General features: G+C 74.0%; 48 protein-coding genes (2 of these 48 running past the window's edge). 16 read left to right on the plus strand and 32 right to left on the minus strand.

The window, feature by feature from the left end; genetic code table 11:
* From RF640_RS04315 to RF640_RS04335, 5 genes are all read right to left on the minus strand, one after another.
* On the minus strand, positions 1-728 hold the 5' portion of the coding sequence (locus tag RF640_RS04315) for an L-lactate dehydrogenase (RefSeq protein WP_035924999.1). It extends 241 nt beyond the left edge of the window; the window shows 728 of its 969 coding nt (coding positions 1-728); its start codon is at positions 726-728; its stop codon lies beyond the left edge, outside the window.
* A 104-nt stretch (positions 729-832) separates the two neighbouring features.
* A complete protein-coding gene (locus RF640_RS04320) occupies positions 833-2806 on the minus strand; it encodes a penicillin-binding transpeptidase domain-containing protein (RefSeq protein WP_368826726.1) in 1974 nt (657 codons plus the stop codon).
* Positions 2807-2982: 176 nt separating this feature from the next.
* Positions 2983-3945 carry a CoA ester lyase gene (locus RF640_RS04325; protein WP_017832466.1) on the minus strand — a complete coding sequence of 321 codons (963 nt, stop codon included), beginning with the start codon at positions 3943-3945 and terminating at the stop codon, positions 2983-2985.
* A gap of 289 nt (positions 3946-4234) precedes the next feature.
* Positions 4235-6811: an ATP-dependent helicase HrpB gene (hrpB, locus tag RF640_RS04330; protein ID WP_368826728.1), complete on the minus strand. Its 2577-nt coding sequence runs from the start codon at positions 6809-6811 to the stop codon at positions 4235-4237.
* Positions 6812-6914: 103 nt separating this feature from the next.
* Positions 6915-7724: an alpha/beta fold hydrolase gene (locus tag RF640_RS04335; RefSeq protein WP_284563444.1), complete on the minus strand. Its 810-nt coding sequence runs from the start codon at positions 7722-7724 to the stop codon at positions 6915-6917.
* Between the two features lie 122 nt (positions 7725-7846).
* On the opposite strand from RF640_RS04335, the gene dhaK reads away from it, so the two are divergent.
* The 6 genes from dhaK to RF640_RS04365 all read left to right on the plus strand — a co-directional run bounded on the left by dhaK (position 7847) and on the right by RF640_RS04365 (position 15284).
* On the plus strand, positions 7847-8848 hold the full coding sequence (dhaK, locus tag RF640_RS04340) for a dihydroxyacetone kinase subunit DhaK (RefSeq protein ID WP_031282496.1): 1002 nt from the start codon (positions 7847-7849) through the stop codon (positions 8846-8848).
* A complete protein-coding gene (gene dhaL / locus RF640_RS04345) occupies positions 8848-9480 on the plus strand; it encodes a dihydroxyacetone kinase subunit DhaL (RefSeq protein WP_109221968.1) in 633 nt (210 codons plus the stop codon). Before dhaK ends, dhaL begins: the two co-directional genes overlap by 1 nt.
* Positions 9477-11954 carry a phosphoenolpyruvate--protein phosphotransferase gene (gene ptsP, locus RF640_RS04350; protein ID WP_368826731.1) on the plus strand — a complete coding sequence of 826 codons (2478 nt, stop codon included), beginning with the start codon at positions 9477-9479 and terminating at the stop codon, positions 11952-11954. Before dhaL ends, ptsP begins: the two co-directional genes overlap by 4 nt.
* Positions 11955-12064: 110 nt before the next feature.
* Entirely contained in the window at positions 12065-13042 is a 978-nt protein-coding gene (locus tag RF640_RS04355; RefSeq protein WP_017832472.1) for a 1,4-dihydroxy-2-naphthoyl-CoA synthase, read from the plus strand.
* A gap of 71 nt (positions 13043-13113) precedes the next feature.
* Complete coding sequence (locus RF640_RS04360) at positions 13114-14280, plus strand: AMP-binding protein (RefSeq protein WP_368826733.1); 1167 nt, start codon at positions 13114-13116, stop codon at positions 14278-14280.
* 122 nt (positions 14281-14402) lie between these two features.
* Complete coding sequence (locus RF640_RS04365; RefSeq protein ID WP_017832474.1) at positions 14403-15284, plus strand: 1,4-dihydroxy-2-naphthoate polyprenyltransferase; 882 nt, start codon at positions 14403-14405, stop codon at positions 15282-15284.
* 30 nt (positions 15285-15314) lie between these two features.
* Here RF640_RS04365 and RF640_RS04370 read toward each other — a convergent pair whose 3' ends face one another.
* A complete protein-coding gene (locus RF640_RS04370; RefSeq protein WP_017832475.1) occupies positions 15315-15602 on the minus strand; it encodes a DUF4229 domain-containing protein in 288 nt (95 codons plus the stop codon).
* A gap of 110 nt (positions 15603-15712) precedes the next feature.
* Between RF640_RS04370 and RF640_RS04375 the strand changes: the two genes are divergently transcribed.
* On the plus strand, positions 15713-16186 hold the full coding sequence (locus RF640_RS04375) for a PLDc N-terminal domain-containing protein (RefSeq protein WP_017832476.1): 474 nt from the start codon (positions 15713-15715) through the stop codon (positions 16184-16186).
* Positions 16187-16401: 215 nt separating this feature from the next.
* Here RF640_RS04375 and ccsB read toward each other — a convergent pair whose 3' ends face one another.
* From ccsB to RF640_RS04440, 13 genes are all read right to left on the minus strand, one after another.
* Positions 16402-17481, minus strand: a complete 1080-nt coding sequence (gene ccsB / locus RF640_RS04380) for a c-type cytochrome biogenesis protein CcsB (protein ID WP_035925013.1) — start codon at positions 17479-17481, stop codon at positions 16402-16404.
* A gap of 13 nt (positions 17482-17494) precedes the next feature.
* Positions 17495-19339, minus strand: a complete 1845-nt coding sequence (locus RF640_RS04385) for a cytochrome c biogenesis protein ResB (protein ID WP_368826736.1) — start codon at positions 19337-19339, stop codon at positions 17495-17497.
* Positions 19340-19383: 44 nt separating this feature from the next.
* On the minus strand, positions 19384-20145 hold the full coding sequence (locus RF640_RS04390) for a cytochrome c biogenesis CcdA family protein (protein ID WP_368826738.1): 762 nt from the start codon (positions 20143-20145) through the stop codon (positions 19384-19386).
* Positions 20142-20762: a TlpA disulfide reductase family protein gene (locus RF640_RS04395; RefSeq protein ID WP_229588615.1), complete on the minus strand. Its 621-nt coding sequence runs from the start codon at positions 20760-20762 to the stop codon at positions 20142-20144. Before RF640_RS04395 ends, RF640_RS04390 begins: the two co-directional genes overlap by 4 nt.
* Positions 20763-20816: 54 nt before the next feature.
* Positions 20817-21488 (minus strand): histidine phosphatase family protein, encoded by a 672-nt coding sequence (locus RF640_RS04400; RefSeq protein ID WP_095651134.1) that lies wholly within the window; start codon positions 21486-21488, stop codon positions 20817-20819.
* Positions 21489-21537: 49 nt separating this feature from the next.
* Positions 21538-21801: a glutaredoxin family protein gene (locus tag RF640_RS04405; protein ID WP_031282502.1), complete on the minus strand. Its 264-nt coding sequence runs from the start codon at positions 21799-21801 to the stop codon at positions 21538-21540.
* A gap of 106 nt (positions 21802-21907) precedes the next feature.
* Positions 21908-22006, minus strand: a complete 99-nt coding sequence (locus RF640_RS04410) for an AURKAIP1/COX24 domain-containing protein (protein ID WP_005504750.1) — start codon at positions 22004-22006, stop codon at positions 21908-21910.
* A gap of 165 nt (positions 22007-22171) precedes the next feature.
* Positions 22172-23014, minus strand: a complete 843-nt coding sequence (locus tag RF640_RS04415) for a FadR/GntR family transcriptional regulator (RefSeq protein ID WP_017832484.1) — start codon at positions 23012-23014, stop codon at positions 22172-22174.
* A gap of 113 nt (positions 23015-23127) precedes the next feature.
* Positions 23128-24468 (minus strand): NADP-specific glutamate dehydrogenase, encoded by a 1341-nt coding sequence (gene gdhA / locus RF640_RS04420; protein WP_017832485.1) that lies wholly within the window; start codon positions 24466-24468, stop codon positions 23128-23130.
* A gap of 35 nt (positions 24469-24503) precedes the next feature.
* Positions 24504-25109 carry a helix-turn-helix transcriptional regulator gene (locus RF640_RS04425; protein ID WP_017832486.1) on the minus strand — a complete coding sequence of 202 codons (606 nt, stop codon included), beginning with the start codon at positions 25107-25109 and terminating at the stop codon, positions 24504-24506.
* A gap of 101 nt (positions 25110-25210) precedes the next feature.
* Positions 25211-26422 (minus strand): acetoin utilization protein AcuC, encoded by a 1212-nt coding sequence (locus tag RF640_RS04430; protein ID WP_035925024.1) that lies wholly within the window; start codon positions 26420-26422, stop codon positions 25211-25213.
* A gap of 79 nt (positions 26423-26501) precedes the next feature.
* Complete coding sequence (locus tag RF640_RS04435; RefSeq protein ID WP_017832488.1) at positions 26502-27206, minus strand: TrkA family potassium uptake protein; 705 nt, start codon at positions 27204-27206, stop codon at positions 26502-26504.
* Between the two features lie 74 nt (positions 27207-27280).
* Positions 27281-28726: a TrkH family potassium uptake protein gene (locus tag RF640_RS04440; RefSeq protein WP_368826742.1), complete on the minus strand. Its 1446-nt coding sequence runs from the start codon at positions 28724-28726 to the stop codon at positions 27281-27283.
* Positions 28727-28859: 133 nt separating this feature from the next.
* On the opposite strand from RF640_RS04440, the gene RF640_RS04445 reads away from it, so the two are divergent.
* Complete coding sequence (locus RF640_RS04445; RefSeq protein WP_035925144.1) at positions 28860-30263, plus strand: TrkH family potassium uptake protein; 1404 nt, start codon at positions 28860-28862, stop codon at positions 30261-30263.
* Positions 30256-30924, plus strand: coding sequence for a TrkA family potassium uptake protein (locus RF640_RS04450; RefSeq protein ID WP_017832491.1), 669 nt, complete (start codon positions 30256-30258; stop codon positions 30922-30924). The genes RF640_RS04445 and RF640_RS04450 overlap by 8 nt, the downstream gene beginning before the upstream one ends.
* A 24-nt stretch (positions 30925-30948) precedes the next feature.
* Here RF640_RS04450 and proC read toward each other — a convergent pair whose 3' ends face one another.
* From proC to RF640_RS04510, 12 genes are all read right to left on the minus strand, one after another.
* Entirely contained in the window at positions 30949-31785 is an 837-nt protein-coding gene (gene proC, locus RF640_RS04455) for a pyrroline-5-carboxylate reductase (RefSeq protein ID WP_031282523.1), read from the minus strand.
* Positions 31786-31886: 101 nt separating this feature from the next.
* Entirely contained in the window at positions 31887-32762 is an 876-nt protein-coding gene (locus tag RF640_RS04460) for a sugar phosphate isomerase/epimerase family protein (protein WP_368826744.1), read from the minus strand.
* Complete coding sequence (locus tag RF640_RS04465) at positions 32759-33736, minus strand: Ppx/GppA phosphatase family protein (RefSeq protein ID WP_035925036.1); 978 nt, start codon at positions 33734-33736, stop codon at positions 32759-32761. Before RF640_RS04465 ends, RF640_RS04460 begins: the two co-directional genes overlap by 4 nt.
* A 50-nt stretch (positions 33737-33786) precedes the next feature.
* On the minus strand, positions 33787-36633 hold the full coding sequence (gene topA / locus RF640_RS04470) for a type I DNA topoisomerase (protein ID WP_035925040.1): 2847 nt from the start codon (positions 36631-36633) through the stop codon (positions 33787-33789).
* Positions 36634-36832: 199 nt separating this feature from the next.
* Entirely contained in the window at positions 36833-37270 is a 438-nt protein-coding gene (locus tag RF640_RS04475) for a pyridoxamine 5'-phosphate oxidase family protein (RefSeq protein ID WP_017832495.1), read from the minus strand.
* Between the two features lie 60 nt (positions 37271-37330).
* The gene (locus RF640_RS04480; protein ID WP_368826747.1) at positions 37331-38989 is read right to left on the minus strand and encodes a methyltransferase; all 1659 of its coding nucleotides are present in this window, start codon (positions 38987-38989) and stop codon (positions 37331-37333) included.
* Positions 38986-40002, minus strand: coding sequence for a rhodanese-related sulfurtransferase (locus tag RF640_RS04485; RefSeq protein ID WP_368826749.1), 1017 nt, complete (start codon positions 40000-40002; stop codon positions 38986-38988). Before RF640_RS04485 ends, RF640_RS04480 begins: the two co-directional genes overlap by 4 nt.
* A gap of 56 nt (positions 40003-40058) precedes the next feature.
* The gene (locus RF640_RS04490; RefSeq protein ID WP_368826751.1) at positions 40059-40511 is read right to left on the minus strand and encodes a pyridoxamine 5'-phosphate oxidase family protein; all 453 of its coding nucleotides are present in this window, start codon (positions 40509-40511) and stop codon (positions 40059-40061) included.
* 136 nt (positions 40512-40647) lie between these two features.
* On the minus strand, positions 40648-42045 hold the full coding sequence (locus RF640_RS04495) for an MFS transporter (protein ID WP_126350315.1): 1398 nt from the start codon (positions 42043-42045) through the stop codon (positions 40648-40650).
* 283 nt (positions 42046-42328) lie between these two features.
* The gene (gene galK, locus RF640_RS04500; RefSeq protein WP_368826753.1) at positions 42329-43588 is read right to left on the minus strand and encodes a galactokinase; all 1260 of its coding nucleotides are present in this window, start codon (positions 43586-43588) and stop codon (positions 42329-42331) included.
* Positions 43585-44727, minus strand: a complete 1143-nt coding sequence (galT, locus tag RF640_RS04505; RefSeq protein ID WP_251355430.1) for a galactose-1-phosphate uridylyltransferase — start codon at positions 44725-44727, stop codon at positions 43585-43587. Before galT ends, galK begins: the two co-directional genes overlap by 4 nt.
* Positions 44724-45509 carry a DeoR/GlpR family DNA-binding transcription regulator gene (locus RF640_RS04510; RefSeq protein WP_368826755.1) on the minus strand — a complete coding sequence of 262 codons (786 nt, stop codon included), beginning with the start codon at positions 45507-45509 and terminating at the stop codon, positions 44724-44726. The genes galT and RF640_RS04510 overlap by 4 nt, the downstream gene beginning before the upstream one ends.
* A gap of 194 nt (positions 45510-45703) precedes the next feature.
* Here RF640_RS04510 and RF640_RS04515 point away from each other — a divergent pair, with 194 nt between their 5' ends.
* The 5 genes from RF640_RS04515 (at position 45704) to RF640_RS04535 (ending at position 54469) form a co-directional block, all read left to right on the plus strand.
* Complete coding sequence (locus RF640_RS04515; protein ID WP_368826757.1) at positions 45704-47947, plus strand: alpha-galactosidase; 2244 nt, start codon at positions 45704-45706, stop codon at positions 47945-47947.
* Between the two features lie 9 nt (positions 47948-47956).
* Positions 47957-48898, plus strand: coding sequence for a carbohydrate ABC transporter permease (locus tag RF640_RS04520; RefSeq protein WP_035925052.1), 942 nt, complete (start codon positions 47957-47959; stop codon positions 48896-48898).
* A 15-nt stretch (positions 48899-48913) separates the two neighbouring features.
* Positions 48914-49897, plus strand: a complete 984-nt coding sequence (locus RF640_RS04525) for a carbohydrate ABC transporter permease (protein ID WP_081994276.1) — start codon at positions 48914-48916, stop codon at positions 49895-49897.
* Between the two features lie 9 nt (positions 49898-49906).
* Positions 49907-51319, plus strand: coding sequence for a sugar ABC transporter substrate-binding protein (locus tag RF640_RS04530; RefSeq protein WP_368826760.1), 1413 nt, complete (start codon positions 49907-49909; stop codon positions 51317-51319).
* 81 nt (positions 51320-51400) lie between these two features.
* Entirely contained in the window at positions 51401-54469 is a 3069-nt protein-coding gene (locus tag RF640_RS04535; protein ID WP_368826762.1) for a glycoside hydrolase family 2 TIM barrel-domain containing protein, read from the plus strand.
* Between the two features lie 70 nt (positions 54470-54539).
* Here the strand turns inward: RF640_RS04535 and RF640_RS04540 are convergent, their stop codons facing one another.
* Positions 54540-55730, minus strand: a complete 1191-nt coding sequence (locus RF640_RS04540) for an ROK family protein (RefSeq protein WP_368826764.1) — start codon at positions 55728-55730, stop codon at positions 54540-54542.
* An 82-nt stretch (positions 55731-55812) separates the two neighbouring features.
* Here RF640_RS04540 and RF640_RS04545 point away from each other — a divergent pair, with 82 nt between their 5' ends.
* Together RF640_RS04545 and RF640_RS04550 are read left to right on the plus strand one after the other, a co-directional pair.
* Entirely contained in the window at positions 55813-57183 is a 1371-nt protein-coding gene (locus tag RF640_RS04545; protein ID WP_368826766.1) for an ABC transporter substrate-binding protein, read from the plus strand.
* Positions 57180-57671: the 5' portion of a carbohydrate ABC transporter permease gene (locus RF640_RS04550; protein WP_176337850.1), read on the plus strand. The gene runs 444 nt beyond the window's last position; the window shows 492 of its 936 coding nt (coding positions 1-492); its start codon is at positions 57180-57182; its stop codon lies off the right edge, out of view. The genes RF640_RS04545 and RF640_RS04550 overlap by 4 nt, the downstream gene beginning before the upstream one ends.

Here is a 57671-nt window from a genome sequence, read left to right on the forward strand (position 1 = left end):
ATCGCGTAGTTGGTGGCGCCCTTGCCCTGGATCACCGTGTACGCCGCGTTGATCGTCCGGTGCGTGATCTCGTCCAGCCGCTCGTCGGTGAAGGGCCGCCGCCCCTCGACGGTCCAGTCCCGCAGCGGGATCTGCCCGATGTTCGCGTTCGACCACAGGGGGAACTCGGTGTCCCCGTGCTCGCCGACGATCGTGGCGTGCACGCTCGTGGTGGACACCCCGCCCTCCTCGGCCAGCAGCCACCGCAGCCGGGACGTGTCCAGCACGGTCCCGGAGGACATCACCCGCTCCGTGGGCAGGCCGGTGAGCTTCTGCGCGATGACCGTGAGCACGTCGCACGGATTGGTCACCAGCACGTACACGGCCTCGGGTGCCTGCTCCACCAGCCGCGGCATCAGCTGCTCGAGGATCGCGGCGTTGGCGCCCGCCAGCTCCATCCGGGTCTGGCCGGGCCGCTGCTTGGCCCCGGCGGTCACGAAGACGACGTCCGAGCCCGCCAGCACGGCGACGTCGTCGGAGCCGGTCACCCGGGAGCTGGGGGTGAACATGGCCCCGTGGGCGAGGTCCAGGCCCTCGGCGCGGACCCGGTCCCCGGCGAGGTCGTAGAGGGCCACCTCCTGGGCGACGCCCTTGATGAGGACCGCGTAGGCCAGGGACGAGCCGACGGAGCCGGCGCCGACCACGCCGATCTTGGTTCTCGCGGGAGTGGTGGGCACGGTCTCGGGCACGGGGAACTCCTCGGTGGTCCGGTGGTCCGCGGCTGCGGACGGTGTGCTCCCATCCTGGGCCAGCGGCGCGGGCCGCGGAAGGGCCCGGGCCACCGTGTCGCGGCTCAGCCGGCGGTGGACGCGGAGGCCGCGGCCAGGAAGTCCCGCATGATGGGTCCGCCGGTGACCGAGCCCAGGCCGCCGTCCTCCACGAAGACCGCCACGGCGAGGTCCTCGTGCTCGGCGATCACCCACGAGTGGGTCCGGGGCGGGTCCTCGTCGCCGAACTCGGCCGTGCCGGTCTTGCCGATCGCGGTGTCCGGCTCGAGCCCCTGCAGCACGCCCAGGTGCCCGGACGAGACGACGGCCCGCATCATGGTGCGCAGCTGCTCCGCCTCCTCAGCGGTCAGGGGCTCCTCCGGTCCGGGCCGGGTCGCGGCGTCCTCGTCGAGCAGTCCCTCGGTGCTGACCAGCCGGGGGGTGACGAGCTCTCCGGCGGCGACCGAGGCGGTGAGCCCGGCCATGCTCAGCGGGGACACGAGCGTGCGGCCCTGCCCGAACATCGCGGCGGCGTGCTGGGCCGGCGGCTCCTCCCGCGGGACCTCACCCCAGAACGCGGGCACGGACAGCTCCGCGGGCACGCCGATCCCGAGCGCGGCCGCGGCCTCGGCCAGCTCCGCCTGGTCGATCCGGTCGTACTGGTCCACGAAGGTGGTGTTGCAGGAGTGGGCGAGCGCCTCGGTGAGGGTGATCGAGCCGGTGAACTCGGCCGGATAGGACTCGACGTTGTCGACCCGCACGCCCGCGGCGGTCGTGGACGGCGGGCACTGCACGACCGTCCCGGGGGTGTCGCCCTGCCGGAGCATCCCGAGGGCCGTGACCACCTTGAAGGTGGAGCCGGGCGCGTACCGGCCCAGCAGCGCGGTGGAGTAGCCCTCGGAGCCCGGCCCGTTGGCCGAGGCGACGAGCTCGCCCGTGGAGGGCCGGACGGCCACGACCGCCGAGGGGGACTCGATCCCGGCCAGCAGCTCACCGGCGGTGGCCTGGAGCCCGCGGTCCAGGGTCACCGCGACCGGCTCGCCGGCCTGCGCCGGGACCTCGAACAGCGGCTCGCCGGCCGCGGACTCGTCCCCGGTCTCCTCGACGACGACGCCGGGCGTGCCGCGCAACCGGTCGTCGAAGCGCTCCTGCACTCCCCCGCGGCCGATCGCCGTCCCGGGGGCGAGCTCCCCGCCGGAGTCCGCCACGTCCTCGGCCGTCGCCTCGGCCACCCCGCCCAGCAGGTCGGCGGCGAAGCCGCGGGAGGGCGCCAGCGGCAGCTCGTCCTCGACCACGAGCAGGCCCGGGACCGCCTCCATCTCCGCCGCGTCCAGCTCCCGGAAGTCCTCCAGCCGCAGCGGGACGGCCTCGACGAACGCCTCGGGCCCGGCCTGTCCGACGGCCTCGGCGTAGGCGTCGGCGTCGATGTCCACGGCCTCGGCGAGCCGGCGGGCCGCCTCCTCGGGGTCCGCCCCCTCGAGCTGCGACCGGTCGATGCCCACCCGCCGGATCGGGCGCTCCGTCACCAGCGTCTCGCCGTCCGCCCCGAGGATGTCCCCGCGGTCCGCGGCCACCGTCCGGGCGCGCAGGGCCTCCCCCTCCGCCAGACCCGGGTGCACCACGGCCGGGGACCACTCGGCGGACCAGTCCCCGGACCCGGTCCGGACCAGCGGGAGGACCGAGTCGTACGCCCAGTCCTGCGCCACGCCCGGGAGGTCCCACGACCAGGACAGGGTGGCCTCGCGGCGGTCCTCCTGCCCGGTGTCCTCGACCGCGGAGACCTCGACGGCCGGGGCGGCCTCCCCGAGCGGCGCGGTGATCCGCTCGTACTGCTCCTGGGCGGAGGGACCCTCGACGTCGCCGAAGGACAGCTCCTGGACGCTGCCCGCGCCCAGGGCCGCGGCGACCCGGTCGGCGGTCTCCCGCCCGCCGTCGGGGGCGAGCGCCGAGCAGCCGGTGACGAGGAGGGCCGCGGAGAGGGCGACCGGGAGGGCCGCCCTCGGCCGCCGGGGGCGGGGCCGGGACGCCGGGGGCTGCGGGGCGGGGCGGGGAGTCTGCACGGTGTCGAATCTAGTCCGTCCCGCCCCGGACGGGACAGGCCGGGGCGGAGGGATCCGGACACGGAAGAACCGGTGGGCGCCGTGTCTGCACGGCACCCACCGGTCCGTCGGACGCGCGGGGAGGGGGTGCGCTCCCGCGCGGGGGCGGGGCCGGGTGCCGGCCCCTCACCACCGGATCAGCAGTGGTACGTGTCGGTCGGCGCCTCGAAGTGGACGTCGTAGCCCTCGGGGATGCTCAGGCCGAAGGCGCCGGCCAGGCCCAGGATCTTCTTGGCGCGGGCGAGGCGCGGCAGGTCGGAGCCGTTGCGGATCTCCCCGCCGTCGGCGTCGAACTCCTGGAGGAACTCGGTGGCCCAGGACAGCTCGGACAGGGACGGGCTCAGGCCCTCGTTGACCGTGGCGGTCTGCTCCGGCATCAGGCACAGCTTGCCCGTCATGCCGAACTCCAGGGTCACGGACGTGGCCTCGGCCAGCTTCGGCCCGAGCGCGCCGACGGCGGGCCCGTCGATGGGGCCGGGCAGGTTGGCCGCCCGGGAGGCGATCGTGAACTGCGAGCGCGTGTAGGCCAGCGTCATGGGGTTCTCCCCGAAGCCCGTGTCGCGCCGGAAGTCGCCCAGGCCGAAGCCGAGGCGGTACGTGGAGCGGGCGCCGGCGATGGCCTGCAGGTGCTGCACGCCGCGGGCCGTCTCGACGAGCGCCACGATCCGCGTGTCCTTGAGCAGCTCCGCGGTGCGGGTGACGTGCTCCGGGGACTCGACCATGGCCAGCATGACGCCGTCCAGGCCGCGGACGCCGGCAAGGGCCCGGAGGTCCTCCTCCCACCACTGGGTGCCGAAGCCGTTGACCCGCACCCACGCGTGGTGCTGCTCGCCGTGCTCGTCCCGGGCGTCCAGCCAGCTGATGACGTTGCGGCGGGCGCGCTCCTTGTCCTTGGGCGCCACGGAGTCCTCGATGTCCAGGACGACGACGTCGGCCGCGCTCGCCCGGGCCGCCGCGAACCGCTCGGCCTGGGCGCCGTTGACGAGCAGCCAGGAGCGGGCGAGCTCCGGGCCGACCGCGGGAGCGGCGACCTGGGGAACCAGCGGCAGGGACGAGGTGGTCGGGGTCGTCGGCGTGGTCTCGATCGAGGTGGCAGTCATGAGGGCGTACCCGTTCTCCGTGAGGTGCAGCGAGCTGCGGTGTGACAGATGTGCCGGGGCACCCGTGCTGGGAGGGCAGGTGCTGCCCGGCGGAACCGTGACCGGTGCCGGGCCCGCGGGAACGATCGCGTCGCGGGGGTCCGGCCGGTGCGTGCCCCGGACCGGGGATCGCGAGGTGGGCGAGCCGGTCCGTGCGCGCTGGATCAACGCGCTCGGCAGGTGCGGTGACTCCACCGTAACCCAGATCACACCGGGACGCCACCCGCCGTGCCCGGGCACGGGACCGGGCTCAGGAGCGGCGCGCGGTGCGGGCGGTCGCGGGCGCGGTCCAGGGGTCCTCGGGCCAGGGGTGCCGGGGGTAGCGGCCGCGCATCTCGGCGCGCACCTGGGCGTAGGGGCCGGACCAGAAGGAGGCGAGGTCGTCGGTCACGGCCAGCGGCCGCCCCGCCGGGGAGAGCAGGTGGAAGAGGACCGGGACCCGGCCGCCGGCCACGGCCGGGGACGCCGCCCACCCGAAGCACTCCTGGAGCTTGACGCTGACCACGGGCCGGCCGGCGGGGTCGTCGGCGGCCGGGTAGTCGATCCGGGCCCGGGAGCCGCTGGCCACGGTCAGCCGCTCGGGCGCGAGCTCGTCGAGGCGGGCGGCCTCCGGCCACGGGAGCAGCCGCCGCAGGGGCGGGGCGAGGTCGACCCGGCGGCCGGCGGCGAGGGCGTCGAGCTCGGGGGCGAGCCACTCGTCGAGCCGGTCGAGCAGGGCGGCGTCGGACACGTCGGGCCACGGGTCCCCGAGCCGGTGGTGGAGCAGCGCGAGCCGGCGCCTCAGCCGGTCGGCGCCGTCCGACCAGCCGAGCAGGCCGAGGCCCTGCTCGGCCAGGGCGGCGCGCACCGCCTCGCGGGCCGCCGCCGGGGTGGGCCGCACCGGGGTCGAGGACAGCTCGATCGCCCCGAGCGCGCGGACGCGGCGGGCGCTCGCCCGCCCGTCCTCGAAGCGGGTGCGGACCTCGTCGGTGAGCAGGTGCTCGGCGCAGCGCTCGGCGAGGGGCCGGTCGAGCGCCGCCGCGGCGCGCACGACCGCCCCGGTCCCGGCGGCGGCCTGGCCGGACGCCCGGGTGACGTCCGCGACGGCGAGCCACTCGTGGCCCGCCAGGCCGCTCCCCGGGGCCAGTCCCGCACGGGTCCCGGAGGCGAGCAGGTAGGTGTCCCCCACCTTCCGGGCGACCCGCTCCGGCAGGGCCAGCGCCACGACGGCACCGGTCACGGAATCGGCCGGGACGTCCCCGGCCGCCGGCGGCGCGGGCGCTGCGGAGAACGCGGGGTCCGTGGCGATCCGCTCCAGCCGGCGGGCCTCGTCGGCCCAGCGGCGGGCGTCCGGGGCCCGCCCGGCGCGCAGCTCGGCGAGCAGGCGGGTCAGGTCCCCGCCGGGCGGGCGGTGGTCGTCCGAGACCATCGCGACGACCTCGGCCGCCGGCCGGGCGCCCACCGCGCGGGCGCCGTCCAGCAGGCCGCGGGCCAGGCGCGGGTCCACGGGCACCGCCGCGAGCAGCCGGCCGGTGGCGGTGGCCCGGCCGTCCTCGTCGAGCGCGCCGAGCCCGTGCAGCACGGCGACGGCGTCGGCCAGGGCCGGCGCGGGCAGGGGGTCCGGCAGGGGCAGGCCCCGTCCGCCGGGGGCGCCCCAGCAGGCGAGCAGCAGCGCGGCGCCCGTGAGGTCGGCGGCCGCGAGCTCGGGGGTGAGGTGGCGGGGCATCGCGGCCCAGGTCCGCTCGTCGTAGCAGCGCACGACCTCCCCGGGCCCGAGCCGGGCGGCACGGCCCGCCCGCTGCTCGGCCGAGGCCCGGGAGGCCGCCACCGTGACCAGGCCCGTCATGCCGCGGCCGGCGTCCCGCCGGGGCTCGCGGGAGAGCCCGGAGTCGACCACGAGGCGCACGCCCGGCACCGTCAGGGAGGACTCGGCCAGGGACGTGGAGACGACCACGCGGGGCGGGTCCCTGGGCCGGCGTCCCGAGGTCGCCCGGTCCTGCTCGGCGGCCCCGACCCGGCCGTGCAGCTCGAGCACCTCGGTCCCGCGGCAGGTCTCCCGCAGCCGCCGGGCGACCTGGGCGACCTCCCACGCCCCGGGGACGAACACGAGCGCGTCCGCGGCGCCGTCCCGGGCCAGGGCCCGCGCGTGGGCGTCGGCCGCGGTCCGGGCGACGTGGTCGAGGAACGGGCGGGTGACCCCGCGCTCGTCGGTGCGCCGGCCGGGGGCCGGGGCCCAACGGACCGTGAGCGGGTGGAGGGCGGCCGGGCAGTCGACCACGGGGGCCGGGACGCCCTCGCCCAGCAGCCCGGCGAAGCGCGGGGCGTCGAGGGTCGCGGACATCGCGACGAGCACCAGGTCCTCGCGCAGCTGCCGGACCTCGGCCAGCATGCCGACGAGCAGGTCGGACTCGAGACCGCGCTCGTGGACCTCGTCGAGGACCACGGCGCCCACCCCGGGCAGCCCGGGGTCCTGCAGCAGCCGGCGCAGGAGCACGCCGGGCGTGACGAACTCGACGAGGGTGCCAGCCCCGGTGCGCAGGTCGCCGCGCACCGTGTGGCCCACGAGCGCGCCCACCCGGGTCCCGGCCAGGTGCGCCAGCCGCCGGGCCGCCGCGCGGGCGGCGACCCGGCGGGGCTGGGTGACGACCACCCGGCCGGGCCCGGGACCCGTGGCGCGCTCGTGCAGCAGGTCGGCGACCAGCGGGGGCACCAGGGTGGTCTTGCCGGTGCCGGGCGGGGCCTGCACCACGGCGACGCCGCCGGCGAGGGCCGCGCGGAGCTCGCCGAGCACCCCGGCGACCGGCAGGCCGGCGCCGATCCGGGCGAGGTCGAAGGGGACGGGGCTCATCGTCCCAGTCTCCCACCGCCGCGGGGGCCGGCCGCGGCGGACGGCGGCCGCCGCACCCGGCGCGCACCGTCCGGGGCGGCCGCGCCCCGGGCGGGGAGGGCGGTCAGGGCCCGGTGCGGGCCAGGAACCCGCGCAGCACCGCGGCGAACTTCTCCGGCTCCTGCGAGTGGACCCAGTGGCCGGCCTCGCGGATCGTCACCCGGTGCGCCCGGGGGAACAGCCGGCGCATGACCGGCGCGTGCTCGTCGCGCACGTAGTCCGAGCGCCCGCCGGCGACCCAGAGCACCGGCCCCTCGTACACGGCGTCCCCGGTGTCCGGGAAGCCGCCGATGGTGTCCAGGCTCGACCGCAGCAGCTCGAGGTTCGGCTCCCAGGAGAGGCCCTCCGGGCCCCTGCGCAGGTTCTGCAGCAGGAAGCTCCGGGTGGTGTCCCACGGGATGGGCCCCCGGAGGGCCTCGTCCGCGTCCGAGCGGCGCTCGACGGCCGTGAGGTCCACGGCCGCGAGGCTGTCCAGCAGGTGGGCGAACTCGCCCTCGCCGCCCCCGGCCCGGGCGGGGGCGATGTCCACCACGACGAGCCGGGAGACGAGCTCTGGGTGCCGCAGCGCCAGCACCATCGCCACCTTGCCGCCGAGGGAGTGCCCGACGACGGCGACCGGCCCCGCCGCGGCGAAGTCGTCGCGCAGGGTCTCGGCCACGGAGTCCGCCATCTGCTGGTAGTCCACCCGGTCCGTCCACGCGGACCCGCCGTGGTTGGGCAGGTCCACGAGCAGGCTCCGGAAGTCCGGCTGGAGGTCCTTGGCGATCCGGGTGAAGTTCTTGCCCCGGCCGAACAGACCGTGCAGGAAGACGACGCGGTCGCCGTCGTCCCCGACAGCGGTGGTGTGCAGGGTGCTCGTCCGGATCTCAGCCATCCTCCGAGCTTAGGGTCTCGGCCGCCGGGGGACGGCGCTCTCGTCGCGCGCCGAGGACTCAATGCCCCACAGTCGTCCGGAACTGTTGTCACGACCACCGGCGGAGTGGTCGGATGGGGCACATGAAGAAGCTCATCAACGACCCGGCCGACGTCGTCCGGGAGGCCCTGCTCGGCATGCAGGCGGCGCACGGGGACCGCCTGCGCGTCGACCACTCCAACCGCGTCGTCTTCCGCGCCGACGCGCCCCGGCGCGGCAAGGTGGGCCTGGTGTCCGGCGGCGGCTCCGGACACGAGCCGATGCACGGCGGGTTCGTGGGCCCGGGGATGCTGGACGCGGCCTGCGCCGGCGAGGTGTTCACCTCCCCGGTGCCGGACCAGATGCTCGCCGCGACCCTCGGCGTCGACGGCGGCGCCGGCGTCCTGCACATCGTGAAGAACTACACCGGCGACGTCATGAACTTCGAGATGGCCGCCGAGCTCGCCGCCGAGAACGGTGTCGAGGTGGTCTCGGTCGTCACCGACGACGACGTCGCCGTGCAGGACAGCCTGTACACCGCCGGACGTCGCGGCGTGGGGGTCACCGTGCTGCTGGAGAAGATCGCCGGTGCGGCCGCCGAGGAGGGCCGTCCGCTCGCCGAGGTCGCCGACATCGCGCGGCGGGTCGACGAGCAGGGGCGCAGCATGGGCATGGCGCTCACCTCGTGCACGGTCCCGGCCGCGGGCAGGCCGACGTTCGAGCTCGGCGAGAACGAGATCGAGGTCGGCATCGGCATCCACGGCGAGCCCGGACGCGAACGGCGGCCGATCGCTCCCGCGCGGGAGGTCGCGGCCATGCTCGTCGAGCCGGTCCTGGCCGACCTGCCCGCGGCCGACGGCGCCCCGGTGATCGCGTTCCTCAACGGCATGGGCGGCACGCCGCTGATCGAGCTGTACATCATGTACTCCGAGGTGCAGCAGCTGCTGCAGAAGGCCGGCATCCCGGTCGCCCGCAGCCTGGTCGGCAACTACATCACCTCGCTGGACATGGCCGGCTGCTCCGTGACCCTGCTGCGCGCGGACGACGAGGTCGTCCGCCTCTGGGACGCGCCGGTCAACACCCCCGGCCTGCGCTGGGGCACGTGATGCCGGAGGTCACCGCCGAGGGTCTCGACCGCTGGCTGCGGAGGTTCGCGGAGGTCGTCCACGACCACGCCGCCGAGCTCACGGAGCTCGACTCCGCCATCGGCGACGCCGACCACGGGAGCAACATGGACCGTGGCATGCGGGCGGTCGTCGGCGCGCTGGACGCGGGCGGTGCCGGGGACGCCGGCGCGATGCTGAAGAAGGCCGGCATGACCCTGGTCAGCACCGTCGGCGGGGCCAGCGGCCCGCTGTACGGCACGTTCTTCCTGCGGGTCGGCGGCGGGCTGGCCGATGGGCAGGCCGTCGACGCCGCCGCGCTGGGCGGGGCGCTGCGGGCCGGGCTGGAGGGCGTGGTCGCCCGGGGCAAGGCCCAGCAGGGCGACAAGACGATGGTGGACGCCCTGGTCCCGGCGATCGACGCGTACGACGCGGCGGTGGCCGGGGGCGCCGGCATCGCCGACGCGCTGTCCGCCGCGGCCGACGCGGCCGAGGCGGGCTGCGCCGCGACGATCCCGCTCGTGGCCCGCAAGGGCCGGGCCAGCTACCTGGGCCAGCGCAGCGCCGGGCACCAGGACCCGGGCGCCACCAGCACGGCGCTGCTGCTGCGGTCCGCCGCCGACAGCCTGCCGTGATCGGCATCGTCGTCGTCTCGCACAGCCGCGCGCTGGCCGAGGCGGCCGTCGAGCTGGCCTGCGAGATGGTCGCGGAGCGCCCGCCGATCGCCGTGGCGGCGGGTGCCGGCGCCGGGTTCGGCACGGACGCCGTCGCGGTCGCCGACGCCATCACCGCCGTCGACTCACCGGACGGCGTGCTGGTGCTCCTCGACCTCGGCAGCGCCGTGCTCAGCGCGGAGATGGCGCGGGAGCTCGTGCCGCCCGACGTCGCCGAGCGGGTGCGCCTGTCGCCCGCTCCGCTCGTCGAGGGGCTGGTCGCCGCCGTGGTGACGGCCGCGACCGGCGCGCCGCTGGACGCGGTGCTCGAGGAGGCCGGCCGCGGACTGGCCGCCAAGCTGGATCACCTGGGGGAGGCGGCGGACCCGCCGGCGACGGGCACGACGGCGCAGCCCGCGGCACCCGAGGTCGTCGCCGAGCTGCCCGTGGACACCCCGCACGGCCTGCACGCGCGCCCGGCCGCCCGGCTGGTCGGCCTCGTACGGGCCGCCGACGCGGCCGCCGTGGTCACGAACCTGCGCACGGGCCGCGGTCCGGTCGACGCCCGCAGCCTCTCCGGGCTCGTGACGCTCGCCGTCCGGCAGGGCGACCGGCTGCGCTTCGAGGCGTCCGGACCCGGCGCCGAGTCGTTGACCGAGGCGGTGCGGGCGCTGGCCGCGGACTCCTGGGGCGACCGGCCCTCCGACCAGGCGCCCCCGGCGGCCCCCGGGTCGGCCGGTCCGACGGTCGTGCCCGTGCCGCCCGCCGCCGGACCGGGCGGCGACGTCGCCCTCGGCCCGGCGGTGGTGCGGGGCGGCGCGATCGACCTCTCCGGCTACCGGCCGGGCGGGCCTGCCGAGGAGCAGCGGCGCTCGGACGCGGCCGTCGCCCGCGCACTCGCCGAGCTGGCCGCACTGCGCCGTTCCGCCACCGGGGGCCCCGGCCCGGTGGGCGCCGTCCTCGAGGCCCACGAGGCCCTGCTCGTCGACCCCGGCCTGATCGAGGCGGTCTCCGCCGGCATCGCCGCCGGCGCGCCCGCGCCCACGGCGTGGGAGGACCGGCTCTCCGCGCTGGGCGGAGAGCTCGAGGCGATGGACGACCCCTACCTGCGGGCGCGCGCCGAGGACGTCCGCAGCGTGCGGCAGCGGGTGCTCACCGCACTGGCCGGAGCCGGCGCGCCCGAGGACGCCGTCCCGGCCGAGGGTCCGCCCGCGGTCCTCGTCGTGCGGGAGCTCGACGCCGCGACGGCGGCGACGCTGGACCCGCACCGGGTCGCGGGCGTGGTCACGCTGGCGGGCGGGGACACCGGCCACGGCGTCCTCGTCGCCCGCTCACGCGGCATCCCGGTGTACCACGACGCCGGGCCGGCCGCGGCCGCTGTGGCACCCGGCACCGTCGTCGGCTTCGACGCGCGGGCCCGGCGGTTCGTCGTCGACCCCGACGAGAGCACCCGGCGCTCCCTCCGCGAGCTGTCGGCCGCCCGGGCCGTCGAGGCCGAGCGCGTCCTGGCCACCGCCCGCGAACCGGGCGCGACGGCGGACGGCCACCCGGTGCCGGTGCTAGCCAACGTCACGACGCCCGCCGACGCCGGCCAGGCCGTCGCGTTCGGCGCGCAGGGGTGCGGGCTGCTGCGCACCGAGATCCTGTTCGGCCACCTGGACGACGCCCCGTCGGTCGAGGCGCAGGCGGCCGCGTTCGCCGGGATCGCCGAGGCTTTCGCCGGGCGGCCGGTGACCGTCCGCACCTGGGACGTCGGCGGCGACAAGCCGCTGTCCTTCCTGCCGGCGCCCGACGAGGCGAACCCGTTCCTCGGCGAGCGCGGGCTCCGGCTCATGCGGCGGGCACCGGAGGTGCTCCGCGACCAGCTGACCGCGATCTGTCTGGTGGCCCGGGACCACCCGGTGCACGTCATGTTCCCCATGGTCAGCACCGCCGAGGAGGTGGCGTGGGCGCTGGAGCGGCTCGACGAGGCCTCCTCGGCGATCGGCGGCCGCCCGGCGGGCATGAGGGTCGGTGTCATGATCGAGGTCCCGGCCGCGGCCCTGGCCGTCCGCCGCGTGGCGCAGGGGCTCGACTTCGTGAGCATCGGCACCAACGACCTCGCGCAGTACACGATGGCCGCCGAGCGGGGCAACACCGCGGTCTCGGCGCTGGCGGACGCCCGGCAGCCCGCCGTGCTCGACCTGGTGTCCCGGGTGTGCGCCGAGGTGCCCGAGGGCACGCACGTCGCGGTGTGCGGCGACCTCGCCGGTGACCCGGCCGCGGCGGTGGTGCTCGCCGGGCTGGGCGTCGAGGAGCTCAGCGTGGTGCCCACCCGGGTGGCCCTCGTCAAGGCGCGGCTGCGGGACGTGACGCTGGCCGGTGCGCAGGACCTCGCGCGGCGGGCCCTGGCGTGCGGGTCCGCCGCGGAGGTGCGGGCGCTGCTGGCGGGCGCTGCTGGCGCGATCCCGGGCTGACAGGCGGTGGCTGTCGTGGGGCGTTCTCCTCCCGCCCTCCACCGCACCGTTGCTGACGGTCCGGGGGGCGGTCTCGAGGCCGGCGGAGAAGTCCCCGTAGACTCGGACCCGTGACCGACGCGACCCCGACCCCCGCCAGCAACCACCTCCCCGAGCAGGTCTCGGAGCTCTTCGACCCCGTGCAGTGGCGGACGGTCGAGGGCTTCCAGGACCTGCAGGACCTCACCTACCACCGCGGTGTGGAGCGGGACGCGGACGGCGCGGTGCTCCGGGACCTGCCGTGGGTGCGGATCGCCTTCGACCGCCCGGAGGTGCGCAACGCCTTCCGGCCGGGCACCGTCGACGAGCTCTACCGCGCGCTCGACCACGCGCGGATGAGCTCGGACGTGGGCGCCGTGGTCCTCACCGGCAACGGGCCCTCCGCCAAGGACGGCGGCTGGGCGTTCTGCTCCGGCGGGGACCAGCGCATCCGCGGCCGCGACGGCTACCGCTATGCCGGGGGCGAGACCGCCGAGAGCATCGACCCGGCCCGCGCCGGGCGGCTGCACATCCTCGAGGTGCAGCGCCTGATCCGCACCATGCCCAAGGTGGTCATCGCCGCCGTCCCCGGGTGGGCCGCGGGCGGCGGGCACTCCCTGCACGTGGTCTGCGACCTCACGATCGCGTCCCGGGAGCACGGGCGGTTCAAGCAGACGGACGCCACCGTCGGCTCCTTCGACGCCGGCTACGGCTCCGCGCTGCTCGCCCGGCAGGTGGGGCAGAAGGCGGCCCGCGAGATCTTCTTCCTCGCCCGGGAGTACGACGCGCAGCGGATGCTCGAGATGGGCGCGGTCAACGAGGTCGTCCCGCACGCGGAGCTGGAGGACGCGGCGATCGCCGCCGCCCGGGACGTGGCGGCCCAGTCCCCGCAGGCGATCCGGATGCTGAAGTTCGCCTTCAACCTGCCCGACGACGGGATGGTCGGCCAGCAGGTCTTCGCCGGCGAGGCGACCCGCATGGCGTACATGACCGACGAGGCCGTCGAGGGCCGGGACGCGTTCCTGGGCAAGCGCGACCCGGACTGGTCCGGCTTCCCCTACTACTTCTAGGCCGGCTGCCGCCGGTGCACGACCCGTCCCCGGGTCGGGAGCCGACCGGCGGCGCGAGGAGGAGACCCGCGATGGCCGAACTGATCGTCCCCGGCGACGCCGTGGTCCTCGACGGGCCCGTGCCCGGCGACCCCCTGCGGCTGCTGTCCCCGCTGACCCGCGCGCTGGGCCGGGAGGGCCCCGCCGTCGTCGTGCGGACCTCCGGCTCCACTGGCCGGGCCAAGCGCACGGTCCTCACCCGGGACGCGCTCGCGGCGTCCTCGATGGCCACCGCGATGCGCACCGGCGGGGTGGGCCAGTGGCTGCTCGCGCTGCCCGTCCACTACGTGGCCGGGCTCCAGGTGCTCGTGCGCTCCCTCTACGCCGGGACGGACCCCGTGGTCCTCGACCCCGCGGCCCGCTTCACCCCCGAGGCCTTCGCGGCGGCGGCCGAGGAGCTGGAGGACCCCGTGCGCTTCACCTCGCTCGTGCCCACCCAGCTGCAGCGGATCCTGGAACCGGCGTCCGGGGTGCGCAACGGGGACGCGGTCTCCGCGCTGAAGAGCTTCTCCGCGGTCCTGCTCGGCGGCTCGGCCGCTCCCCCGCGGCTGCTGGCGGCCGCCCGGGCCGCCGACGTCCGGGTGGTCGTCACCTACGGGATGTCGGAGACGTGCGGGGGCTGCGTCTACGACGGCGTGCCCCTGGACGGCGTCTCCGTGCACGTGGGGACGGAGGGGGCCGAGGACGACGCCCCGCGACCCGGGGTCACCGGCGGGTCCGGGCCGGGCCGGATCTGGCTCGGCGGGGACGTCGTCGCCGCCGGCTACGCCGGGGACCCGGAGCAGACCGCACGGCACTTCCGGGAGGCCGCCGGGACCCGCTGGTACCGCACGGACGACCTCGGCGAGATCTCCGCCGACGGCGTGCTCACGGTGCACGGGCGGGTCGACGACGTGGTGAACACCGGCGGGGTCAAGGTCGCCGCGGGGCTCGTGAGCGCCGCGCTCACGGAGCACCCGGGGGTGCGCCAGGCCCTGGTGCTCGGCGTGCCCGACCCCGAGTGGGGGCAGGCGGTCGGGGCGGCGGTCGTCGCGGCCCCCGGCGCGGACCGCCGGCGGCTGCGCGCCGAGCTCGAGGAGTCGGTGCGCGCCCGGCACGGCGCCGCCGCGGTGCCCCGGCGCTGGGCCTGGCCGGACGAGCTGCCCCTGCTGCCCACCGGGAAGCCGGACCGCGCCGCCGTGGGCCGTCTGCTGGGCTGAGCCCCCGCCCGAGCCGGGTCCGGGGCCGGGCCGTGACACAATGGTTCGCGGCCACGGACCCCCACCGCGGCCCGCATCCCGCACCCCGCACCCGCGCGGGTCGTTCCCGACGGAGGTAGCCCGTGGCCACGCCAGCACAGTGGATCGAGGGGGCCCGGCTCCGGACGCTGCCGATGGCCCTCGCCCCCGTGGTGGCCGGCTCCGCCGCGGCCCAGGCCCTGCACTCGTTCGACCCCGTCCGCGCGCTGCTCGCGCTGCTGGTCGCCCTCCTCCTGCAGATCGGCGTGAACTACGCCAACGACTACTCCGACGGCATCCGGGGCACCGACGACGACCGTGTGGGCCCCCTGCGCCTCACCGGCTCCGGGGCCGCCGCGCCGGGGCAGGTGCGGGCGGCGGCGCTGCTGTGCTTCGGCCTCGCCGCGCTCGCCGGCGCGGCCCTGGTGGTGCTGAGCCGTCAGTGGTGGTTCATCCCCGTGGGCCTCTCTGCCGTGCTCGCCGCGTGGGGGTACACCGGCGGGCGCAGCCCGTACGGGTACCGCGGGCTCGGGGACGTGTTCGTGTTCGTGTACTTCGGGCTCGTGGCCGTGCTCGGCACCACGCTCACCCAGGCGGGCACCCTCAACCTCGAGGCCTTCGTCGCGGCCCTGTCCACCGGTCTGATCGCCACCGCCCTGCTGATGGCCAACAACATCCGGGACCTGCCCGGGGACCGGGAGGTCGGCAAGCGGACCCTGGCCGTGCGGCTGGGCGACCCGCTGGCGCGGGTGGTGTTCACCGCGGAGATCGCCGTGGCGTTCGCGCTCGTGCTGTTCCTGGTGCCCGACAACCCGTGGATGCTGCTCGTGCTGCTGCTCCTGCCCCTGGCGTGGGCGCCCGTGGCCACGGTGCTGCGGGTGCAGGACCGGCGCCAGCTCATCCCCGTGCTCCGGCAGTGCGGGGTGCTCAACGTGGGCTGGGCCGTGCTCTTCCTGCTGGCGGTGCTGCTGCGGCAGTGGTGGTGAGCACCCGGTGAGGAGGCGACGGCAGGCGGCTCAGACCTCGCGGCCGTCCTCGCGCAGCCGCCGGTCCACGTAGGCGTCCTCGACCTCCTGGTCCTCGAGCGCCACCCGGTTGCGGGGCTTCGGCGCCCGCGCGAACCACCGGTGGAACTCCTCCCCCGCGGCGCTGTGCAGGCGCGGGAAGAACAGGTAGGAGACCGCGAAGGAGATGACCACCGCGGCGACCCCGGACAGGACCAGCCCCACGCCCAGCCACATGCTGAGCAGGAAGGCCAGCACGAGCAGCGCGAACCGGAGCAGGGAGTACTTCAGGAAATTCACGCGCTCAGTCTAGCCGGAGCTCCTGACAGGTTCCCCGGGCCGGCGGAGCGGCGGACAGGGCCTCCGGAGCGCTGAGCTGGCGTCCAGGCAACTCCCCTACGATTGTCGGCATGGGCAGAGCCATCCTCATCATCGGCGCGGCCGCTTTGGCGGTGGGCGTGATCGTCTACTCCCTCATCGAGTGCGCCCGGACCGACAGCACCGACATGCGCGGTCTCCGCAAGGGAGGCTGGATCGCGGTGATCCTCCTCCTCCCCCTCCTCGGCGCCCTCCTGTGGCTGTTCCTCGGGCGGCCCAAGGGCACCGCGGAGTCCTCGCGTCCCGCGCGCGGCAGGGGGCCCGACGACGACCCCCAGTTCCTGCGCAACCTCGAGGAGCGCCGCCGGCAGCAGGAGAAGGCCGAGAAGCTCCGGCAGTGGGAGGAGGAGCTGCGACGCAACGGCGGACCGGGAGCGTCCGGCGGCACCGGGCCGGACGGGGCTCCCGGCGAGCGCCCCGACGACGGGCCCTCCGGCGGCTCGTCCGCCGGCCGCAGCGACGGACCGACGGACGGCTCCCCCGGCAGCCGGCCCCCGCGCGGCTGATCCGCCCGGCAGGACTGCCCGGCAGGACCGCACCGCGGGACCACCCGGCAGGGCCCCACGGCAGGACCGCTCAGAGCGGGACCACGCGCCGGAGCCGCCCCGCCGCGGACCCGACCGGGCCGGACGCCCCGGCCACGACCGCCCCGACCACGACGAACGGCCCGCACCTGCCGGTGCGGGCCGTTCCGGTGTCGTCGCCCGGCGGGGCGGCCGGGTCAGACCCCGGAGTAGGAGTGCAGGCCGGGGAAGACGGTGTTGACCACGGTGAAGTTGAAGATCACGCAGAGGTAGCCGACGATCGACAGCCAGGCCGACCGGTTGCCGGTCCAGCCCCGGGTGGCGCGGGCGTGCATGTAGGCGGCGTAGACCACCCAGATCACGAAGGTCCAGACCTCCTTGGTGTCCCAGCCCCAGTAGCGGCCCCAGGCCTGCTCCGCCCAGATGGCGCCGGCGGCGAGGGTGAAGGTCCAGAACGCGAACCCGACCGCGTTGAGCCGGAAGGACAGGTTCTCGAGCGCCTGGGAGGACGGGACCATCGCCAGGAACCCCGCGCCGGGCCGCTCGCCGGACAGGATGATCTGCTCCCGCCGGGCCTGCAGCAGCTGCAGGACGGCCATGGCGAACGTGATGGTGAAGATCCCGGAGGCGGCCACGGCGATGGACACGTGGATCACCAGCCACCAGGACTGCAGGGCGGGCTGCAGCGGTCCCACCGGGGTGGGGAAGCCGATGGTGGCCGCGCAGAGCATGATCACCACGAGCCCGGAGACCAGGGAGCCCACGAAGCGCAGGTCCCGGGCCAGCAGGGCCAGCAGGAACACGCCCGCGACGACCAGGGCGCCCGTGGTGCAGAACTCGTACATGTTGCCCCACGGCACCCGCCCGGCCGCGAAGGCCCGGCTGAGCACGGCGGCGGCGTGCACGGCGAAGCCCAGGACCATGACGGCCACGGCCACGCGGGCGGCGGGCCGGCGCTCGCCGGTGTAGCGCATCTCCTCGTCCGCCACGTGGCCGGACAGGGCGGAGCGCGCGCTCGTGCGGTAGCCGCGCCCGCGGTGGCCCGCGCCGTGGCCGGCCCGGGAGTCCGCGGGCTCGGCGGCGTCCCCCGAGGTCGCCGCGGAGGCTCCCGCGGCGGCGCCCACGAGCTCGCGCTCGCCGCTGCCCTCGGCCCCGCGCAGGGTCTTGGAGTGGGACGCCACGTCCCACGCGAAGGCCACGAAGGCGACCAGGTAGGTCATGGCCGCCAGGAGCATGAAGAGCTCGCTCCAGGCGCCCAGTGTCTCGTTGACGGTCATGCCGCCCATCCTCTCACTCGTGGTCCGGCCGGGCGTCCGGCACGGAGTCCGTCCGGCCGTCCGGCCGGCCGGCGGCGTGCCCGGTGCTCCCGGCCGTCGCCGCGGTCGCTGTTGCTGTCGCTGGTGCCGGCGTCGGCGTGGTCGCCGTCCCGGACGTGGTCGTGGTGGTGCTCGTGGTGTCGTTGTCCCGCACGCCGGCGTCCTGCCACTGCTCGGTCCAGAGCCGGTCCAGCCGCTCGGCCTCCGCGGCGAGCCGGGGGTCCTCGCCGCGGGCCAGCAGCCCGTACTCCAGCACCGTGCAGGGCCGTCCGTCCGCGTCGACGCCCTCCGCCGCGCGCACCCAGACGCGGCGGCGGGCGATGAACAGGGACATGAGCAGGCCGGCGAAGGCCGCGACGAAGGAGACGAAGGCGCCCGTCTTGCCGGGGTCGTAGTGGACGTCCAGACCCACGTAGCGCTTGACGTCCAGGAACTCCACGGTGCCCTTGCCGTCGGGCAGCTCGTGCACGGGGTTCGCGGCGTCGAGCGTGATGGCGCCGTTCTCATTGGTCATGGCGTTGAGCTCGGTGAGCGGCTCGACGTCGAGCACGTACACGTTCTGCGGTTCGCCGCTGTCCAGGCCGAGGTCCCCGTGGTACGCGGAGAGGATCAGCCGGGGGTTGGCGAGGCCGGGGTCCACGGAGCGGGGCATCTCGCCCTCGCCGCCCACGGCGGTGGGCAGCAGCAGCCCCACGAGGCCGAGCTGGTCGGGACGGGCGTCCGGGACCTTGAGCACGAGCGAGGACGTGTAGACGCCGTCGGAGGGGATGGTCACGACCGGCCCCTCGAAGGCGACGTCCCCGTTGCCGTCGGTCACCCGCACCACCGGGGCGTAGCCGTTGCCCACGAGGTAGCTCTTCACGCCGTTCACGTTGAGCGGCTGGTTCACCTTCAGGACCTCCTGCCGCGGCTCGGCGCCGGGCTCGTCCTGCACGGTGACCTCCGCGGTGAAGTCGAGCGGCGCCCCGTAGCTGCGCGGGTTCGTGGTGTCCCGGTTGAACACGGCCTCGAAGCTGTCCAGCCGCACCGAGAAGGGGTCGAGCCAGTCGGCGTCGTAGTTGGGGCCGGGGGTGAAGGAGTCGTAGCCGATGAGGGTGTTGACGAAGGACTCGCCCTCCACGACCACCCGCTGGCCCTTGTAGCCGAAGAGGGAGCCGACGGCCACGGACACCAGCACGCCCAGCAGGGCCAGGTGGAAGACGATGTTGCCGACCTCCTTCCACATGCCGCGCTCGGCGGCCACCGACGGGGCGGCCGTGCCGGCGTCCCGGACCGCCACCCGGTAGCCGCGCTTCTTCAGCAGCCGGGCGGCGTCGGCCACGACGTCGTCCGGGGCCGGCGCCCCGGCCCCGTCACGGCCGCCCAGGGCCAGGGAGCGGTGCTCCGGCAGCCGCTCGAGCCGGCGCGGGGTGCGCGGGGGCTCGGCCCGCCACGCCCGCCAGTGCTTGGCCGCGCGCGGCAGGACGCACCCCACGAGGGAGACGAACAGCAGGATGTAGATCGCGGAGAACCACGCCGACGAGAAGACGTCGAACAGCTGCACCCGGTCCAGCCACTCCCCCAGGACGGGGTTGTTGTCGATGTAGTCCTGGACCGCCGCCGGGTCCTGGATCCGCTGCGGGAAGATCGATCCCGGCACCGCGGCGACCGCCAGGAGCAGCAGCAGGAACAGGGCGGTGTTCATCTTGGTCAGCTGCGTCCAGGCCCACCGGGCCATGCCGAGGGGCCCCAGGGCGGGGAGCTCGACGTCCGGGGTGCGCTGTCCGGACGGGTCCGGGGACGCGGGGCCCGACGACGACGGGGGCGCTGCGGTGCTCATGGCGGCCTTTCTGCTGTCGGTGCGGGCTCGCGGGTCGGAGGTGCTCAGATCGGCATCACCCAGTCGGTGACGAGCTCGGCCTGCACCCAGGAGACGAACGCGGTCCACGCGCCCGTCATCATGAGCAGGCCGACGAGCACGAGCAGGCCGCCGCCGGCGCGCTGGATGCCGAGGCGGTGCCGGCGGAAGAAGCCCATGGCGCCCATGCCCCGGCGCAGGGCGAGGGCGAGCAGCAGGAACGGCACGCCCAGGCCCAGGCAGTAGGCGACCGTGAGGACGGCCGCCTTGCCGGTCGAGGCGCCGTCCACGTAGACGAGCGCCTGCACGGCCGCGAAGGTGGGGCCGATGCAGGGGGCCCAGCCGAGGCCGAAGGTCACGCCGAGCAGCGGGGCGCCCCAGAGCCCGGGCGGTGGGCGGTGCTCGATCTTGCGGTCCCGCTGGAAGAAGGACACCCCGCCGAGGAACACGACGCCCATGAGCACCACGAGCCCGCCGAGGAACACGGTGATCCAGTTCTGGCCCAGGAACCAGGCGTAGGCGCCCAGCTGGGCCAGCAGCACGGACATCAGCAGGAACACGGCGGAGAAGCCGAGGACGAACAGCGTGATCCCCGCGAGCACGCGGCCGCGCCGCTGCTCCTGCAGGTCCGCGCCGGTCAGGCCGGTGACGTAGCCGAGGTAGCCGGGCACGAGGGGCAGCACGCACGGGGAGGCGAAGGAGACGAGGCCGGCGAGCAGCGCCACGGGCAGCGCGACGAGGAGGGAGCCGTCGAGGACGATCTCGGCGAAGGGGTTGCCAGCCGTCATGCCGCTTCGGCCACCGTGTCCTCGAGGAGGGTCTCGAGCACGGAGCGGTCCGCGATGCCGAGGATGCGGGCGGCCACCCGCCCCTGGGCGTCGAGCACGAGCGTGGTCGGCACGGCCTGCGGCGGCACGTACGCGCTCAGCGCCATGAGCACGCCCCCGTCCTTGTCCGCGACGGAGGGGTACGGGATCTCGAAGGTGCGCTCGAACGCCTCGGCGGTGGCCCGTTCGTCGCGCAGGTTCACACCGTAGAAGGCGACCTGCCCCTCGAACCGCTCGGCGAGCTCGCGGAGGTCGGGGGCCTCCACGCGGCACGGGGCGCAGCCCGCGTACCAGAAGTTCAGCAGCGCGGGCCGCCCGCGCAGGTCCTCGGCGGCGAGGGGCGTGCCGTCGAACAGCGTGCCGGCGAACTGCACCGGCTCCCCGCGCTCGGCGGCCGGGTACTCGGAGACCGTGCCGTCCCCGGCGATGTAGCCCTTCTGGTCCCCCGAGTTCGCCTGCTGGGCGAGGGAGTCCTCCTCCGTGCACCCGGCGAGGGCGAGTCCGAGGACGCCGAGGCCCGCGAGCGAGAGCACGCGGCGGCGGGACGGACGGGGGGCGGGCGAGGGGCGGGAGGTCACGGACGGATCACCTGGTGCTCTGGACGGGACGGGGAGGTCGGCGGCGCCCGGCCATTATGAACCGGGAAGCTGGTTGACCCCTGGGTAGAGGTCGGCGGCGGGCTCGCTGTAGACGACCCGGGGCGGGCGCCCGGAGTCGAGGTCGTCGAAGACCAGCGAGGTGATGGAGGCGAGGTTGCACTGCCGCCGCCGCGGGTCGTGCGGCAGGGGGCGCCCCTCGGCGGAGAGCCGGGTGAGCCAGATCGGCAGCTGGTGGGACACGAGCACGGCCTCGGCGCCGTCCCCGCCGCGCTCCACGGCGGCGCGCCCGGCGTCCAGCACCGCCTCCGCCATGCGCGCGACCTGGTGCCGGTAGGGCTCGCCCCAGGAGGGCCGCAGCGGGTTGCGCAGGTGCGGCCAGTGCCGGGGCCTCAGCAGCTCGGGGAGGTCCACGTGCAGGCCCTCGAAGTGGTTGTGCGCCTCGATGATCCGCTCGTCCGGGTGCACCGGCAGGTGCAGCTCCCGGGCCACGGGCGCGGCCGTCTCCCGGGCGCGCTGCAGCGGCGAGGAGACGAGGTGGACGATGCGCGAGCCGGTGTTCACGCGGCGGGCGAGCTCCGCGGCGGCGGCCTCCGCCATCCGCGCACCGAGCTCGGTGAGGCCGTAGCTGGGCATCCTCCCGTAGACGATGCGGTCCGGGTTGAGGACCTGGCCGTGGCGCAGCAGGTGGACGGTCGAGGAGGGCATGCCCCCATGGTCCCAGACCGGGCGCACCGGCCCCAAAACGGGGGGCGGTTCAGCCGGCCAGGCGCTCGCGCAGCAGCCGGGCGAGGCGGCGCTCGTCGATCTGCCAGAAGTCGCGCGGGACGCCGTCCACGAGGACCACGGGGATCTCCTCGGCGTGCCGACGGGCCAGCTCGGGGTCGGTGTCGACGTCGACGTCCTCCCACTCCAGCCCCAGCGCGGAGGCGACCCGGTCCACGGACTCCCGGGCGGCCTCGCAGAGGTGGCACCCCGGGCGGGTGAGGAGGGTCACGGCGGGCGGCGGAGGAGGAGTCATGGAGCCCATGCTACGGGCCCGCCGCGCGGTGCGGACGGGCCCGGGAACGCACCGGGGGCCGCCGTCCTGGATCGGACGGCGGCCCCCGGTGGCGCTCAGCGCAGGGTCACTTCTTGTTGCGGCGCTGGTGACGGGTCTTGCGGAGCAGCTTGCGGTGCTTCTTCTTGGACATCCGCTTGCGGCGCTTCTTGATCACTGAACCCATAGGATCCCTCGCATCTTCATGTCTCGGTGGTGTGCCCCCGGGGACTCCGCGCGACAGGCGGGAACCAGGGGTGCCGGCCTGCGGACGGTGACGGCCGGGCAAACGTTCACTGACACCCTACCGTCTTGTGGGGAGATTGCTGTACTCGGTCTGGCCGCGGCCGGCTCAGGCGCTGCGGGACACCGGTGCGGGCCCGTCCCCGGGCTCCTCCTCGAAGGCGTCCGCGAGCTCGTGCGCGCCGGTGTCCGGCTGCGCCGCGGCGCCGGGCGGGTTGAGCTCGGCGGGCGCGTCCGGGGCCGGACCGGGGGTGCGCTGCTCCTGGTCCGGGTCCACGCCGGCCTCGCGGTACTGGTACTCGATGTGCTCCGCCACCAGCCGGGACGCCAGCCGGCGGTCACCGGCCGCCACGGCGGAGTAGATGGCGTGGTGCTCCGCGCGCAGCCGGTCCGCGGTGGTGCTCCACAGGGGCACGTGGCCCACCAGGGCCATCGTGTACTCGTAGATCGAGTCCCGCAGGGAGGACATCAGGGCGGAGACCACCGAGTTGCCGGCGGTCTTGCACAGGGCGATGTGGAAGCTCACCTCGAGGTGGTGGAACTCCTTGAGCGACAGGTCGTCCCGGGCCATCTGCTCGAGCAGCGCCCGCAGCTCGGCCATCGCCGGGTGCTCCGGGTCCGAGCGCTCCAGGGCCCACGTCTCGAGCAGCACCCGGGTCTGGACGATGTCCCGCAGGGGGTAGTCCGAGGTGGCCATGTGCAGCTGCAGCGCGGGCCCCGCGGACGCGGCGGGCTCCCGCACCAGCATGGGCAGGATCGACTTGCGCGGCCCGTCGAACAGCCGCACGATGCCCTGGGCCTCCAGGGTCTTGAGCGCCTCCCGCATGGTGTTGCGGGACACGCGGTGGATGGCCGCGAGGTCGCGGTCCGAGGGCAGTTGTTGGCCCAGCACGAGGTGGCCGTCGAACAGCTCGTTCTCCAGCCACTGCAGGACCTGCCGATGCGTTGCCATAGTCTCCAGGGTAGGACCACCGCGGCCCTCCGTGGGACGAACGCGGGTCCGGACGTGTCGGAAGTGCGGACGGGGAACCCCTGCCGGGCCCGGCGGACCGGACCCGGCACGGGTCAGATGAGGCCCTGCGCCATCATGGCGCCGGCGACCTTCATGAACCCGGCGATGTTCGCGCCGGCCACGTAGTTGCCGGGCATGCCGTAGTCCTCGGCGGTCTCGGCGCAGGTGTCGTGGATCGACTTCATGATCTGGCCGAGCCGCTCCTCCGTGTACTCGAAGGTCCACGAGTCGCGGGAGGCGTTCTGCTGCATCTCGAGCGCGGACGTGGCCACGCCCCCGGCGTTGGCCGCCTTGCCCGGGCCGAAGAGCACGTCCGCCTCCTGGAACAGGCGGGTGGCCTCGCCCGTGGTGGGCATGTTCGCGCCCTCCGCCACGGCGAGCACGCCGTGGCCGAGCAGCTTCTTGGCGTGGGAGCCGTCCAGCTCGTTCTGGGTGGCGCACGGCAGGGCCACGGTGCCGGGGACGTCCCAGACGGAGCCCTTGGCGATGAACCGGGCGCGTCCGCCGCGGCGCTCGGCGTACTCGGAGATCCGGCCGCGCTCCACCTCCTTGACCTCGCGGAGCAGGTCCAGCTCGATGCCGTCCGGGTCCACCACGTAGCCGCTGGAGTCCGAGGCGGTGACCACGGTGGCCCCGAGCTGCTGCGCCCGGTGGATCGCGAAGGTCGCCACGTTGCCCGAGCCGGAGACCAGCACGGTCTGACCGTCGAAGGACTGCCCGCGGGTCTGCAGCATCTCCTCGGCGAACATCACGGTGCCGAAGCCGGTGGCCTCGGTGCGCACCAGGGAACCGCCCCAGCTGAGGCCCTTGCCGGTGAGCACGCTGGACTCGTAGCGGTTGGTGATCCGCTTGTACTGGCCGAACAGGTAGCCGATCTCGCGTCCGCCCACCCCGATGTCACCGGCGGGGACGTCCGTGTACTCGCCGATGTGGCGGTAGAGCTCGGTCATGAAGGACTGGCAGAAGCGCATGATCTCGCCGTCGGAGCGCCCGCTCGGGTCGAAGTCCGACCCGCCCTTGCCCCCGCCGATCGGCATGCCCGTGAGGGCGTTCTTGAAGATCTGCTCGAAGCCCAGGAACTTCACGATGCCCAGGTACACGGAGGGGTGGAAGCGCAGCCCGCCCTTGTAGGGCCCGAGCGCGGAGTTGAACTCCACGCGGAAGCCGCGGTTGATGTGCACGCGGCCCTCGTCGTCGGTCCACGGCACGCGGAAGATGATCTGCCGCTCCGGCTCGCAGATCCGCTCGAGCACGGCGGCGTCGAGCAGCTCGGGGTGGCGTGCGACCACGGGGCCCAGGGAGTCGAAGACCTCGTCCACGGCCTGGTGGAACTCCACCTCTCCGGGGTTGCGGGCGAGTACGGCCTGGCGGATCGGGTACAGGTCCTCGTGCATGGTGCTCCTCGTTCGGATCGATTGGGCCCGGCCGGTCACCGCCGCGGGTTCCTGGTGCGGCGGCGCAGGCCGGAGAGGCTGGACAGGATGTCCACCGCACGAGCCCCCGCGCCCCTGCCCGGGCGCGCGGGGGTGCCGCCGACCGCCGGCGCCGGGCCGGTCTCGACCGCCGGCTCAGGGCTGGGGACGACGGCCGGCTCCGGAACGGCCACCGCCGCGGCGTCCAGCACGTCCGTCCCGGGCGTCGCCTCCGGAGCCGTCCCGGTCCCATCGGCCCCCGCGGTCACGACCACGTCGGGTCCGGCGACGCCGGCCCCGGCAGTGCCGCTGTCCGCGGCGTCCCCGGGGGCGCGCGTCGGGGCGGCCGGCTGGTGCGCCGCACCGCCCACGACCTCGTGGACCCAAGCGGTGACCTCGGCCAGCGGCTCCGGCTGCACGGCGTAGAGACGTCGTTGCCCCTGTGCCTCCATGGACACCATACCGGCCTCGCGCAGGATCTTCAGATGCTTCGAGACGGTCGGCTGGGAGACCCCCAGCTCTGCCACGAGGTCGCCCACGGGTCGTTCGCCGTCCTTGAGCGCGGCGAGGATCCCCCGCCGGGTCTTGTCGGCGATCACCGCGAACACGTCGTTGTTGCCCATCCGATCACTGTAAACGGGTTGCCGTGCGGCTCCCGGCACCGGCACGTCCGTGCCGCCCCCGTGGCTGCCCCCGCCGCTGCCGGAGCCCGCGGGCGGCGGGCTCAGTCGAACCACGGGTCCAGCCCCCACTGGGGGAAGACCTCCTTGCGGGTGGCCATGATCGTGCGGTCCGTCTCGTCGTTGGGGTCGAAGCCCACCTCCCAGGAGCGCCACCACAGGTCCACCTCGTCGCCCATGACCCGCGGCGCGTCGGCGCCGTAGCGCTCTTGCACGTAGTCGCGCCACGGCTGCGGCACCGCGGTGCCCACGTCGATCGGGTGGCCGGCGGCGACTCCCACCAGGTGCGTCCAGGAGCGGGGCACCACGTCGTAGCAGTTGTACCCGCCCCCGCCCGTGGCGATCCACCGGCCCTCGCACAGCTCGTGGGCCAGCCCTGCCAGGGCCACGGCGGTCTGCCGCTGCGCGTCGACGCTGACGCGCAGGTGGGTGAGCTCGTCGGCGAAGTGCGAGTCGCAGCCGTGCTGGCTCACGATCACCTCGGGCCGGAACTGGCGCAGCAGGGGCGGGACCACGGCGTCGAACGCGCGCAGCCACATGGAGTCGTCGGAGGCCGTGGGCATCGCCACGTTCACGGAGTGCCCCTCGGCCTCCCCGCGGCCGGTCTCGTTGGCGAAGCCCGTGCCCGGGAACAGCGTCAGGCCCGTCTCGTGCAGCGAGACGGTGAGCACGCGGGGGTCGTCGTAGAAGATCGACTGGGTGCCGTCGCCGTGGTGGCCGTCGACGTCCACGTAGGCCACGCGCCGGACACCCTGGTCCAGCAGGTGCTGGACCGCCACGGCGCAGTCGTTGTAGATGCAGAATCCGCTGGCCTTCTCGGCGTGGGCGTGGTGCATCCCGCCCCCGAAGTTCACGGCGTGCACCGCGTCCCCCGCGAGAACGGCCACGGCGCCCTGGTAGGTGCCGCCCACGAGACGGGCGCTCGCCTCGTGCACCCCCGGGTACCCGGGGGTGTCCTCGGTGCCGAGACCGCACTCGGGGACCTCCACGGTGGGGTCGGCGCTGACGGCCCGGACCGAGTCCACGTAGTGCTGCGGGTGGACGAGGTTGAGCACCTCGTCCGGGGCCACCTCGGGCGCCTCCACCGTGACGTTGTCCCGGCGGTCCAGGCCGAACTCCTGGACCAGCCGGTAGGTGGCCTCGAGCCGGGACGGGTGCATGGGGTGGTGGTCCCCGAAGTTGTACTCGAGCAGGGCGGGGTCCCAGAACAGTCGCGTGGGGTACGGGGCGCCGGGCCCGGACGTAGCAGGGGTCACACCGCCATTAGACCACTCGGGGCCGGGGCCCGCCGTCGCGGGCGTGGCGCCGGCGCCCTTTGTGTCACCCCGGCGCGGCTCAGTCGAGGTCGCTGAAGGCCTCGACCGCACGGGTGGGTCCCGTCACGAGGATCTGGTCGTTCTCGTAGAGGACCGTGCCGGGCTCGGTGGCCTCCCACCCCTGGCCCAGGCGGCGGACCGCGACGATCGAGACCCCGTGGGTGCGCCGGATGCTGAGGGTGTCCAGCGGCCGCTGCTGGACGGCCTCCGGGGCCGGGCAGCGGATGAGGGCGAACCCCTCGTCGATCGTCACGAAGTCGAGGACCCGGCCCTGGATCAGGTGGGCGGAGCGCACGCCCATGTCGTGCTCGGGGCTGATGACGTGGTGGACCCCGAGCTGCTCGAGGATCTCGGCGTGGGGCGTGGTGATGGCCTTCGCCCAGATCTCGGGGTGGGCGAACTTCAGCAGCCGGGAGGCGACCAGGATGCTGGCCTGGACGTCGGAGCCGATGCCGACCACCACCTTGTCGAACTCGTCGACGCCGAGCTGGCGCAGCACCTGTTCCTGGGTGGCGTCGGCGCGCACCACGGTGGTCAGCTGCCCGTTGAGCTCCTGGACGACGTCCTCGTCGACGTCGATGCCCAGCACCTCCGCGCCGTTGCGCATCAGCTCGAGGGCCAGGGCGGCGCCGAAGCGGCCCAGGCCGATCACGGCCACCGTGCCCGGTGGCCGGCGGCGGCCGGAGTGGTGGTACGGGGCGGTGCCGGGGCGGGAGGGGAACATGTGGGGACCTCCAAGAGGTGTCGGGGTGGGCCGCAGGGCCCCGTGGGGTGGTGTGCCGGGCGAGCGCGGTGGACTCAGCCGATCAGCGGGCGTTCCTTGGGCAGTTCGTACAGGGCCTTCCGGGGACGGGCCGCCATGGCGGTGGCCACGGTGATGGGCCCCAGCCGGCCCAGGAACATCAGGGCGATGAGCACGCCCTGGGCCGCCGGCGAGAGATCCGCGGTGATGCCCGTGGACAGGCCCACGGTGGCGAACGCGGAGATCGTCTCGAACAGGATCCGGTCCAGGCCGATGTCCTCGTGCAGCAGCATCAGCACCATCGTGGCGGTGGTCACCGCGCCCAGCGCCAGGACGACCACCGTGATCGCCTGGCGCTGCACCGACCGGGACAGGCGCTTGCCGAGGACGTGCACGGCCGTTCCCCCGGTGATCTCGGTCCAGGCGATGAAGCCGAGGACGGCGACGGTGGTGACCTTCAGCCCGCCGGCCGTCCCGGCGGGGCCGCCGCCGATGAGCATCAGGAGGTCCAGCCCCAGCCAGGACACCGGGTGCATCGCCGAGATGTCGATGCTGTTGAACCCGGCCGTGCGGGCGATGGTGGACTGGAAGAACCCGGCCAGCAGCTTCTCGTCGGCCCGCATCGGCCCGAGGGTGGCGGGGTTGGACCACTCCACCGCGCACAGGAACACCGTGCCGGCGCCGAGCAGGACCACGGTGGCGAACAGCACGATCCGGGTGTTCATGCTCCACCGCCGGGGCCGGCGCCACTCCCGGCGCAGCTGGTAGAGCACCGGGAACCCCAGCCCGCCCAGGACCACGGCGACGACGATCGGCAGGTTGACCCAGGGGTCGGCGGCGAAGTCCATCATCGACAGGGTGTACAGGGCGAAGCCGGCGTTGTTGAACGCCGAGACCGCGTGGAACACGCCGTGCCACACCGCCTGCCCCGGTCCGTACCCGTAGCCGGCGAAGAAGCGCAGGGCGAGCGCCGCGGCCACGACCGTCTCGATCAGCAGCGTGGTGGCGAGGATGCGCAGCAGCACCCGGCGCATGTCCCCGTAGCCGGGGTTCTTCGTCTCGGTCGAGCTCATGATCCGGGCCGTCAGGCCCAGCCGGCGGGCCAGGAGGATCCCGAGCACGGTGGCGAAGGACATCACCCCGAACCCGCCGATCTGGATCAGGGCCAGGATCACCGCCTGCCCGAACGGCGTCCAGTAGGTCGGCGTGTCCACCACGACCAGCCCGGTCACGCAGATCGCCGAGGTCGCGGTGAAGAACGCCTCCATGAACGACGCCCCGCCGGGGCCCGACCTCGCGATCGGGAGCATCAGCAGGACGGTGCCGACGGCCAGGGCGGTCGCGAACGCACCGATGATCAGCTGCGCCGTGCGCGCCGCGGTCACCTCCCGCGGATCGGTGCTCCGCCGTTGTCCCGGCCGGCGACCGTGGGGGGAGCGGATCCCGTGCCGTCGGGTGAGCCGACGGACCCGGGCGCGCAGCAGGGCCTCTTCCAGGGGCATGGGCGACAACCTACACCCGCGGCTGCCCGCCGCGGACGGGCTCGGGTGGAATACTGTCTCGGGTCGAGGCGAACGCCGCGGCCGCCGCCCCGCCCGGGCGGTCAGGACACCAGGAGGAGAGCCCGTGAGCCACCTGCAGCGCGCGCCCTGGGCCCGTCCGGAGGAGCGCGGCCGGTTCTGGCTGCTGACCTCGCTGCGCGACCTCGTGGACCGGATCGCGGCGGGCTCCCCCGCCCGTCTCGCCGTCATCTCCTTCGCCGCGGTCGTGTCCGTGTTCTCCTTCCTGCTGTGGCTGCCCGTGGCCTCGGCCCCCGGCGTCGTGACACCGGTCGAGGACGCCGTGTTCACGGCCACCTCCGCGGTCACCGTGACGGGCCTGACCACGGTGTCGACGGCGGCCAACTGGTCGTTCTTCGGCCAGTTCGTGATCCTGGTCGCGATGCAGATCGGCGGTCTGGGCACCCTCACCATGACCTCGATCCTGGCCCTGGCCATCGGTCGCAAGCTCGGCCTGAAGTCCCGGCTGATCACCCAGGAGGCCCTGAACATCGGGCGCCTGGGCGAGGTGGGCTCGCTCCTGCAGATCATCGTGCTGATGTCCGTGACGATCGAGGCGATCCTGGCCACGGTGCTGACGATCGGCTTCCTGGTGGTCGGGGAGCCGTTCCTCACGGCGCTCTGGCACGGGGTGTTCTACGCGGTCTCCGCGTTCAACAACGGGGGGTTCACCCCGCACTCGGACGGCCTCGTCCCGTACACGGACGCGGTGCTGATCCTCCTGCCGATCGCCCTGGGCGTCCTCCTGGGCTCCCTCGGCTTCCCCGTGGTCCTCGTGCTGCGGCAGACCGGGCTGCGCTTCTCGCGGTGGAACCTCAACACGAAGCTGGTGATCGTGACCACCACGATCCTGCTGTTCGTGGGGTGGGCCCTGTTCCTGGCCTTCGAGTGGTCCAATCCGGACACCCTGCGGGACCGGCCCGTGCACGAGAAGATCTTCGAGGGCTTCTTCCACTCCGTCATGGTCCGGTCCGGGGGCTTCAACCTCGTGGACATGAACAGCCTGGAGCCGGTGACCCTGCTGATGACCGACGCGCTGATGTTCGCGGGCGGCGGCCCGGCCTCCGTGGCCGGCGGCATCAAGGTCACCACCCTCGCCGTGGTCTTCCTGGCGATCCTGGCCGAGGCCCGGGGCGACCGGTCCGTGATCGCGTTCTACCGGACCATCCCCGAGGACGCCCTCCGCATCGCGATCTCGGTGATCATGATGGGGGCGACCGTCGTCCTGGTGGGCTGCGGGATCCTCGTGGAGATCTCCGAGGAGCCGCTGGACCGGGTCCTGTTCGAGGTGATCTCCGCGTACGCGACGTGCGGTCTCAGCGTGGGGCTCTCCGGCGAGCTGCCCCCCGCCGGCAAGTACGTCCTGGCCCTGATCATGCTCATCGGGCGCATCGGCACGACCACCGTGGCCGCCGCCCTGGCGCTGCGCTCACGCCGGCGCCTCTACCGGTACCCCGAGGAAAGGCCCATCATTGGCTGACCGTTCGTCCCACAGCGTCCCCGTCCTGGTGATCGGCCTCGGCCGCTTCGGCACCGCCACCGCGCTCCAGCTCGCCCGCCAGGGCCGGGAGGTCCTGGGCGTGGAGCGGGACGCCCAGCTGGTCCAGAAGCTCTCCGGGCAGCTCACCCACGTGGTCGAGGCCGAGGCCACGGACATCGACGCCCTGCGCCAGCTGGGGGCGGCCGAGTTCGACTCCGCCGTGGTGGGCGTCGGCACGTCCATCGAGTCGAGCGTGCTCATCACGGCGAACCTCGTGGACCTCGGCGTGAGCCGGATCTGGGCGAAGGCCATCACGCCCTCGCACGGCAAGATCCTCTCCCGCATCGGGGCGCACCACGTGATCTTCCCCGAGGCGGACGCCGGGCGGCGCACCGCGCACCTGGTCTCGGGCCGGCTGCTGGACTACATCGAGTTCGACGACGACTTCGCGATCGTCAAGATGTATCCGCCGCGGGAGGTGCAGGGCTTCACGCTGGGCGACTCCAACGTCCGCTCCAAGTACGGCGTGACCGTGGTGGGCGTGAAGTCCCCGGGCGAGGACTTCACGTACGCCCGCCCCGACACCAAGGTCACCTCCCGCGACCTGCTGATCGTCTCGGGGCACGTGGACCTGCTCGAGCGCTTCGCGGCCCGCCCCTGACCCGGGGACCTCCCGGTCCGCGGCTCAGTCGCCGCTGAACTCGCGCGTGAGCTCCGCGGAGCGGTCCGCCGAGGCGCGGGCCGCGGAGGCCACGAGAGCCTCGAAGCCGTTGTCCTGGAAGGTCGTGATGGCCCGGTCCGTGGTGCCCTTGGGGCTGGTGACCGCCTTGCGCAGCGCCGCGGGGTCGGCCTCCGCCGGGCGCAGCAGCTCCCCGGCGCCGGAGACGGTCTCCTTCGCGAGGACCCGCGCGACGTCCGCCGGCAGCCCCATCCGCTCCCCCGCCTGCTGCATGGCCTCGGCCAGCAGGAACACGTAGGCGGGCCCGGAGCCCGAGACGCCGGTCACGGCGTCCACCTGCTCCTCGGGGACCTCGACCACGGTGCCCACGGCCTCGAGCACCTGGCGCACGGCCTCCGTCTGCTCGGGGCCGGTGGCGGCCCCCGGGGTCACCGAGACCACCCCGCGGCCCACGCTGGAGGGTGTGTTCGGCATCGTGCGCACGACCGGCTGGCCGGCGGGGAGGGCGCGCTCGAGGGCGCCAACGGAGATCCCCGCCGCTACCGAGGCCACGACCGTGCCGGGGCGCAGGGCGGGGGCGATCTCGCGGGCGAGGTCGAGGATGCCGACGGGCTTGACGCCGAGCAGCACGACGTCCGCCTCACGGGCGGCCCGCCGGTTGGCCTCGGGATCGTCCCCGGTGACGTAGGGCCGCACGCCCGTCTCGTCCTCGAGCCGGCGGGCGCTCTCCGCGGAGCGGACGGTGGCCCGGACCTGCTCGACGGGCACGCCGGAGGCCAGCACCCCCCGCAGGATGGATCCGTTCATGGAGCCGCAGCCCAGGAAGGCGAGCACAGGGGTCATGGTCGGTGAGGTCCTCTCATCGGTGGGATCGGAAAGGTGGAATCGGAACGGTGGGAACAGGACGGTGGGAACGGCGCCGGCGGGCCGGGTGCGCCCGGGCCTCAGCCCCGGCTGCCGTCCGCGCCCTCCGTGCCGTCGGAGCCGCCGGCGCTCGGGGCGCCGTCGGAGCGGCTCGTGTGCCGGCGGGCGAACTCGAGGGACTCCGCGAGCCACTGGGTGCGCTCGTCGGCGTTCTTCGAGCGGCGGGTCGAGACCTCGACCCCGATGATGCCCTGCCACCGGGTGGAGGCGAGGAACTCGAGGGACTCGGCCACCGGCTGCACCCCGTGGCCGGGCAGCAGGTGCTCGTCCGCCGTGGTCTCCCCCGACCCGTCGGTCAGGTGGACGTGGCCCAGCCGGGGGCCCAGTTCCCGGATGGCGGCCAGGGAGTCCATCCGGGCGGTGGCGGCGTGCGAGAAGTCCCACGTCACCCAGTCGTAGTCCAGGCCCAGCGGGCTGTAGTGCGGGGCGTAGACCACGGTGTCGCGGCCGCGGACCCGCCAGGGGTACATGTTCTCCACGGAGATCTTCACGCCGGTGGCCTGGGAGACCACCCGCACCCCCTCCACGAAGTTCGCGGCGTACCGGCGCTGCCACCGGAAGGGCGGGTGGACCACGACGACCTCCGCGCCCACCTGCTCGGTGAGCGCGGCCGCCATCTGGATCTTGGTCCACGACTTGCCCCACACCTGCTGGGTCAGCAGCAGGGTCGGGGCGTGGATGGTCGAGATGGGGAGCTGGTGGCGCTGCACGAGGTCCTGCAGCTGGTGGGTGAGCTGGCTCATCCGCTCGTGCGTGACGAGCACCTCCACGCTGTCGTAGCCCAGCTCCACGGCCGCCTCGAAGGTCTCCGGCACCCCGAGCGGATAGAGGGAGCTGGTGGACAGCGCCACGTGCGGACGGTACGGCTCCGCGGCGGCGCCCTGCTGCTCGCTCATGCCGCACCCACCAGGTGCCGGGGGTCCACGGTGCGGACGTCGGAGTGGCTGCTCAGCTGGTCCAGGCGGCGCAGGATCAGTCCCTCGCGGAGCGCCCACGGGCAGATCCGGATCGACTCGACGCCGTAGGCGTCCATCGCCGACTCCGCCACCACGGCGCCGGCGAGGATCTGCCGGGCCCGCGCGGCGGAGACCCCCGGCAGCTCGGCGCGCTCCTCCGGGGACATGGCCTCCATCCGGCGGGTCCACAGCCGCAGGTCCTCGAGGTGGAGGGTGCGGGGCACGTACGGGCCCATCTCGTACGGCGCCGCGCCGCAGATCCGGGCCAGGGAGCGGAACGTCTTGGAGGTGCCGGCCACGCAGGTGGGCTCCCCGGCCGCGCGGACCCGGTCGACCGCGGGCCGGAGCTCCTGGCGCACGTGCTTGCGCAGGGCCTTCATCTCCTTCGGGGTCGCGACGTCCCCGGCGACGAAGGTGCGGGTGAGCCGCCCCGCGCCGAGCGGGACCGAGGTCGCCACGGTGGGCAGCGCGTTGTCCCCCAGGGCCATCTCGAAGGACCCGCCGCCGATGTCGAGGTCGAGAACGGTCCCCGCGCCCCAGCCGAACCAGCGGCGCACCGCGAAGAACGTCACGGCCGCCTCCTGGTCCCCGGCCAGCTCCGTGAGGGTCACGCCGGAGCGGGACTGCACGTGGTCCAGCACCTGCGCCCCGTTGCCGGCCTCGCGGATCGCGGAGGTCGCGAAGGCGAGGAAGTCCTCGGCCCGGTTGTCCACGGCGAAGTCCCGGGCCTCGACCACGAACGCGGTGAGGGCGTCCCGGCCGGCGTCGGAGATGTTGCCGTCGGCGTCGAGGTACTGCACCAGCCGCAGGGCGAGCTTGTGGGACGCGTACGGCTCGGGCCGGGAGCCCGGGTAGACGTCGAGCAGGAGGAGGTGGACGGTGTTCGACCCCACGTCGAGGACTCCGAGACGCATGCCGTGGTGCTCCTTCGAGTTCCGTGTCCGTCCCGCGCGTGCGGAGCGGATCAGCCCTTGGACCCGGCGCGGGCGGGCTTGGCCGCCGCGGGCTTCTTGGCCGTGCTCTTCTTCGCCGTGCTGCTCCTGGCCGTCGTCCCCTTGGTCGTCGTCCCCTTGGCCGTGGACCGGGCCGCCTTCTTCGGGGCGGGGCCCTGGGCGCGCTTCTCCGCGAGCAGCTGGCTGGCGCGCGCCGGCGTGATCTGCTCCACGGTCTCGCCGCGCGGGACCGTCACGTTGGTCTCGCCGTCGGTGATGTAGGGGCCGAAGCGCCCGTCCTTGATGACCATGGGCCGTTCCGTGATCTGGTCGGTGCCGAGGTCCGCGAGCGGAGGCTTGGCGGCGCCGCGGCCGCGCTGCTTGGGCTGGGCGTAGATCGCCAGGGCCTCCTCGAGGGTGACCGTGAACAGCTGCTCCTCGGACTGCAGGGAGCGCGAGTCGCCGCCCTTCTTCAGGTAGGGGCCGAAGCGGCCGTTCTGCACCGTGATCTCGTTGCCCTCGGCGTCCGTGCCCAGCGTGCGCGGCAGGGACAGGATCTTGAGCGCGTCCTCGAGGGTCACGTCCTGCAGCGTCATCGTGGAGAGCAGGGAGCCCGTGCGGGGCTTCTCCTTGACCGGCTTCTTCGGGGGCTTGGGCTTGCCGTTCTTGTAGTACTCGACGGGCTGGGCCGCGAGCTCCTCGGCGGTGGGCTCGGGGATCACCTCGGTGACGTAGGGCCCGTAGCGGCCGTCCTTGGCCACGATGGCGCGCCCGGTCACGGGGTCGCGGCCGAGCTCCCGGCCGTCGGCCTTGCCCGTCTCGATGAGCTCGCGCGCCTTGTCGGGCGTGAGCTCGTCGGGGGCGAGGTCCTCCGGCACGTTGGCCCGGATCGGGTCGGTGATCTCCCCGGTCTCCGGGTCGACGGCGCCGGCCACCTCCAGGTAGGGGCCGAACTTGCCGACCCGCAGGGTGATGTCCTCGGTCACGGGGATGGAGTTCACGGCGCGGGCGTCGATCTCGCCGAGGTCGTCGACGATGGGCTTGAGCCCGTTCTCGTGGCCCTGGGAGCCGAAGTAGAAGTCCTGCAGCCAGTCGGTGCTGTCCTCCTCGCCGCGGGCGATCCGGTCGAGGCCCTCCTCCATCTCCGCCGTGAAGTCGTAGTCCACGTAGTCGGAGAAGTGCTCCTCGAGCAGGCGCACCACGGAGAACGCGGTCCACGAGGGGATGAGCGCGGAGCCCCGCACGCGGACGTAGCCGCGGTCCATGATCGTGGAGATGGTCGCCGCGTAGGTCGAGGGCCGGCCGATGCCGAGCTCGTCGAGGACCTTCACGAGGGACGCCTCGGTGTAGCGCGGCGGCGGCGAGGTGCGGTGCCCGTCCGCCTCGACCTCGGTGGCGTCCAGGCGGTCGCCCTCCGCCATGCGCGGGAGCCGCTTGTCGCCGTCCTTGGCGCCGTCCTTGTCCGTGGCGGGGTCCTCGTCCCGGCCCTCCTCGTAGGCGGCCAGGAAGCCGCGGAACGTGATGACGGTGCCGGACGCGGAGAACTCGGCGTCCCGGCCGGCCGAGGACGTCGCCCCGAGCCGCACGGTCGCCGTCGACCCCTTGGCGTCGGCCATCTGGGAGGCCACGGTGCGCTTCCAGATCAGCTCGTAGAGCCGGAACGCGTCCGCGGAGAGCTCGCCGCGGACCTGGTTCGGGGCGCGGAAGGAGTCCCCCGCGGGGCGCACGGCCTCGTGCGCCTCCTGCGCGTTCTTCGACTTGGAGCTGTAGAGCCGCGGGGAGCCGGGCACGAAGTCGGCGCCGTAGAGCTCCGTGGCCTGGCGCCGGGCGGCCGTGACCGCCTGGTCGGACAGCGCCACGGAGTCGGTGCGCATGTAGGTGATGTAGCCGTTCTCGTACAGCTTCTGCGCCACCTGCATGGTGGTGCGGGAGGTGAAGCGCAGCTTGCGCGCCGCCTCCTGCTGCAGCGTGGAGGTGGTGAACGGGGCGGCCGGGCGGCGGGTGTAGGGCTTGGTCTCCAGCGACCGGACCGTGAACGCCGCGTCCTCGAGACCGGCGGCCAGTTCGCGGGCGGCCTGCTCGTCCAGGTGCGCGAGCTTGTCCGCGGCGCCCTTGAGCACGCCGTCGTCGCCGAAGTCGCGGCCGCCCGCCACCCGCTTGCCGTCCACGGAGGAGAGCCGGGCGCTGAAGGCGGTGCCGGCGTCCTCGCCGTCGGTGCGGGCGAAAGTCCCGCTGAGGTCCCAGTAGTCGGCGGGCACGAACGCCATGCGCTTGCGCTCCCGCTCCACGACCAGGCGGGTGGCCACGGACTGCACGCGCCCGGCGGACAGGCCCGAGGCGATCTTGCGCCACAGCACCGGGGAGATCTCGTAGCCGTAGAGCCGGTCCAGGATGCGCCGGGTCTCCTGCGCGTCGACCAGGTCCTGGTCGAGCTCGCGCAGCTCCCCGAAGGCCCGCTCGATGGCCTCGCGGGTGATCTCGGAGAAGGTCAGCCGGTAGACGGGGATCTTGGGCTTGAGCACCTCCAGGAGGTGCCACGCGATGGCCTCCCCCTCGCGGTCGCCGTCGGTGGCGAGGTAGAGGGCGTCCGCGTCCTTGAGCTTGCGCCGGAGCTCGGTGACCTTCTTCTTCTTGTCCGGGTTCACCACGTAGTACGGCTCGAAGCCGTGCTCCACGTCCACCGCGAACTTGCCGTAGGGACCCTTCTTGAGCTCCGCCGGCAGCTCCGAGGGCTGCGGGAGGTCGCGGATGTGCCCCATCGAGGACTCGACCTCGTAGGCGTCGCCGAGGTACCCGGCGATGGTCTTGACCTTGGAGGGGGACTCCACGATGAGCAGGCTCTTGCCCGTTCCCGGGCTCTGGGTGGCCTTCGTTGGCACGGTACTCCTTGCTGCGGTCCGCGGTGCCGCGGGCCGCGGCGCTGCTGGACGTCGGGTCGAACGGGCGGGCGTCGGCCCGCCGTTGCGCTCCACCATAACGCCTCACCGCCGTCAACCCCCGCGCGGCGGGGACCCGGAGGACATCGGCGTCCCCGGGCGGGCCGCGCGGGCCGCCCGGCCCGGGCGGCCCGGACCGGTCTCAGGAGGGGTAGCGCTCGGGCTCGTCGCCGATCGTGAACTCGCGGCCCGTGGCGTGCTCCACGTCGATGACCACGAAGTTGTACTTCAGCGTGGGCGCCCACGGCCTGAGCGGCAGCTCCTCCGCGGCGTCGATCTCGGCGCGCGTCTCGAGCCGGCGGGCCCGGCCGTGGACCACCACGGAGCGCACGACGTGCTCCTCCGAGACCTCGTCGATCTCGAACGCCACCTGGTCGTTGACGATGAGGCTCGAGAGCTTGGAGCCCTGGGCCGTGCGGAAGTACAGCTTGCGCTGGTGGACCACGTAGTTCACCGGGAAGATGTCCACGAGACCGGCGGCCTCGACGGCCAGCCGGCCGAAGGGGTGCTGCTCGAGGAGCTGCCAGACGGTGTCCTTGTCGAGGGTCTTGATGGGGTTCAGGTTGTCTCCGATGCTCATGCTCCCATCCTCCCACCCCCACCGTCGCGGCGCCGCCTGCTCATCCGCCCACAACATCGCTCAGGCGGCGGGCGGCACCGGCTCCTGCGGCACGAGGAAGCCGTCGAGCACGAGGTGCCGGACCTCCTCGGTCAGCCGCTGCCGCTCCTCGCCCGCCCAGTCCAGCAGGGCGGCGAGCGCCCCGAGGATCTGCCGGGCGCTCAGCTCGCCGTCGCAGGCCCCGGCGAAGCCCGCGGCCTCGCTCGAGAGCACCACGGTCCGGCGCAGCCCGGCCCCCTGCCGGAGCAGGATCACGCCGGGGTGCTCCGCGCCGGGGCGCTGGTGGCGCTCCTCGGTGACGTCCTCGGCGGCCACGAGGTGGGCGTCCAGCCAGTCCTGGGGGTGCGCGGCGAGCCAGTCGGCCCGTTCCCACGTGGCGGCGAGCGCGGGGGCGAGCGGCTGCTGGACCGGGTGGGGGACGTGCTCGAAGCGGCGGAGCGCGCCCCCGGGCCGGGCCCGGGACGGGCGGCGGAGGCGGATCATCCCGAAGCCCACGGCCTCGACGCCGCGGGCGGCGAAGTCGTCGAGATAGGCGCGGTAGGCGCGTTCGTAGTGCTCGAGGTCGCGGGACTCCGCCGCGTCCCGCAGCCACGTCTCGGCGTACTCCTCCGGGCCGGCCAGCTCCCGCTGGACGAACCAGGCGTCGACGCCCTCGGGCACCCACTGCTCGGGCCGCTGCGCCCAGCGCTCGGCGGCCGGCCGCGCGTCCCCGGGCGGCGGGGCGAGGACCTCCCAGTTGCCGAGCAGGTGGGCGGTGGCCCCGGGGGCCATGACCCCGGGCAGCCCCCGCACCAGGTCGGCCACGATCCGGTCCCCCGGCAGACCGCCGTCCCGGTAGGTGTAGCGGTCGAGCGGGGTCTCCCCGGCGGGGCGCGGTGTGATGACGAACGGCGGGTTGGACACCACGAGGTCGAACCGCTCACCGCGCACGGGCTCCAGGAGGGATCCCGCCCGCAGGCTCACGCGGTCCTCGAGCCGGTCGGGGTCGATCCCGAGCGCCTGCGCGTTGAGCAGCAGGTTGAACCGGGTGAAGCCCAGGGCCCGGTCCGAGACGTCGGTGGCGGTCACGTGCCCCGAGTGCGCGAGCAGGTGGAACGTCTGGATGCCGCACCCGGTCCCCAGGTCCAGCGCCCGCTCCACCCGGCGGCGGTCGGTCGTCTGGGCCAGCGTCAGGGAGGCCTGGCCGATGCCCAGCACGTGGTCGCGGCGCAGCACGCCGGGGCGCTGGGACTCCCCCAGGTCGCTCGCCACGTACAGCTCCGTCCCGTCGTCGGAGGCGTGGGGGCGCAGGTCCACGGTGGAGCGCAGCCCGCCCTCCGTCTCCTCGGCGAGGCCCAGGCCCACGAGCTGCTCCGGGCGCACCGGGGCGGGCGCGAGCGTCTCCACGGGGACGGTGCGGCCGAGCAGGAAGAGCGAGACGACCCCGGCGAGGCCCCGGTCCGGGTGCCCGGGCGTGCGGAGGGCCGGCTCGAGGACCCGCAGGGCGGGCACCGCCTGGTCCCGTGCGAGCGCGTCCATGGCGGCCTCCCCCAGCAGCTCCGCCACGCGGTCGTGGGTGAAGCCCGTCCGGCGGAGGGCGTCGTGCAGCTCGGCCGGCGCCCGCGGGTCGTCGGAGACGGGGGTCCCCGGGACCCGGGAGAAGGCCGGCGCCGCCGAGGGGCCGGGGGCGGCGGGCCTCATGCGGCCCCCGTCGGCACGGGCACGGGCGCCGTGGCGGTGCGGGAGGCGGCCGGGGTTCCGTCGCCGGGCACGGGTGCGGGGGCGGGTGCGACGGCGACCGGGGCGCCGTCGCCGGCCCCCGGTGGCGTGGCGGTGCCGCACCCGGCCGGGCAGGTGAGCCGCGGCCGCTCCTCGAGGCAGGCCGGGCACGCGAGCACGAGGGCGCGGCAGGTGCCGTCCGCGCAGTTGACGAAGCGGTTCGCGGGGCCGGCGCACCGGTCGCAGCGCCCGATCGTGACCGCGGCCGGGGTGAACCGCACGTGCATGCGCCGGTCGAAGACGTACAGGGACCCCTCCCACAGCCCCCGGTCCCCGCGCTCGCGGCCGTACTCGGCGATGCCGCCGTCGAGCTGGTAGACCTCCTGGAAGCCGCGGTTGCGCATCAGTGCGGAGAGCACCTCGCACCGGATCCCGCCGGTGCAGTAGGTGACCACGGGCCGGGTCTTGAGGTGGTCGTACTTCCCGGAGTCCAGCTCGGCCACGAAGTCGCGGGTGTGCGCCACGTCCGGGACCACGGCCCCGCGGAAGCGCCCGATCCGGGCCTCGTGGGCGTTGCGCCCGTCGAAGAACACGACGTCCTCGCCGCGGCGGGCCACGAGCTCGTCCACGGCGTCGGGCGCCAGGCGGGTGCCGCCGCCGACCACGCCGTGCTCGTCGACCTCGAGCTCGCCGGGCGCGCCGAAGGACACGAGCTCGTTCCGGACCTTGACCGACAGCCGCGGGAAGTCCTCGGCCGAGCCGTCCGACCACTTGAACACCGTGTCCCGGAGACCGGGGTGGGAGCGGGTGGTGCGGGCGTACTGCTTGAGCGCCCCGACCTCACCGCCCACGGTGGCGTTGAGCCCGTGCGGGGAGACGATGATCCGCCCGCGCAGGCCCAGCCCCTCGCACAGGGCGCGCTGCCAGAGCATCACGGCCGTGGGGTCGGGGAGCGGGGTGAAGACGTAGTGCAGGACGATCCGGTGCTGTGCCACGGGTCCAGGCTACAAGCGCGGCGGGGCGTCCGGCGCCGAGCGGTCCGGGCGCCGGGTCAGTGGCCCAGGTGGAACACGCGGCCGGTGACCTTCGTGGGGGCCACCTCCACGTACTCGAGCTTGGTGGTCCCGACCCACGGCCGCAGCGGCAGCTCGTCCACCCGGTCGGTCTCCTCCGGGTCGGTCAGCTGGCGGGCCGTGCCGCGCACGATCACGGACCAGGCCTCCCCGCCCTGTGCCTGGTCGACCTGCACGGCGACGTGCTCGTTGAGCGCCAGGTGCAGCAGCTTGGTGCCCTTGGCGGTGCGGAAGTAGATCTTCCCGTCGTCGGCCACGAGGTTGATGGGGGTGATCTCGATCTCGTCGCCGTCCATGGTGGCGATCCGGCCGAAGCGTGCGCTGTAGAGGTGCTCCCAGCACTGCTCCGGGGTCAGCTCCGTGACCGGCGGCCGGTGCGCCCGGGCCTCCTTGTCGGGATTGTGCCCGGAGATGTTCATGGGGTTGCTCATGCGGTCATTCTGGCACGGGGCCTCCGCGGGCGTGACCCGTGTCATGTTCGTGACCGGGGCCCGGTCCGGGACGGGCGGACGCCCCGGCCGGGGTGACCGGCCGGGGCGTCCGCCATCGTCAGCGCTTCCGGAGCGTTCAGCGGCCGGAGGCGGTGCCCGCCCCCTGCAGCCGCTCCAGATCGGCCGCCTCGGTGCGGGTGGTGTGCAGGTCGTCGATCTGGCCCAGGGTCCTGTCCTTGGTCTCCTTGGCCGTCAGGGCGGCGGCCACGGCGACCAGGCAGGCGCCGGTGACGAACCCCGCCACGCCCAGCCAGTTGTCCCCCTCGGCCCCGGCCAGGGAGCTGGCCAGGACGGGGGCGAAGCCGCCGGAGATCGCGAAGCCGATCTGGGTGCCCAGGGCCAGCCCCGTCACGCGCACCCGGGTGGGGAACATCTCCGCGTAGAAGGAGGGCCAGATGCCGTTGGCCATGGAGTAGAAGAAGCCGGACATGACGGCGCCGAGGAGGAAGATCAGCGTCCAGTTCCCGGCGTGGACGGCGGCCAGGTAGGGATACATCATCGCGGCCGCGCCGGCCGCCCCGGTGATGAACACCGGCTTGCGCCCGACCCGGTCGGCGACCGTGGCCGCCACGGGGATCACGAGCAGGGCCACGGCGTTGGCGATGACGGAGACCCAGAGCATGGTCGAGCGGTCCAGGCCCACCACGGAGGTGGCGAAGGACAGCGACCACACCAGGAAGACCACGTTGACGGTGTTGATCATCGCGGCCGCGGCCACGCGCAGCACCGCGGTCTTGTGGTGCTTGAACATCAGGGCGAGGGGGGTGGCCGGCTTCTCGCCGGGCAGCACGGCCCGGGCCTGCTCGAAGGCGGGCGGCTCCTCCAGGTGGCGGCGGATCAGATAGGCCACGACCACCACGACGGCGGAGAGCCAGAACGGGACCCGCCAGCCCCAGCTGAACAGCTGCTCCTCGGTGAGCACGAGCGTGAAGGGGATGAAGACGGCGGTGGCGAGGAGGGTGCCGAACTGGGTGCCCTGCAGCGTCCAGCTCGTGGTGAAGGCCCGCCGGTGCTCCTCGGAGTGCTCCAGCGAGACCGAGATCGCGCTGGCCTGCTCGCCGGAGGCCGACAGCCCCTGGATGACACGGCAGGTCACGAGCAGGGCCGGGGCCAGCAGCCCGGCCTGGTCGTAGGTCGGCAGGCAGCCGACGGCGAAGGTGCCGGCGCCCATCATGAACAGGGTCAGCATCAGCACGAACTTGCGCCCGAACCGGTCGCCGAGGGGGCCCATGATGAGGGCCCCCAGGGGCCGGACGACATAGGCGACGCCCACGGTGCCCATCGACAGCAGGATCGCCACCCCGGGGGACGTGTCGGCCGGGAAGAACAGGTGGTTGAGCACCAGGGCGGCGGCCGTCCCGTAGACGGCGAAGTCGTAGTACTCCAGGGCGGAGCCGATCCAGCTGGCCAGGGCCGCCTTCTTCGGGGTCTTGCCGTGGGTCGCGGCCGCGGCCGGTGGAGGAGCGTTGTGCATGGGAGGTCCTTCGCTGAGGGCACCCCGGACGGCGGGGGCACGGGACGTGAGCGGAGCTGGAGAGAGGTGCACCGGCGGGTGGACGGGTTCGCGAGGAGCCCGGCCGGCCGGACCGTTGCCATATGCTGGCAACTGTGTTTATATCTTGAACACAAGGATGATCCAGATCACACTGCACGTCAAGAGTGCGCCCTGCGATGACGCCGGCCCCGGACCCAGTGGGCCCGGGGCCGAGGAGCAGTGACGCGGTGCCACCGACGTCGTCCTGCGGAGGATCCGCGCCTCACCGCACCCGACCGGCACCCTCCCCCGGCACGACGACGAAGACGTCCGGCGCCCGGTGACCCCGGTCCGCGAAGGCCTCGGCGACCGCGTTCCCGACCTGCTCCGCCCGCGCCGCGGGCACGAGGGCGATCGCGGAGCCGCCGAAGCCCCCGCCGGTCATCCGTGCGCCGGCGGCCCCGGCGGCCAGGGCCGCGTCGACGGCGAGGTCGAGCTCGGGGCAGGAGATCTCGTAGTCGTCCCGCATCGAGGCGTGGGAGGCGACCAGCAGCTCCCCGATGCCCCGGACGTCCCCGGCCTGCAGCCGCCGGACCGTCTCCAGGACCCGGCGGTTCTCGCTGAGCACGTGCCGGACCCGGCGGGCGGTCTCCTCGTCCAGTCCGCTCAGGTCGGTCCCGTCCGGGACGTCGCGCAGGGAGACCGCTCCGAGGGCGGCGGCCCCGCGCTCGCAGGAGGCGCGCCGGGCGGCGTAGCCGCCGTCGGCGTGGGAGTGGGCGACCTTCGTGTCGACCACCAGGACGGCGAGCCCGTGCCGGGCCACCGGCAGCGGCACGAGCTCGGCCTCCTGGGTGCGGCAGTCCAGGAACAGCGCCGCGCCGGCCCGGCCGCGCAGGGAGGCCGACTGGTCCATGATCCCGGTCGGGGCGCCGACGAACTCGTTCTCCGCCCGCTGCGTCAGCCGCGCCATCGCCGGCCGGTCCAGATCCAGTCCGAGCAGGTCGTTCAGGGCCACGATCGTGGCGACCTCCACGGCGTGCGAGGAGGACAGGCCCGCGCCCACGGGGACGGTCGAGTCCAGCAGCAGCTCGAACCCGGGCACCTCCACCCCGTCGAGGCCGGCGAGCACGTGCACCACGCCGGCCGGGTACGCCCCCCAGCCGCCGACCGCCCCGGGGGCGAGCCCGGGGATCCGGAACCGGGCCCGGGACAGCCCCCCGCCGTCGGGGGCGTACGTGGAGGCCAGGTCGACGACGTCGTGCCGGATCGCGTCCTCGCCCTGCCCGGTCCGCCGCCCCTGCTCCGCGTCCCGGCGCAGCCGGACGGCGACCATCGCCGAGCGGTCGATGGCGAAGGGCAGCACGAAGCCGTCGTTGTAGTCGGTGTGCTCCCCGATGAGGTTCACCCGTCCCGGGGCACGCCACACCCCGTCCGGGGCGTGGCCGTACACCTCGGTGAAGCGGCGGGAGAGCTCCTCCGCCCGGGCGGCGTCGTCCTGGCCTGCCTGCCGAGCGGCCGGCTGGGGGGTGTGCTGTCCGGTCATCGTGCGGCCTCCCTCAGGCGTGCGGCGGTCTGCTCGGCGGTGACGTCGTTGATGAACGCCCCCATGGCGGCCTCGGAGCCGGCCAGGAACTTCAGCTTGTCCTCGGCCCGGCGCGGGCTGGTGAGCTGCAGGTGCAACCGGCCGGCCTCCCGGTCCGCCGCATTCACGGGGGTCTGGTGCCAGGCGGCGATGTAGGGGGTCGGCGTGTCGTAGAGCCGGTCCACGCGCTGGACCAGGTCCTGGTACACCACCGCCAGCTCGTCCCGCTCGGCCCCGGTCAGCGCGGCCAGGTCCGGGACGCGGCGGTGCGGGACCAGGTGGACCTCCAGCGGCCACCGCGCGGCGTAGGGCACATAGGCCGAGAAGTGCTCGCCCGCCAGCACCATCCGGTCCCCCGCGGCGGTCTCGTCGGCCAGGACCTCGCCCATCAGCGTCCGCCCCGTGGCCTCGAGGTGCGCCCGGGAGCGGGCCGCGAGCCGCGCCGCGTGCGGGGCCGGATAGGGGTAGGCGTAGATCTGCCCGTGCGGGTGGTGCAGGGTCACCCCGATCTGCTCACCCCGGTTCTCGAACGGGAATACGTGCCGGACCCCGGCCATGGCCGAGAGCGCCTCGGTGCGCTGGGCCCAGGCCTCCACCACGGTGCGCGCCCGCTCGGAGGACAGGGACGCGAAGGAGCCCTGGTGCTCCGGGGTGAACACCACCACCTCGCACCGCCCCACGGCCGGGGACGGGACGCCCCACAGGGACCGCTCCCCCACCTGCCGCGGGTCCGGCAGCTCGGCCAGCTCCGGGCCCAGCGAGGGGAAGCGGTTCTCGAAGACGACGACGTCGAAGTCCTCCGCCGGGATCTCCGACTCGCGCCCACCCACGCTCGGGCACAGCGGGCACTGGTCGGCCGGGGGCAGGTAGGTGCGCGCCTGCCGGTGGGCGGCCACCGCCACCCACTCCCCCGTCAGCCGGTCGAAGCGCACCTCACCGCCGCCGGAGCGGGCGTCCAGGGGCCGGCGGTCCACCACGTGCTCCACGGGCGGGGTGCCGCGGTCGGAGAAGAACACGGCCTCCCGCCCGTCGGCGAGGTGGTGGGTCCGGTGCGCGAACAGCGGCGCGGCGGCGCGCTCGGCGGGGGCGGGAGAGGTCATCGGACGGGCTCCAGTCGCAGGTCGGGGACGTGCTGGCTCAGGGTCTCGCGGTCGGCGGCGCCCAGACCGTCGTCGGTCACGACCGTGTCGACCTCGTCGAGACCGGCGATGCGGTGGAGCCCGGACAGGCCCCACTTCGTGGAGTCGGCCAGCACCACGCTGCGGTCGCAGCGCTCCAGGAAGAGGCGGTTGATATCGGCCTCCATCATGTTCGGAGTGGTCAGCCCGTCGCGCTCGGACAGCCCGTGCACGCCCAGGAAGGCCAGGTCCACGTGCAGGGTGCGCAGGGCCGCGGTGGCCAGCGGGCCCACCAGGGCGTCCGAGGGGGTGCGCACCCCGCCCAGCAGGACCACCGTCTGTCCCGTGGCGGGCGCGTCCTGGAGCACGTCGGCGATCCGCGGGGAGTTCGTCACCACCGTGATGTCGCTGACGCGGCGCAGGGCGCGGGCCAGCGCGAAGGTGGTGGTCCCGGAGTTCAGCGAGACGGACATGCCCGGTCGCACCATCGCCTCGGCGGCGGCGGCGATGGCCGCCTTCTCCGGCAGCTGCAGCTCGGACTTGTGCGTGAATCCGGGCTCGGCCGCGGAGGATCCCGCCGGCAGCTTCGCCCCGCCGTGGACCTTCTGCAGCTCCCCGTCCCGAGCCAGCCGGTCCAGGTCCCGGCGCACCGTCATGTCGGACACGCCCAGCTCGGCGACCAGGTCCGCGACCCGCACCGCACCGGAGGCGCGCACGCGGTCGAGGATCTCCCGCCGTCGGCGGTCGGGGAGCATCTCGGTCATGGGGCCTCCTGGCTCGGCTGGGGTCCGTCGAGACCCCGGATCGGTGACATGCCCCACAATACAAACATCGTGGTGTTCTTTTCAACAGGGTTGATGTTTGATTCTGTCGCTTCTACTATGACGTGAACCACATCGATCCACCACTGCGATCGAGTGCCCGAACCCACCACCCCGATCAGCGCCCAGGAGCCGACATGACTGCTGCGACCCTCGAGCCGACCACCGCCCTCGATCCCACCGGACCGTGCCGGGTCCACCTCACGAGCGGGGGTGTGTCGGTCCTGGTCGACCTCTCCGAGGCCCAGCTGCCCTCCGTGGTGCACTGGGGCGCCGCACTGCCCGGCCTCGACGCCGAGGAGGCCGCCGTGCTCGTCGAGGCCGCGGTGGCCCACCGCACGGCCAACGGGCAGGACCTGCCGATGCGCCCGGACGTGCTCGGGAGTCTGCACACCGGCTGGAGCGGCCGGCCAGGACTGGCGGGTGACCGGGACGGCACCGCGTGGACCCCGCTGCTGCACCTCACGGAGGCCCGGCTGGATCCGGTGGAACCGCAGGAGGTCCTCGCCGACGGCGCCCTGGTGAGCGCCGGCGCGGCCCGCCTGCTCGTGACGGCGGAGGACACCGGCGCAGGCCTGCGCGTGGCGATCGAGCTGGAGCTCACGCCCTCGGGCCTGCTGCGGGCCCGCGCCACGCTGACGAACACCGCCCCGGGTCCCTACCGCGTCCAGGAGCTGGGCCTCGTGCTCCCCCTGCCCACCCACGCGAAGGAGATCCTGGACTTCGCAGGGCACTGGGGCAAGGAACGGACCCCCCAGCGGCGCGAGCTCACCGTGGGCACGCACCTCCGGGAAGGACGCAAGGGCCGCACCGGCGCCGACGCCGCCTACGTCCTGTCCGTGGGCGAACCGGGCTTCGGCTTCGCCGACGGCGAGGTCTGGGGCCTGCACACCGGGTTCTCCGGCAACCACCGCACGTGGGCGGAACGGCTCTACGACGGCCAGCAGGTGCTGGGCGGCTCCGAGCTGCTGCTGCCGGGCGAGGTCTCGCTCGGACAGGGCGAGAGCTACACCACCCCGTGGCTGTACGGCGTGTACGGGCGGGGGCTGGACGAGCAGGCCGGGCGCTTCCACGACTGGCTCCGGGCCCGCCCCCAGCACCCCGCCCGGCCCCGTCCGGTGACGCTGAACGTGTGGGAGGCCGTCTACTTCGACCACCGCCTCGAGAAGCTCTCTACCCTGGCCGACCGGGCGGCCGCCGCCGGCGTGGAGCGCTACGTGCTCGACGACGGGTGGTTCGGCGCCCGCCGCGACGACAACGCCGGACTGGGCGACTGGGTGGTCTCCCCCGAGGTGTGGCCGCAGGGCCTGTCCCCGCTGATCGACCACGTCAACGACCTCGGCATGGAGTTCGGCCTGTGGTTCGAGCCCGAGATGGTCAACCCCGACTCCGATGTGGCCCGCGCCCACCCCGAGTGGATCATGGGCCCCGGCGGGCGCCTGCCCATCGAGTCCCGCCGGCAGCAGGTGCTCGATCTGGGTGTGCCGGAGGCCTACGCGCACGTGCGCGACCAGATGGTGGCTCTCCTGGACGAGTACCCGATCGCCTACCTCAAGTGGGACCACAACCGCGACCTGCTCGAGGCCGGCACCCACCCCGACGGACGCCCCGGGGTGCACGCCCAGACCCTGGCGACCTACCGGTTGATGGCCGAGCTCAAGGAGCGGTTCCCGGACCTGGAGATCGAGTCCTGCTCCTCCGGCGGCGCCCGGGTCGACCTCGGGGTCTTGGAGCACACCGACAGGGTGTGGACCTCCGACGACATCGATCCCTTCGAGCGCCAGCAGATGCACCGGTGGACCCAGCAGCTCATCCCGGCCGAACTCATGGGCGCCCACGTCGCCTCCGGCGCCTCGCACACCACCGGGCGCATGCACACCCTGCACTTCCGCGCCGGCACCGCCGTGTGGGGCCACCTCGGCATCGAGTGGGACCTCACCCAGGCCACCGAACAGGAATCGGCCGAGCTCGCCGAGTGGGTCGCCTTCCACAAGGACCACCGCGGTCTGCTCCACTCGGGCCGGATGGTCCGCCTGGACGCCTTCGACCCCGCGCTGCGGATCCACGGGGTCGTCAGCGCCGACCGCTCGGAAGCGCTGTTCGCCGTCGTCGGCGCCGCCCTGCCCGACGTCGAACCCGTGGGCCGGTTCCGCCTGCGCGGCCTGGACCCCGAGCTCCGCTACCGGGTGCGCGACGTCACCCCCGGCGCGGACCCGCACGGGTTCCGCCGCCCGCCGTGGTGGCCGACCGAGAGGAGCGTGGTCCTGTCCGGCCGGGCGCTGCAGACCGTGGGCGTGCACGCCCCCTGGCTGGCCCCGGACACCCTGCGCGTCCTGCGGCTCGAGGCCCAGGATCCCACCCAGCCCGCTCCCCAGGATTGAGGTAGCCCCATGTCCACGACCACTCGTTCCCGCCGACCGGACACGCCGGTCGTTCCGGGCCAGGCCGGCGGTGCACGCCGGCGGGGCCGGCAGGACACCCGGATCGCGATGCTGTTCATCGCCCCGGCCCTCCTCGGCTTCCTCGTCTTCCTCGCCTGGCCCACCGTGCGGGGCATCTGGCTGAGCTTCACCAGCTTCAACCTGCTCACCCCGTCCGAGTTCGTGGGCCTGGCCAACTACCGACGCCTCGTGCAGGACCCCATCTTCTGGGACTCGCTGCTGGTCACGGTGGAGTACGTCCTGCTGAACATCGGGATCCAGACCACGTTCGCCCTGCTCATCGCGCTGATGATGCACCACCTCACCCAGTCCACCTTCCTGCGCGGGGTGGTGCTCGCCCCCTACCTGGTCTCCAACGTGGTCGCCGCGATCGTGTGGCTGTGGATCCTCGACACCCAGTTCGGGGTGGCCAACCAGGTCATCTCGTGGGTGGGGCTGGACCGGATCGGCTTCCTCTCCGACGAGACCTGGGCCATTCCCACGATCGCGCTGATCAACGTGTGGCGGCACATGGGCTACACCGCCCTGCTGATCTTCGCGGGTCTGCAGACCCTGCCCCAGACCGTCTACGAGGCGGCGCGCATCGACGGGGCCGGTGAGGTCCGGACCTTCTTCACCATCACCCTGCCCCTGCTGCGCCCCATCCTGGCGCTGGTGCTCATCATGACGGTCATCGGGTCCTTCCAGGTCTTCGACACCGTCGCCGTGACGACCGCCGGTGGGCCGGCCAACGCCACCAACGTGCTCCAGCTCTACATCTACGACATGGCCTTCGGCCGCTTCCAGTTCGGCTACGCCTCGGCGATGTCCGTGGCCCTGCTCGTGGTCCTGGCCGTCATCACCTTCCTCCAGTTCCGTCTGACCCGCGCCGGGTCCACGGACCTGGCCTGATCCCGAGGAGCTCCGATGAACCCGACCCCAGCCCCAGCGCAACCCGGAAGCGCCGCGCCCAGTTCCACGGGCGCCGCCGCGCCCGTGACCGCGGCCCCGGCGGACACCCCCGCCCCCGCCCGCCGCCGGATCACCCCCGGCAGGCTGCTCGCCTGGGCCTTCCTGATCGCCGTCGTCCTCGTCACACTGTTCCCCTTCTACTGGATGCTGCGCACCGCGCTGTCCACGAATCCCGGGCTGCAGGCGGATCCCTCCTCCTGGTTGCCCCCGGAGTTCACCTGGGGCGCCTTCGAACGCGTGCTGGGGATGCAGTCCACCGAGGAGGCCCTCGCCGAGGGCGGCTCCGGCACGTCGCTGAACTTCTGGCGCTACCTGCTGAACTCCGTGGTGGTGGCCACGCTCATCACCGCGGGCCAGCTGCTGTTCTCGGCCATGGCCGCCTACGCCTTCTCCCGGCTGCGGTGGCCCGGGCGGGACCGGATGTTCGCCCTGTTCCTCGCCGGACTCATGGTGCCGGCCATCTTCACCCTGCTGCCCAACTTCGTGCTCATCAAGGAGCTGGGACTGGTGGACTCCATGCTGGGCATCGCCCTGCCGACGATGTTCATGACCCCGTTCGCGGTGTTCTTCCTGCGGCAGTTCTTCATGAACGTCCCCGCGGAGATCGAGGAGGCCGCCCTGCTGGACGGCGTCTCCAAGGTCGGGGTGTTCTTCCGGGTGATTCTGCCCATGTCCGCGGCGCCGATGGCGACCCTGGGCATCCTCACGTACATGACGGCCTGGAACGACTACTTCTGGCCGCTGATGGTCTCCTACACGGACGCCTCCCGCGTCCTCACGGTGGCCCTGGGCGTCTTCCGGGCGCAGTCCCCGCAGACCGGCACCGACTGGGCGGGTCTGATGGCCGCCACCCTCATCGCCGCGCTGCCGATGATCCTGCTCTTCGCGGTCTTCGCCAAGCGCGTCGTCAACTCCATCGGCTTCAGCGGCATCAAGTAGGAGCTCACCATGACACGCAACCCCGCACTCTCCCACCGTCCCCGGCGCACGCCACGCACCCGCACGCGCCTGGCCCTGGCCGTCTCCACCGTCCCGCTGCTCGCCCTCACCGGGTGCGGGGCGGACCCGGACGCCGAGGCCACGGCCACCGGCGTCGTCGACTACTGGATGTGGGACACCAACCAGCTGCCCGCCTACCAGAAGTGCGCCGAGATGTTCGAGACCGAGCACCCGGACCAGGACGTGCGCATCACCCAGACCGGGTGGGGCGACTACTGGACGAAGCTCACGGCCGGGTTCATCGCCGACACCGGCCCGGACGTGTTCACCAACCACGTGTCCAAGTACCCGCAGTTCGCCGAGCTCGAGGTCCTGGCCCCGCTGGAGGAGCACCCTGCCACCGCGGCGCTGGACCCCGAGGACTACCAGGACGGCCTCGTGGACCTGTGGACCGGCCCGGACGGCCACCAGTACGGCGCGCCCAAGGACTGGGACACCGTCGCCGCCTTCTACAACGAAGAGCTGCTCGCCGAGGCGGGCCTGACCCCCGCGGACCTCGAGGGCTGGAGCTGGAACCCCGAGGACGGCGGCAGCTTCGAGGACCTCGTGGCGCACCTGACCGTGGACGAGAACGGCGTCCGCGGCGACGAACCGGGCTTCGACAAGGACCACGTCGCCGTCTACGGCCTGGGCATCTCCGAGGCCGGCGGGAGCACCGCCGGCCAGGGACAGTGGTCGGCGTTCGCCGCCTCCAACGGCTGGCGGGTCACGAACGAGCCGCTGTGGGGAGACCACTACAACCTGGACGACCCCTCGCTGCACGAGACCCTCGACTGGTACTTCGGTCTGTCCGACAAGGGGTACATGCCCGACTACGGGCAGTTCAACGCGGCCGAGGGCGTCAACGCCCAGCTGGCCTCGGGATCGGCGGCCATGGTCCTGGACGGGGCCTGGATGATCAGCACTTACGCCGGCATCGAGGACTTCCCCGTGGGCACCGCCCGCACACCCGTGGGACCCGACGGCACCGCCACGACCATGCTGAACGGGCTGGCCGACTCGATCGTCAAGGACACCGACAACCCCGAGGGGGCGGCCCAGTGGGCGGCGTTCATGGGCTCGGCCCAGTGCCAGCAGGAGGTCGCCCGCGCCGGTGTCGTCTTCCCCTCCCGCCAGGACGCCACGCCCCTCGCCGCGGAGGCCTACCGGCAGATGGGCATCGACCCCGAGCCGTTCATCGCCCCGGTCCAGGAGGGCAACACCGTCTACTTCCCCGTCACGAAGTTCGGCGCAGACGTCTCGGCCCTGATGACCCCGGCACTGGAGGACATCTACGCGAACCGGGTGCCCGCATCCGTCCTGGCGGAGACGAACGAAGCCATCAACGTCCTCTTCGAGACCGACGAGACCGACGACTCCTGACCCGAGCCGCTCCGGGACCTCTCCTCCCGGTGCGGAGCCCTTCCCGACCACGACGACCCCCGACCCGGAGCACCGAGACCCATGCATCCCTGCACCACCGGCAGCACCGCCGATGCCCGAGTGGACCCGTGGTGGTTCACCCACCCCGACGGATCCCGCGGGTCGTTGCCCCCGCGGGCGCACCTCACCTCCGACCGGCCGGAGCTCTCTCTGGCGGGCGCGTGGGACTTCCGCTGGTTCCCCTCGGCGTCCGACGCCGTCTCGGCCTGCCCCGACCCGACAGCACCGGACACCGCCTGGCCGGACCGGATCCCCGTCCCCGGCCACTGGGTGCTCGAGCACCTCGACGGGGACCGGCGGTTCGGCACCCCCTGGTACACCAACGTCGTCTACCCCTTCCCCGTGGACCCGCCGCACGTCCCGGACGCCAACCCGACGGGCGACCACCGCACGCGCTTCGTGCTCGCCGATCTCACCGGCGGCGCGAGGACGGACCTGCGTGCCGTGCTGCTGCGCTTCGAGGGCGTCGAGTCGGCCTTCCGGGTGTGGGTGAACGGACGGTGGGCCGGCCAGGCGATGGGCTCCCGGCTCACCCACGAGTTCGACGTCACCGACCTCGTCCGGGACGGGGAGAACACCGTGGTGGTGCGGGTCCACCAGTTCAGCGCGGGGTCCTACCTCGAGGACCAGGACCAGTGGTGGCTGCCCGGCATCTTCCGCGACGTTCGCGTGCTCGGCGAGCTGCACGGCGGGATCGACGACGTCCACCTCACCGCGGACCGGGACCCGGCCACCGGTGAGGGCGTCCTGGGCTGCCGGATCACGGCCCCCGCGGACGCGTTCCCGGTGCAGGTGGAGATCCCGGAGCTCGGCCTTTCCACCACCGTGGACGGCCCCGACCGGGTGGAGCTGCCCGTCGGGGTCGTGCGCGCCTGGACCGCCGAGGACCCGCACCTCTACGACGTCGCCCTGCGCGCCCAGGGACAGCTCGTCACCCACCGCGCCGGATTCCGCCGCGTCGCCATCTCCACCGACGGCGTCCTGCAGGTCGACGGCGCCCCGGTGCGCTTCCGCGGCGTCAACCGGCACGAGTTCCACCCGCGCCGGGGCCGCGCCGTGGATGCCGATTTCACCCGCGACGAGTACCGCCTCATGCAGGGGAACCACGTCAACGCGGTGCGCACCAGCCACTATCCACCGGCGCACCACGCCCTCGACCTGGCCGACGAGATGGGGCTGTGGGTCGTCCTCGAGGGCGACCTCGAGACCCACGGCTTCGTGCAGCAGGGCTGGGCGCGCAACCCCTCGGACGACCCTGCCTGGCGAGGGGCCTACCTCGACCGCACGGCCCGGATGTGGCACCGGGACAAGAACCACGCGAGCGTGGTGATGCTGTCCCTCGGCAACGAGTCGGGCACCGGCGCGAACCTCGCGGCCGCCGCCGACTGGCTGCGCCGGCACGACGACCGCCCCGTGCACTACGAGGGCGACCACGACGCCGCGTACACCGACGTCTACTCCCGCATGTACCCGGCGCCGCGCGAGACCCGCAGCATCGCCGCCGGCGAGCCCGTGCCCTCCACGGACGCTGCCGGGTCAAACCGGATCGCCCGGATGCCGTTCGTGCTGTGCGAGTACGCCCACGCCATGGGCACCGGCCCCGGTGGCCTGGCCGACTACGAGGAGATCTTCCGGACCCACCCCCGCGCGTGCGGCGGTTTCGTCTGGGAGTGGAAGGACCACGGCATCACCACCGTCACACCCGACGGCTCCCCGGTGCTCGCCTACGGCGGCGACTTCGGGGAGCCCCTGCACGACGGCAGCTTCGTGCTCGACGGACTGTGCACCGCCGACGGCCTCCCCGGCCCGGGACTGCTCGAGTACGCGGCGGTGATCGACCCGCTGCGCCTCGAGCTCGACCCCGGGCACGCGGTGGTCGGCAACGGGTACGACCACACCGTGCTCACAGGCCTGCGGCTGCACTGGACGCTGCGCGGCACCGCTGTGGAGACGCTCAGGACGGGCACGGTGGAGGCGGGCGACCTGCCGCCCCGCCGCAGCAGCCGCGTGCCCCTGCCCGTGGCCCCTGGACCCGGGCAGCACCTCGAGGTCACCGTGGAGGCCCGCGGTCCTGTGGCCGGGTCACGACGGCGTGACGCCCAGCTCACCGGCCCGCCGGCCGTCGCCTCCGGGACACCAGGGCCGGCCGCGACGGCACCGTCCGGGGTCCGCGGTCCCGTGCTCTGCGTTTTCCGCGCGCCCACGGACAACGACGCCGGCACCATCGAGCCGACCCGCGAACTGTGGCGGCCGTCCCCGGACGGGGACGACACGGACTGGCACGGCTACACCGGGACCGACCCCCGCGACGCCACGGCGACGCCGGGCATCGTGGTCTCCACGGCCCGGCGATGGCTGGACCACGGTCTGCACCGTCTCCAGCCGCGCACTCTGCCCCACGATTCCGGCGCGCCGGCGGGCACGGTCCGCACCCTGTGGGCCGCACCGGGCACCGATCTGCGCACCGCGCCGTTCGTGCTCACCCACCGCTGGAGCGCCACGGACCGCCCCGGCGCCCGGCGCCTGGAACTGTCCTGGCAGCTCCCCGAACTGGACGTCCCCCTCGCGCGGGTGGGCTGTGTCCTGTCCCTGCCCGTGGATCCCGACGGGGAGGTGAAGTTCGACGGCGACGGCCCGCACCAGTCCTATCCCGATGCCTGCGCCGCCGCGCGGTACGGCACGCACCGCCTTCCGGCCCGGGGCCTGGCCGATCCCGGCGCCCGCCCGCAGGCCTCGGGCAACCGCGCCCGCGCGCACCGGCTCAGCATTCCACTGGCCGACGGCACCCGCCTGCGGCTGCAGACCCTGAGCACCGAACTGGACGGAGCGCCCGCTCCCCGGGGGTTGCAGTGGACGCTCACTCCATACCGGGATGAGGAGCTCATGGCTGCGGCCCACCCGCACGAGCTGCCGGACACCGCCGGACGCGACTGGTTCCTGCACCTCGACGTCGGCCACCACGGTCTCGGCAGCCGCTCCTGCGGCGTCGACGTCGCACGCTCGGCGCGGCTGCACGCCCGCAGCGCCCGGCTCGACCTGGTCCTCGAGCCCGAGGCACCCGACACCGTGCGGAGACGGCCTGCCCGGTGAGCACGCTGCGGGGCCTCGCGACAGTCCTCGGGCGCGCCGGGGACGGCGGACCTCGGCCGCCACCTGAGCCTCAGCGGCCGGCGAGCTCCAGGTCCAGGGCGTGGCGCTCCACGTGGTCCAGGGCCAGACGGACTGCCCCCACGGAGACCACCGATTCCCCGAGCACCGAGACCGCCACCCGCGGGGGCGTGGCGGTGAAGCGGGGCAGCAGGTCCTCGATCCGTCCCAGCAGCGCGCCCGCGGACTCGGCCACGGCACCGGCGATGACCACCAGTTCCGGGTCGAAGAGCGTGCCCAGCAGGCCGATGACCCGCGCGAGCCGCTCGGCGAGGCGATCGAGGATCTGCTGCGCGACCTCGTCGCCGCCCGCGGCGGCACGGAACACCGCCTCCGCCTCGACGGCCCCGGACGGCCCGGCCAGCTCCCGGAGCGCGGTCTCCGGCGCCCCGGGCCGCACCGCCTCGGCACCCCACGCCCGACACAGCGCGGCGATGCCGTCCGGGCTGCCGACCCCTTCGACCAGGGTCAGGCTGCCGAGCTCGCCCGCCGCGCCGGAGCGGCCGTGCAGGAGACGGCCGGCCTCCATCACCCCGGTGCCGATCCGCTCCCCCGCCAGCATCACCACGAGGTCGTCCACCCCGGCAGCAGCCCCGCGCCAGCGCTCGGCCATCGCCGCGAGGTTGGCGTCGTTGGCCAGCAGGGCGGGCCACCCGCGGCGCTCTTCCAGCCGGGTCTCGAGCCCGAGGTCGAAGGCCGCCCAGAACGGCTGGCCGTGGGAGATCCTGCCGCCGCGGTCAACGGGCGCGGCGATCCCCACCGCGGCGGCCAGCACCGACCCCGGGACGACGGACGCGTCCGCGAGCGCGCCGTCGACGGCGTCGTCCACGGTGGCCAGGCGCCGTGCCGGGGCGGGGTCGGCGAAGGCACGGGTCGTGCGCCCCAGGACGCGGCCCCGCAGGTCCGCCACCACGGCGGTGGTCTTGGCCTCGCCGACGTCCACGCCCACCACGAAGCCCGCCCGGTCCCGGAACCGGAAGCGGCGGGCGGGCCGGCCGACCTGGGCGTCGGAGGCCCCCTCGAGCTCCTCGATCCAGCCCATCCGCAGCAGGTCGTCGCACACGGCGATGACGGTGGTGCGCACCAGGCCGGTGGCGGCGATGAGCTCCGTGACGGTGACGACGCCCGCCTCGCGCATCACCTCCAGGACCGCGACCGTGTTGGTCCGGCGCAGCAGCTGCGGCGATGTTCCCGTACGACCCACCTGAACCCCTTGACTCTCCCGAACTGTGATCCACATAATAGTCCAGATAATAAATCTAAGCCGTGTATTTATAGAACGCGCAGTGCAGGACCGCCTGTCGCCCGTCGTCGCCCCGCCCGAGGAGAACCATGAGCGAGAACCCCGCCCCGCCGCCCCCGCCCGCCCGCCCGGCACCGGTGCGGCCGTGATCGCGCCACGGCGCCGCTCCGCGCGGAGATGGACCGCGACGGCCGTGTGCGCCCTGCTGCTGACCGGCTGCGCCGCGGACGCCGACGCCCCCACCACGATCACCTTCTTCCAGTTCAAGCCCGAGGCCGTCGCCTACTTCGAGGACCTCGCCCGGCAGTTCGAGGCCGAGAACCCGGACGTGCGCGTGGTCGTGGACAACGTCCCGGACCCCGAGACGGCCCTGCGCACCCGCCTGGTCAAGGAGGACGTGCCCGACGTCCTGACCCTCAACGCCAACTCGACCTTCGGCGAGCTCGCCTCCGCCGGGATCTTTGCCGACTTCGCCGGCACCCCCGCGCTCGAGGACGTCAACCCGGCGTACGCGGACGTCGTCCGCGACCTGGGCGCGAGCACGCCGGATGCCGTCAACGGGGTGCCCTTCGCCGCCAACGCCTCCGGGGTGCTCTACAACGAGGAGCTCTTCGCCGAGCACGGCGTGGAGGTGCCCCGCACGTGGGACGAGCTGATCGCCGCCGCGGAGACCTTCGAGGCCGCCGGGGTCACCCCCTTCTACGGGATGCTCGCCGACGCCTGGACCGCCCAGGCGCCGCTCGCGCCGCTCGTCCCGCAGACCGTCCCGGAGGACTTCTGGGAGCAGCGCTTCGCGGGCGGGAGCTCCTTCCGGGAGGAGTGGCCGGAGGCCGCGCAGAAGCTGGCGACCCTCTTCGACCACACCCAGCCCGACCCGGTGGCCACCGGCTACGAGGACGGCACCGCCGCCTTCGCCCGGGGCGAGTCGGCGATGCTGCTGCTGGGCAACTACGCCGTACCCCAGATCCGCTCGTTCGAGCCCGAGTTCACCATCGGCAGCTTCGCGCTGCCCGCCACGAACGACCCCGCCGAGACCGTCCTGGTCTCGGGGGTGGACGTGGTCGTCACCGCCGGCGCGGACACCGAGCACCCCGAAGAGGTCCGGCGCTTCGTCGACTTCCTCATGCAGCCGGAGGTCGTCCAGGCCTACGCCGAGGAGCAGACGGCCATCCCGACCCTCGAGGGCATGTCCAACGACGACCCCGCGCTCGCCGGGGTCCAGCCCTACATCGACCAGGAGCGCATCGTGGGTTTCTTCGACCACCAGTTCATCCCCGCCGTCCCCCTGGGGTCGCTGCTGCAGCAGTACCTCATCGACCGCGACCAGGAGGCCTTCCTGGGGAACCTCGACGAGAGCTGGGACAGGGTCGCCGACCGGCGCACCTGGGGCCTCGGGGCGGTGGAGTCACGATGACCACGGCACCCGCCCGCGCGCAGGGCGCACCGTCCACGGGCACGTCCGCCGCCGCGCCCGCCCGGCGCCGGAAGGGACCCGGCCGCGCCTTCTACTGGATGGTGCTGCCCGCCCTCGTGCTCTTCCTCCTCTTCCACACCGTGCCCGTGCTGCAGGGTGTCTTCTACAGCTTCACGGACTCCCCGGGCTACGGCGAGTGGGACTTCGTGGGCCTGTCCAACTACACGGCGCTGTTCACCGACGAGCGGGTCCGCTCCGCGTACCTGTTCACCTTCCAATTCGCGCTCGTGGCGACCGTGCTGGTGAACGTCATCGCCCTGGCCCTGGCCGTGGGCCTGACGGGGCGGATCAAGTTCAAGAACACCCTGCGCGGGATCTACTTCGTGCCCAACATCCTGGCCGTCCTGGTGATCGGCTACGTGTTCAACTACCTGCTCACCAACTCCCTGCCGAGCATCGGGGCGGCCCTGGGGATCGACCGGCTGTCG

It is taken from the genome of Kocuria sp. CPCC 205231 (assembly GCF_040980965.1).
In the GTDB taxonomy this organism is placed as follows: Bacteria; Actinomycetota; Actinomycetes; order Actinomycetales; family Micrococcaceae; genus Kocuria; species Kocuria rosea.

Excerpts from the sequence above, each read along its gene's own strand:
- RF640_RS04325 (WP_017832466.1), bottom strand. The coding sequence starts at position 3,945 with ATGACTGCCACCTCGATCGAGACCACGCCGACGACCCCGACCACCTCG.
- hrpB (WP_368826728.1), bottom strand. The coding sequence starts at position 6,811 with ATGAGCCCCGTCCCCTTCGACCTCGCCCGGATCGGCGCCGGCCTGCCG.
- RF640_RS04335 (WP_284563444.1), bottom strand. The coding sequence starts at position 7,724 with ATGGCTGAGATCCGGACGAGCACCCTGCACACCACCGCTGTCGGGGAC.
- dhaK (WP_031282496.1), top strand. The coding sequence starts at position 7,847 with ATGAAGAAGCTCATCAACGACCCGGCCGACGTCGTCCGGGAGGCCCTG.
- dhaL (WP_109221968.1), top strand. The coding sequence starts at position 8,848 with ATGCCGGAGGTCACCGCCGAGGGTCTCGACCGCTGGCTGCGGAGGTTC.
- RF640_RS04360 (WP_368826733.1), top strand. The coding sequence starts at position 13,114 with ATGGCCGAACTGATCGTCCCCGGCGACGCCGTGGTCCTCGACGGGCCC.
- RF640_RS04375 (WP_017832476.1), top strand. The coding sequence starts at position 15,713 with ATGGGCAGAGCCATCCTCATCATCGGCGCGGCCGCTTTGGCGGTGGGC.
- ccsB (WP_035925013.1), bottom strand. The coding sequence starts at position 17,481 with ATGACCGTCAACGAGACACTGGGCGCCTGGAGCGAGCTCTTCATGCTC.
- RF640_RS04385 (WP_368826736.1), bottom strand. The coding sequence starts at position 19,339 with ATGAGCACCGCAGCGCCCCCGTCGTCGTCGGGCCCCGCGTCCCCGGAC.
- RF640_RS04390 (WP_368826738.1), bottom strand. The coding sequence starts at position 20,145 with ATGACGGCTGGCAACCCCTTCGCCGAGATCGTCCTCGACGGCTCCCTC.
- RF640_RS04400 (WP_095651134.1), bottom strand. The coding sequence starts at position 21,488 with ATGCCCTCCTCGACCGTCCACCTGCTGCGCCACGGCCAGGTCCTCAAC.
- RF640_RS04405 (WP_031282502.1), bottom strand. The coding sequence starts at position 21,801 with ATGACTCCTCCTCCGCCGCCCGCCGTGACCCTCCTCACCCGCCCGGGG.
- RF640_RS04410 (WP_005504750.1), bottom strand. The coding sequence starts at position 22,006 with ATGGGTTCAGTGATCAAGAAGCGCCGCAAGCGGATGTCCAAGAAGAAG.
- RF640_RS04415 (WP_017832484.1), bottom strand. The coding sequence starts at position 23,014 with ATGGCAACGCATCGGCAGGTCCTGCAGTGGCTGGAGAACGAGCTGTTC.
- gdhA (WP_017832485.1), bottom strand. The coding sequence starts at position 24,468 with ATGCACGAGGACCTGTACCCGATCCGCCAGGCCGTACTCGCCCGCAAC.
- RF640_RS04425 (WP_017832486.1), bottom strand. The coding sequence starts at position 25,109 with ATGGGCAACAACGACGTGTTCGCGGTGATCGCCGACAAGACCCGGCGG.
- RF640_RS04435 (WP_017832488.1), bottom strand. The coding sequence starts at position 27,206 with ATGTTCCCCTCCCGCCCCGGCACCGCCCCGTACCACCACTCCGGCCGC.
- RF640_RS04440 (WP_368826742.1), bottom strand. The coding sequence starts at position 28,726 with ATGCCCCTGGAAGAGGCCCTGCTGCGCGCCCGGGTCCGTCGGCTCACC.
- proC (WP_031282523.1), bottom strand. The coding sequence starts at position 31,785 with ATGACCCCTGTGCTCGCCTTCCTGGGCTGCGGCTCCATGAACGGATCC.
- RF640_RS04460 (WP_368826744.1), bottom strand. The coding sequence starts at position 32,762 with ATGAGCGAGCAGCAGGGCGCCGCCGCGGAGCCGTACCGTCCGCACGTG.
- RF640_RS04465 (WP_035925036.1), bottom strand. The coding sequence starts at position 33,736 with ATGCGTCTCGGAGTCCTCGACGTGGGGTCGAACACCGTCCACCTCCTC.
- RF640_RS04475 (WP_017832495.1), bottom strand. The coding sequence starts at position 37,270 with ATGAGCATCGGAGACAACCTGAACCCCATCAAGACCCTCGACAAGGAC.
- RF640_RS04480 (WP_368826747.1), bottom strand. The coding sequence starts at position 38,989 with ATGAGGCCCGCCGCCCCCGGCCCCTCGGCGGCGCCGGCCTTCTCCCGG.
- RF640_RS04490 (WP_368826751.1), bottom strand. The coding sequence starts at position 40,511 with ATGAGCAACCCCATGAACATCTCCGGGCACAATCCCGACAAGGAGGCC.
- RF640_RS04495 (WP_126350315.1), bottom strand. The coding sequence starts at position 42,045 with ATGCACAACGCTCCTCCACCGGCCGCGGCCGCGACCCACGGCAAGACC.
- galK (WP_368826753.1), bottom strand. The coding sequence starts at position 43,588 with ATGACCGGACAGCACACCCCCCAGCCGGCCGCTCGGCAGGCAGGCCAG.
- galT (WP_251355430.1), bottom strand. The coding sequence starts at position 44,727 with ATGACCTCTCCCGCCCCCGCCGAGCGCGCCGCCGCGCCGCTGTTCGCG.
- RF640_RS04510 (WP_368826755.1), bottom strand. The coding sequence starts at position 45,509 with ATGACCGAGATGCTCCCCGACCGCCGACGGCGGGAGATCCTCGACCGC.
- RF640_RS04515 (WP_368826757.1), top strand. The coding sequence starts at position 45,704 with ATGACTGCTGCGACCCTCGAGCCGACCACCGCCCTCGATCCCACCGGA.
- RF640_RS04520 (WP_035925052.1), top strand. The coding sequence starts at position 47,957 with ATGTCCACGACCACTCGTTCCCGCCGACCGGACACGCCGGTCGTTCCG.
- RF640_RS04525 (WP_081994276.1), top strand. The coding sequence starts at position 48,914 with ATGAACCCGACCCCAGCCCCAGCGCAACCCGGAAGCGCCGCGCCCAGT.
- RF640_RS04530 (WP_368826760.1), top strand. The coding sequence starts at position 49,907 with ATGACACGCAACCCCGCACTCTCCCACCGTCCCCGGCGCACGCCACGC.
- RF640_RS04535 (WP_368826762.1), top strand. The coding sequence starts at position 51,401 with ATGCATCCCTGCACCACCGGCAGCACCGCCGATGCCCGAGTGGACCCG.